Here is a 57,671-nt window from a genome sequence, read left to right on the forward strand (position 1 = left end):
AGAGCACACTCTTGCCATCCAGGTTGCAATCGAAGCGGGAAGACATGGTGCCAAAACTGATCTTCTGCAAGCCGCCGTCTGGATGGTGCACACCGACCACGGGCGTGTTGTTGGGCACGATGCTGCTGTCCCAGCCCAGGAACACGGCGCCTGCAGGGGGCGTGTCATTGAGCTTGAGCAAGGTGACATCGGGGTTAGCGCTGCTGTAGAGCAGCTGGGCGCCATTGCGCAGGTTCACGCTGTTGGGCGAGAGGCTGTTGCTGGAGCAGCGGGTGGAGGTGTAGAACCAGTCGGTCTCCAGCGCGGAGGCCAGGGTCTGGGTCGACATGCAGTGCGCAGCGGTCAGAAAGTATGGCGTTTTAGAGCCCTGCGCGTCGTTGAGCAGGCTGCCGGTGCACAAACCGTAGTAGTAGCTGCCATCGGCCATGCGCTCGGTCACATAGGCCATGCGGGCAACGCCTTTGCGCTCATCTTGCAGCTGGGTAAAGCAATTCACATCCAGATGGCATGCCACTGGATCGCCAAGCGGCATCGCCTTGGCATCCTCTTGCGCTGCATCCGTCTCATCCGTGCCCAGCGGCAGCGACAGGTTTTCATAGATGTGCATGACTTGTGGCAGCGAGACCTTGAGCTGCTCGGGCATGGTGCCTGGGGGCAGCTCGATCTCCAGGGTCACTTGCTCGCCGGAGCTGCTGGGTGTCCACCAGGTGCGGCCCGCTTCGCTGTTATCGCCAGCATCCAGGTTGGCCTGCAGCATCTGCATGACGCGCTGGCCGGAAATCTCGAACACCGCAGCAGGCTGGTGGTCGGTATAGAGGCGCAGCATGGCGCTGCCAGGCAGTTGATCCACCACCAGGCCCAGACGCAAGCCCTGGGCGCCGCCCGAGCGCACACTCAAGGCCGCCACGGTGCCGCCGTTGGCCGATGTCTGCCATTGCAGCAGTTGCGCAGTTTGCGTGGCGGACTGGGCTTGCTGCACTGCGCGTGATGCACCGATGATCTGCACGGGCAGCTCGGGGGCAGACTTGAGGGCTATCCACTCACCCAGGTCAATCGCGACAGGCTGGATGGCCAGACCGGCTTCCATGCTCTTGGTACGCACAAACTCCTGCGGCACGCCCGCTGGCTGCTCTAACGCCGGTACCTTGAAAACCTGATCTGCCTGGCCTGGCGAACCCGCCGCAGCAGCCAAGCCCGCCATTGCGCCCCAGCTGACCAGACTGGCCACCCCTATTTTTGCCATCCAACCCATGCCTATATCCCTCCAGTGTTATTAATACAGAACCACGCATTCTAAGATTTATTTTATAAATCGCTAATGGAGTTTCTGTGTCAATAGCTGAGGCCAGCGCATCTGTGGACAACAAGCATCAATGCCCTGCCGACTTAGAAAACAGATTGATCACCAGCACCCCGGCAATAATCAGCCCCATGCCCGCCATGGCCCCGGCATCGAGCTTTTGCCCATGCAAGGCCCAGGCGATCAGCGAGATCGCCACAATGCCCACGCCCGACCAGATCGCATAGGCAATGCCGGTGGGCACGGTCTTCAAGGTCTGCGCCAGCAGGTAGAACGACAGCACATAGCCAATGCCGCAGATCAGGCTGGGCACCAGGCGGGTAAAGCCTTCGGAGGACTTCATGGCCGTAGTGGCCATCACTTCCAGCGCAATGGCGCCGCCCAGGTAAACATAGGCATTCATCACAATTCCTTCTTGTTGGGCAGCGTTCTGCAAAGGCAGACAAGCCAGCTGCCCCGTAAAAATAACAAAGGCCCCGGCTTGGCGCCAGGGCCTCATCACTGGGGTGGGTTCTTGCCTATGGCAAGGGGCCCAGCCCAAGTCCAGATCACCTCAACCGGTATTGCGCAGCGCAGCGGCAATGCCGTTGATGGAGATATGGATACCGGTCTTCACCCGCTCATTGTCCTCTCCATTGCGCCAGCGGCGGATCAGCTCCACCTGCAGATGGTGCAAAGGATCGATGTAGGGGAAGCGGTGGCGGATGGAACGCTCCAGCGCCGGGTTGTTGGCCAGGCGGTTGGCCTCGCCGGTGATCAAGGCCAAGGCCTCGGCCGTGCTCTTCCATTCGGCTTCGATGGCCTGGAACACGCGCTTGCGCAAGCGCGTGTCTGCCACCAGCTCGCTGTAGCGCAGCGCCAGCGCCATATCGCTCTTGGCCAGCACCATGTCCATATTGGACAGCAGCGTGCGGAAAAACGGCCACTGGCGGTACATCTTCTGCAGCAAGGCCCACTGCAACTTGGCGGTTTTCCCCTCTTGGCTGACAAAGGCCTGCACGGCCGAGCCAAAGCCATACCAGCCCGGCAGAGTCAGGCGGCACTGGCCCCAGCTAAAGCCCCAGGGGATGGCGCGCAAATCCTCGATGCGCTGGCTGGCCTTGCGCGATGCGGGGCGCGAGCCGATATTGAGCTCGGCAATCTCGCGGATCGGGGTGGAGCTGAAGAAATAGCTCTCAAAGCCCTTGGTGCCGTAGACCAGATCGCGGTAGGCGGCCATGCTGGCGGCCGACAGGTCTGCTGCCGCATCCAGAAATGCCTGGCTGGCGGGCTTGGTGGGCTGCAGCAAGGTGGCTTCCAAGGTGGCGGCCACAAGGGTCTCCAGGTTGCGCCGACCGATCTCGGGGTTGGCGTACTTGGAGGCAATCACCTCGCCCTGCTCGGTCAGGCGGATCTGGCCGCGCACGGTGCCCGGCGGCTGCGCCAGAATCGCCTGGTAGCTGGGGCCACCGCCACGCCCCACCGTGCCGCCCCGGCCATGGAACAGGCGCAGTTGCACGGGGTTGGGCTGGCTCAGCTCGTCAAACAGCGCCACCAGCGCCAGCTCGGCCTGGTACAGCTCCCAGTTGCTGGTGAAGATGCCACCATCCTTGTTGCTGTCGCTGTAGCCCAGCATGATGTCCTGCTCGGCACCGCTGCGCTGGATCAGCGCGGCGATATGGGGCAGCGCATAGTATTCGCGCATGATGCTGGCCGCATGGCGCAGGTCATCGATGGTCTCGAACAGCGGGCTCACGATCAGGGTCGCACGCGACTGGCCATCGTTGATGCGGCCACTCAGCAAGCCCACTTCCTTTTGCAGCAGCAGCACTTCGAGCAGGTCGCTGACCGATTCGGTGTGGCTGATGATGTAGTGGCGGATGGCGTCCTGGCCGTAGAGCTGCACCGACAGGCGCGCTCGCTCGAAAATCGCCATCTCGCTCTGGCAGCGCTCGCTGTAGCTGGCGCCCACCACGCGCAGCGGGCGGGCATCGCTCAGCAACTGCAGCAGCAGCTCGCGCTTGGCCGCCTCGTTGAGCTGGCTGTAATCGGCCTGCAGGCCCGCCGTGGCCAGCAGCTCGCTGATCACCGCCTCATGCTGGTCCGAGCTTTGGCGCAGGTCAACGGTGGCCAGGTGGAAGCCAAACACCTGCACCGCGCGGATCAGCGGCGACAGGCGCTGTTCGGCCAGCGCGCGGCCGTGGTGGTCGCGCAAGGAGTCTTCGATGACGCGCAGATCGGCCAGAAACTCCTCGCTCGTCGCATAGGGGTTTTGCGGCGCCACCGCATGGCGGGCGGCTTCACCACCGCTCAGGTTCTTCAAGGTCGCAGCCAGGCGTGCATACACGCCAATCAGCGCGCGGCGGTAGGGCTCATCCTCGCGGTGCTGGCTGGTATCCGGGGAGCGCGCGGCCAGCGCCTGCAAGCCCGCGGTATTGCCGGCCAGGCGCTGGGACATCGACAGCTCGCCGCCCAGGTAGTGCACCTCGGTCAGGTAGTGGCGCAGCACCAGGTCGGACTGGCGGCGCAGCGCTTCCTGCAGGCTCTTAGCCGTGACATTGGGGTTGCCGTCGCGGTCGCCACCAATCCACTGGCCCATGCGCAAGAAGGTGGCCAGATCGCGCTCGCCCAGCTCGCGCTCCAGCGCGGCGTAGAGCTTGGGGATTTCGGTCAGGAACGTCGCCTGGTAGTAGCTCAGCGCATTGTCGATCTCGTCCTCGACCGTCAGCTTGGAATAGCGCAGCAACCGTGTCTGCCACAGCTGGGTGACCTGGGCGCTCAGTTGCAGCTCGTTGTCGGCCAGCTGGCGCGGGGTCAGGGTGTCCTTGCTGCTGTTAAACAGTTGGGCGCGCTGGGCGATATCGTCGCGCGCCACCAGCAGGGCGGCAATCGCACGCTCGGCATCCAGAATGCTCTTGCGCTGCACCTCGGTCGGGTGGGCGGTGAGCACCGGCGAGATCAGGCTGTGCGCCAAGGTCTGCGACACCGCCTTGACGGGGATGCCGGCCCAGCGCAGGCGCGCCAGGGCTACCTCGATGCTGCCTTCCTGCGTGTTACCGGCGCGCTCATGGATCTCACGGCGGCGGATATGGTGGCGGTCTTCCGCCAGGTTGGCCAGGTGCGAGAAATAGGTAAAGGCGCGGATCACGCTGACCGTCTGGTCGCCCGACAGGCCCTTGAGCAAGGACTTGAGCGATTTCTCCGCGTCCTGGTCGTCATTGCGGCGGTAGGCCACCGACAGCTGGCGCACCTGCTCGATCAGGTCAAAGGCGGCCTGGCCCTCCTGCTCGCGAATCACATCGCCCAGAATCCGGCCCAGAAGCCGGATGTCATCCATCAAGGGCTGGTCCTTGTCCGCACGGCGCGTAACGGCCTGGGTGGCGGCAGGGCTGCTCGCCTTGGGTTTGCGCGCCGGGGGCTTGGCGACTGCAGGAGTGTCTTTTTTGCTGGCAGTGGTCATGGGCGAAGAAGCAAAGGTGCTGAAAGATCCACGCCGCCCAAAGTCGCACTGCGCCAAAGAGCGGCGCTGCACATGCTAGCATCAGCCGCCTGTTGTGAACCGCTTGTTGACCACGTAAGGTGTCCGGCCGCCGATAAAGAGGAGACCGGGCCAGGCGTGGCCCCCTATCCCATGAGCTCCTTGTCCCTGACCATCGCCACGCGCGAAAGCCAGCTTGCCCTGTGGCAGGCTGAACATGTGCAACATATCCTGCAGCGCCTGGGCCACCAGGTCAGCCTGCTGGGGATGACCACCTTGGGCGACCAGATTCTGGACCGCACCCTGTCCAAAGTGGGCGGCAAGGGCCTGTTCGTCAAAGAGCTGGAAACCGCGCTGGAGACCGGCCGCGCCGACCTGGCCGTGCACTCGCTCAAGGATGTGCCGATGGAGCTGCCACCGGGTTTTGCGCTGGCAGCCGTGCTCGAACGCGAAGACCCGCGCGATGCCTGGGTCTCCAACCACTACGCCAGCCTGCAGGATCTGCCCCAGGGCGCCGTGGTCGGTACCTCCAGCCTGCGCCGCCAGGTGCTGCTGCGCGCCTTACGGCCCGATCTGGATATCCAGCCGCTGCGCGGCAATGTCAACACCCGCTTGCGCAAGCTGGACGAAGGCCAGTATGACGGCATCGTGCTGGCCGCGGCCGGCCTCAAGCGCCTGGCGCTGGATGCACGCATCCGGCATGCCTTCGACACCGACACCATGCTGCCCGCCGCAGGCCAGGGCGCGCTGGGCATTGAAGTGCGCAGCGACCGCCAGGACCTGCTGGACCTGTTTGCCGGTCTGGCCGATCAGCGCACCTGGCAAACGGTGACGGCCGAGCGTGCTGTCAGCCGCTGCATGGGCGGCAGCTGCTCCATGCCTTTGGCAGCCCATGGCGAATGGAAAGACGGCCAGCTCTGGCTGCGCGCCGCCTGGGGCGACGAAGCCAATCCCAACGCCCCCCTGGTCTCTGCGCAGGCCAGCGCCGCCGTCACCGATCTGGACAGTGGCGATGCGCTGGGCCAGCAAGTGGCTGCACTGCTGCAACAAGCGGGCGCCCAGGTGCGCCGTTGAGCGGCCCGCCAGCACTGCCATGGCCCAGCCTCCGCGCCGTATCATCATCACCCGCCCCCAGCCCGAAGCGGACGATTGGGTGGCCCAGCTGCGCCAGCGGGGCCTGCAGGCCGATGCCCTGCCGCTGATCGAGATTGCCGCTGCCGACAGCCCCGCCCACCAGGCAGCCAGCATGCAGGCGCGCCAGCACTGGCAACGCTATGGCGCGCTGATGCTGGTCAGCACCAATGCGGCACGCTTTTTTCTGGACCCAGACCTGGTGCAGGCGCTGGCCCAGCAAGCGCGCGAGGCGCCCCACACCCGGCTGTGGTGCCCCGGCCCCGGCACCGCGCGCGCAGCCCGGGCACTGGGTGTGCCCAGCGATTTGATCGACCAGCCCGCCACCGATGCCCCGCAGTTCGACTCCGAATCGCTGTGGACCGAGGTCGGCCCGCAGGCCGCCGCCATGGCGGCATCGGGCCAGCGCGTGCTGGTGGTGCGCGGCGCCAGTGCCGGCAGTGCGATTGACCAGCTGGTGACCGGCTCGGGCCGCGAATGGCTGGCCCGCCAGTTGCAAGCGGCCGGTGTGGGCGTGGATTTTGTTGGTGTGTACGAGCGCCGCGCGCCCGCCTGGACGCCAGCGCAACTCGCATTGGCAGAGCAAGCACTGGCGGATGGCAGCATCTGGCTGTTCAGCAGCTCCGAGGCGGTGATGCATTTAAGCAACAGATTCAGCGCCAGCGCATTGGCACCGGCCCAGGCGCTGAGCACCCATGCGCGCATCGCCCAGGCGACCCGCGCGGCAGGATTTGTCCACATTCTGCAGTGCCGGCCTGCCCTGGAAGACGTGGTAGCGTCGTTAGAATCTGCGCTATGACGCTGCCAGAGCAAGCACCGAACCCCACGCCCTCCCACCCGGCCACCGCTTCCAGCCAGGTCCACCCTGCCGGCAGCCGCATGCCGCAAGCCTGGGTCTGGACGTCCGTGACCTTGGGCATTGCCGCCACTATCGCGATCATCAGCGCAGCCATGCTGTGGCAACGCCTGAACAACATCCAGCAGCAGCTGGCCTTGCAAAGCGCCGACTCGCGCAGCCAAGCGGTAGAAGCCCGCACCCTGGCCCGCCAGGCAGACGATGTATCGCGCGACACCGCCTCGCGCATGTCGGTGATGGAGGCCCGCGTTGGCGAAGTGGCGCTGCAGCGCGGCCAGCTGGAAGAGCTGGTGCAAAGCCTGTCGCGCAACCGCGATGACACCATGGTCGGCGACATCGAAAGCGCCGTGCGCTTTGCGATGCAGCAAAGCCAGTTGAGCGGCAGCCCTGATCCGCTCGTCAGCGCCCTCAAGATTGCGCAGCAGCGCGTGACCGTGTCGGCCCAGCCCCGCCTGGCTCCGCTGCAACGCGCCATTGCCCGCGATCTGGACCGCATTGCCGCCAGCAAATCACTGGACACCGCCGGCCTGCTGGCCCGCATGGACGACCTGCTGCGCCAGATCGATGATCTGCCGCTGCAAAACGATGTGCTCGATAAAAACGCCCGCCGCACGGCGCCCGCCCGCAACCGGGGCAACGCAGCGGCGGCGCCATCAGCAGCCAATGCAAATGCTGCTGCAGACGACACTGCAGCCCCAAGCTGGTGGCTGTCTGCGCTGAGCAGTGCCTGGGACGTGGTGCATGAAGAGGCACGCAGCCTGGTGCGCGTGCGCCGCATCGACTACCCCGATGCAGTACTGCTCTCGCCCACGCAGGCGTTTTTTGTGCGTGAGAACCTCAAGCTGCGCATCCTGAACGCACGCATGGCCTTGCTGGGCCGCCAGATGAACGCCTCGCGCAATGACCTGGCCGCTGCGGCTGACGCCGTGCACAAGTATTTCGATATCTCTTCGCGCCGTGGCCAGCAGGCCGCCCAGCAGCTCAACCAACTGCAGCAGGCCATGCAGGATGTGGAAGTGCCACGCGCCAATGACACGCTGGCCGCACTGGCCACTGCGGCCGCAGGACGTTAAGCCATGAGAGCCGCACTTTGGTTGATCGGTCTGTTTGCCGTGGCAGTGGCCGCCGCCTTGTTTGCTGGCAGCAACCAGGGCAGCGTCACCCTGCACTGGCCGCCCTACCGCATTGATTTCTCGCTGAACATGGTCGTCGTGTTGCTGCTGCTGGCCTTTGTGCTGGTCTACGGCGCGCTACGCGGCGTCAGCGCCATGTTCGAGCTGCCGCGCCAGGCCAAGCGCTGGCGCATTCAGCAAAAAGAGCGCGCCATGCATGGCGCAGCGCTGGATGCCGTGACCCAGCTGCAGGCCGGCCGCTTTGTGCGCGCCCGCAAGGCCGCGCTGTCGGCCCTGGCGCAGGAGCAGGCCTTGCAGGACAGTGGCGCCGCCATCCCCAATGGCTTGCCGCTGCGCGTGCTGGGCCATGTGCTGGCAGCCGAGAGCTCGCACGCGCTGCAGGACCAGGCCCAGCGCGACCAGCACTGGGACATGGCGATGCAGGAAGCCACCGCCCCCCAGGCCAGGAATCTGCCCGAGCTGGCCGAAGGCACCCAGCTGCGCGCCGCGCAGTGGGCGCTGGATGACCACAATGCCCATGGCGCGATCGAGCAACTGGCACGCCTGCCCCAGGGCGCCGCACGCCGCACCCTGGCGCTGCGCCTCAAGCTCAAGGCGGCGCGCCAGCTGCGCCAGGCCCTGACCGCGCTGGATACGGCCCGGCTGCTGGCCAAGCACCGCGCGTTTTCGGCCGCTGCGGCGCAGAGCATCATCAAGGGCCTGGCGACCGAGCTGATCAACGATGCCCATGACCCCGAGCAGCTGATGCAGGCCTGGCGCAACCTGGATGCGAACGAGCGCAACCTGCCCGAGGTCGGCATCCATGCCGCGCGCCGCCTGCAACAACTGGGCGGCAACCCGCAGCAGATGCGCGAATGGCTGCTGCCCGCCTGGGAGCGCTACACCACCAGCAACAACGGCCTGCCCAGCCTGCAGGCCGAACGCCTGGTGCGCGTGCTTGAAGACAGCATGGGCGCGCTTGATGCGACCTGGCTGGCCCGCATCGAGACCGCCCAGCAGCGCCGGCCTCACGACCCCTACCTGCAGTACCTGGCCGGATGCGCCTGCCTGCAGCGCCAGCTCTGGGGCAAGGCCCAGCAGTGGCTGCAGCAAGCTGCGCCTTCGCTGCAAGAGGAATCGCTGCGCCGCCGCGCCTGGCAGCACCTGGCCCGCCAGGCGGAGTACCGGGGTGATGCCGCTGCCGCCGCCCAGGCCTGGAAGCAGGCCGCGCTGGCTGGCGAGCAAGTCTGAAGCGCAGCCCCGGGCGGGGGCTGCCTTCACTGCATGCGATATACAAGGCGATACAAAATCGCGCGTCACCCGGGTTGCCAGCAGGCTTTAAAACCGCCTGTTTGTGCCTGCTCGGCATATGCTTATGAACATTGGTTCTGGAACCAGCCAAGCCGAGGTCGATCAATTCAATTAATTTGAACTTCGCCATCAATCGGGCTGAACTTCTGGCAATTGATCCGCTCCTACACTCGCTTCAAACAATACCGCTGCATCCCTCGCTGCAGCGTTTTTTATGGCTACCACGACCAATAACACCCGCTATACCGGCACGGCGATTGCACTGCACTGGATTCTGGCCCTGGCCCTGATTGGCATCTTTGCCTTTGGCCTGTACATGACCAGCCTGCCCTTCTCCCCCACCCGCCTCAAGTACTTCAACTGGCACAAATGGGCCGGCATGACGATCCTGATTCTGTCGGCCGTACGGATCCTCTGGCGCTTCACCCACCGCCCACCGGCACTGCCCGAGGCCACTGCCCGTGCAATGCCCGCCTGGCAGCATGTAGCCCACCATGGCGTGCACCACCTGATGTATGCACTGTTCTTTGCTGTGCCGCTGATGGGCTGGATCTACAGCTCGGCAGCAGGCTTCCCCATCGTGCTGTTTGGCGTGATGCCCCTGCCCGATCTGGTGAGCAAGAGCCCGGAGCTGGCAGAAGCCCTCAAGCCCTGGCATGCTTACCTGGCCTACACCCTGGCTGCGCTGGTGGTCATGCATGTGGCTGCACTGCTCAAGCACCAGCTGATTGACCGCGATGGCCTGCTCTCCCGCATGCTGCCCGGCCGCGCTTCTTGATTTGTACCGTTTTTGCACCGTTTTTTTACTGGAGTCTGATCTGATGTCCAAGCTCTCCCCAATCGCCCTGTTCGCTGCCGCCCTGACCGCAGCTGCATTTGCCGCCCCCGTGATGGCCCAGCAAGCACTGGTGCCGGCACAAAGCGCCGTCAACTTCGAAGCCAAGCAGATGGGCGTGCCGATCAAGGGCCACTTCCAGAAGTTCGATGCCAAGATCGCCTTCGACACCGCCAAGCCCGAAGCCAGCAAGATCCAATTCTCGGTCGACACCGGCAGCGCCACGATGGGCGTCAAGGAAACCGATGCCGAGCTGCCCAAGGCCGAATGGTTCAATGTCGCCAAGTTCCCGCAAGCCACCTTTGACTCCACCGCCGTCAAGGCCCTGGGCGGCGGCAAGTACCAGGTCGATGGCACCTTGACGATCAAGGGCAACGTCCAGAAGGTCAGCCTGCCCGTCACCCTGACCCAATCGGGCACCACCACCACGGCTGCCGGCACCCTGCCCTTGAAGCGCCTGACCTATGCCATCGGCGATGGCGACTGGAAGGACACCTCGATGGTGGCCGACGAGGTGCAGGTGCAGTTCAAGCTGGCCCTGACCGGTGTGGGCAAGATCTAAGCCCAGCCTCTGTTTTTCTGTTCTCAGTTCTTTAACCCCTTTTTTAGGAGATTCCTGATGCGCACTTCCCTGTTGGCCCTGGCCGCTGCTTCCCTGTTTGCCGGTGCTGTGCACGCGGCTCCAGCCACCTACGCGATCGACCCAACGCACACCTTTGCGACCTTCGAGATCGACCACAACGGCGCCACGACCAACCGTGCACGCTTCGACAAAAAAGAAGGCACCCTGACCCTGGACCGCGCTGGCAAGACCGGCTCGGTCGATATCAACATCGATATCGCTTCGGTCAACTCCGGCACGCCTGCTTTTGACAAGCACCTGCAAAGCAAGGACATCTTCAACGTGGCCGAGCACCCCAAGGCCCGCTTCCAGTCCACCAAGTTCGTGTTTGATGGCGACAAGCTCGCTTCCGTCGAAGGCAACATGACCCTGTTGGGCAAGACCCAGCCCGTGACCTTCAAGGCCAACAAGTTCAACTGCTACCCCAACAAGATGCTGCAAGACCGCGAAGTCTGCGGTGGCGATTTCGAAACCACGTTTGACCGTACCGCCTTCGGCCTGGACTACGGCGTGAACTGGGGCGCTGCCAAGAACGTGCGCCTGGTCGTGCAGATCGAAGCCGTCAAGCAGTAATCCAACCTGAGCTGCATGGGGCTCGTCTGCACAAGAGCCCCTGACCGCCCATAACTGCCAGTAGCCGATAAACGGCCGCTGGCAGTTTTTTTATGCCTGTCTGCAGGGGCGCAGGCCGCCAGCAACCGGGCCACAAGCCCACGCGGGCCGGTCATGGCCGCAGGCGGGCTAAAATCAGCTTATTCATTCCAAGCTATCCAACGGCATCTCGATCTGTGGTGCCGTTTTCCATTGATCACACCATGAGCGACACCAACAGCCAACCGATTTCCCAACCAGGTCTCGATAGCCTGTCCAAGTCTTTTGAGCCTTCGGCCATCGAAGCCCATTGGGGCCCGGAATGGGAAAAGCGCGGCTACGGCAATGCCGGCTATCGCGGCACCGGTGCGCCCAATGCGGAGTCGGTGGCAGCGCACCAGAACTTCTCCATCCAGCTGCCACCACCCAATGTGACCGGCACCTTGCACATGGGCCATGCGTTCAACCAGACGATTATGGATTCGCTGACCCGCTACCACCGCATGAAGGGCTACAACACGGCCTGGATTCCGGGCACCGACCACGCCGGTATCGCCACGCAGATCGTGGTGGAGCGCCAGCTGCAGGCCGCCGGCCAAAGCCGCTATGACCTGGGCCGCGAAAACTTTGTCGCCAAGGTCTGGGAGTGGAAGGAACAGTCGGGCAACACCATCACCACGCAGATGCGCCGCATGGGCGATACCGTGGACTGGAGCCGCGAGTACTTCACGATGGACGACAAGCTCTCCAAGGTGGTGACCGAGACCTTCGTCAAGCTCTACCAGCAAGGCCTGATCTACCGTGGCAAGCGCCTGGTGAACTGGGATCCGGTGCTGCAATCGGCCGTGTCCGACCTGGAAGTGGAAAACCAGGAGAAAGACGGCTCGCTCTGGCATATTGCCTACCCGCTGACCAGCGGCGAAGGCCAGCTGGTGGTGGCCACCACCCGCCCCGAAACCATGCTGGGCGACGTGGCCGTGATGGTCCACCCCGAAGACACGCGCTACCAGCACCTGATCGGCCAGACCGTGACCCTGCCCTTGGTGGGCCGCCAGATCCCGATCATTGCCGACGACTATGTGGACCGCGAGTTCGGCACCGGCGTGGTCAAGGTCACCCCTGCGCATGACCAGAACGACTACCAGGTCGGCCAGCGCCACAAGCTGCCGATGATCGTGGTGCTGACCCTGGAAGCCAAGATCAACGACGAGGCGCCCGAGAAATACCGGGGCATGGACCGTTTTGTGGCGCGCAAGGCCATCGTGGCCGACCTGGAAGCCCAGGGCCTGCTGGTCGAGACCAAGAAGCACAAGCTGATGGTGCCTATCTGCGACCGTACCGGCCAGGTGATCGAGCCCATGCTGACCGACCAGTGGTTCATCGCGATGAGCAAGGTCAGCGACCAGGATCCCACCGGCAAGAGCATTGCGCAAAAGGCCATCGACGCCGTGTCCTCGGGCCAGGTGCAGTTTGTGCCTGAGAACTGGGTCAACACCTACAACCAGTGGATGAACAACATCCAGGACTGGTGCATCTCGCGCCAGCTGTGGTGGGGCCACCAGATTCCGGCCTGGTACGACGAAGAAGGCAACATCTATGTGGCCAAGAACGAGGCCGAAGCCCAGGCACAAGCGCCTGGCAAGGTGCTGCGCCGCGATGCCGATGTGCTGGACACCTGGTACTCCTCGGCCATGGTGCCCTTTAGCACCATGGGCTGGCCCGAGCAAGGCGATGCCGCCGATGACGACTTCAACCTCTACCTGCCCTCGTCGGTGCTGGTGACGGGCTACGACATCATCTTCTTCTGGGTCGCCCGGATGATCATGATGAGCACGCACTTCACCGGTCGCGTGCCATTCAAGCATGTCTACATCCACGGTCTGGTGCGCGATGCGCAGGGCAAGAAGATGTCCAAGTCCGAAGGCAATGTGCTGGACCCGGTGGACCTGATCGACGGGATTGCGCTGGAGCCGCTGCTGGACAAGCGCAGCTCGGGCCTGCGCAAGCCAGAGACCGCGCCCCAGGTGCGCAAGAACACGCAAAAGGAATTCCCCGAAGGCATCCCTGCCTACGGTGCCGATGCACTGCGCTTCACCTTTGCCGCGCTGGCCTCGCTGGGCCGCTCGATCAACTTCGACAGCAAGCGCTGCGAGGGCTATCGCAACTTCTGCAACAAGCTCTGGAACGCTTCGCGCTTTGTGCTGATGAACTGCGAAGGCCATGACTGCGGCCTGCTGGAACACAGCAAGGACCAGTGCGCCGCCGGCGACTACCTGCAGTTCAGCCAGCCAGACCGCTGGATCGTCTCGCAGCTGCAAAAGGTCGAGGCCGAGGTGGCCAAGGGCTTTGCCGAGTTCCGCCTGGACAACGTGGCCAACACCATCTATGACTTTGTCTGGAACGAGTTCTGCGACTGGTACCTGGAAATTGCCAAGGTGCAGATCCAGACCGGCAACGAAGCCCAGCAGCGCGGCACCCGCCGCACCCTGATCCGTACGCTGGAAACCATTCTGCGTCTGGCCCACCCGATCATCCCGTTTGTGACCGAAGCGCTGTGGCAGAAGGTGGCCCCCGTGGCCGGCCGCGAAGGCGCATCGATTGCGATTGCCGCCTACCCGCAAGCCCAGCCCGAGAAGATCGACAACGAGGCCATCGCCTATGTGGAGCGCATCAAGCAGATGGTGGACGCCTGCCGTGCGCTGCGCGGTGAGATGGCCGTCTCGCCCGCACAGCGCCTGCCGCTGCTGACGGTGGCCGGCTCTGCCGATGGCGCCGCCTTCCTGCGCGCCAACGCCGATGTGCTGAAGAACCTGGCCAAGCTGATCGAAGTCAAGGTGTTCGACGACGAGACCACCTGGGCGGCTGAAGCCCAGCACGCACCGGTATCGGTGGTGGGCGATGCCCGCCTGGCGCTGTTTGTGGAAGTGGATGTGGAAGCCGAGAAGCTGCGCCTTGGCAAGGAGATCAAGCGCCTGGAGGGCGAGATCACCAAGGCCAACGCCAAGCTGTCCAACGAGGCCTTCTGCGCCAAGGCACCGGCTCCCGTGCTGGACCAGGAGAAAAAGCGCATGGCGGACTTTGGCGCCTCGCTGAGCAAGCTGCAAGAGCAGCTCCAGCGCCTGGGCTGATTCGGCCGGGGCAGTGCAAAAATCAGCACATAATGCCCCTTGGTCCTGCACACAAAGGCGCAGCTTGCTGCGCCTTTGTCACATCCAAGTCCTGAAACCCAAGTATTTATGACTAATCCGACCCGTGTCCGCAAAGCCGTTTTCCCAGTCGCTGGTCTGGGCACCCGCTTCTTGCCTGCCACCAAGGCTTCGCCCAAGGAAATGCTGCCCGTGGTGGACAAGCCCCTGATCCAGTACGCGGTGGAAGAAGCCTACGAGGCCGGTATCCGGGACATGATCTTTGTCACCGGCCGCAGCAAGCGCGCGATCGAGGACCACTTCGACACCGCCTATGAGCTGGAAAACGAGCTGGAAAACGCCGGCAAGCAGGCCATGCTGGATCTGGTGCGCAGCGTCAGCCCCGATGACATGAACTGCCTGTTTGTGCGCCAGCCCCGCTCGCTGGGCCTGGGCCATGCGGTGCTCTGCGCCGAGCCGCTGGTGGGAAACGAGCCCTTTGCCGTGCTGCTGGCCGATGACCTGATGACCGGCACGCCCGGTGGCCCGGGCGTGATGGCGCAGATGACGGCCGCCTTCTCCAAGCAAGGCCGCTCGCTGCTGGCCGTGCAAGAGGTGCCGCTGGAGCACACCAAGCGCTACGGTATCGTCAAGGGCGAGCCTGCAGGCGGCCCGCTGATGCGCATTGACGAGATCGTCGAAAAACCCGCGCCAGAAAAAGCCCCCTCCCGCATGGGTGTGGCCGGCCGCTATGTGCTCACCCCCGGCATCTTTGACGAGATCCGCAACCAGCCCAAGGGCGTGGGCGGTGAGATCCAGCTGACCGACGCGATCGAGCGCCTGATGCACAGCGAAACGGTGTACGCCTACCGCTACAGCGGCAAGCGCTATGACTGCGGCAGCAAGGAAGGCTTTTTGCAGGCCACGGTGGAGCTGGCCCTGCAGCACCCCGATGTGGGCGATGATTTCCGCGCGTTCTTGAAAGAGCTGCAGTTCTGACCCTGCGTCGAATCCATGAAAAACAAAGGCCTGCTGATGCAGGCCTTTGTTTTGGGATGCGCGGGCGCGAGGCTAGCGGCGGCGCAGAATATGGATGAACTCCTCACCCACGGTTTGCTGATCCACCAGTTCATTACCAGTCTGCTTGGCAAATGCCTGGAAATCCCGGATCGAGCCGGTATCCGTCGCCACCACCTTGAGCAGTTGCCCGCTCTGCATGGTGGCCAAGGCCTTCTTGGCCTTCAAAATCGGCAGCGGGCAATTGAGCCCCCGCGTATCCACTTCCTGGTCAATATCCATCGTCTTCATTCGTTGTTGATCGCCAACTGTGTCAGTCCAGGCGGGGCGCCACCACAAAGCGGGCATCCTCTTCCCAGTAGTTCACCGGCCATTTGGCGGGATCAGGGTCGGGGTTGGCGTTGTTGGGGCGGAAGGCGCCAAAGCGCACCGGCGCGCCCTTGCTCTTGACCCATTCGGCCATCGCATAGCCCGTGCCGGAGGGCCAGCACAGCACATCCTGCGCGGTCTTCCACTGGTATTCCACCAGCTCGGGCGACAGGCGCACATCCTCGGGCTGGCCATCGACGCGCACATGGTAGGCGATCAGCACCTGGTTCATGCGCAGAAACTCCCAGCAGCCAATCAGGCGCAAGGCCTTGGTCTGCAGGCCGGTTTCTTCGAGCACCTCGCGGGCAATGCCGGCCTCCGGCGATTCACCGGCCTCCATGAAGCCGGTGATCAGGCCAAACATGCCCGGCTGCCACATGGCATTGCGCGCCAGCAGCACCTGGCCCTGGTCGTTCTCGACGACGGCGGCCAGCACGGGCGTGGGGTTGCCCCAGTGCGTCCAGCCGCAAGCGGGGCAGCGCAGACGGCTGACATCGCCACTGTCCTCGGCCATCACCTTCCATTGCAGCGCCGTGGCGCAGTTCACGCAAAATTTCGTTTCGTATTGCATAGGGCTTTCATGCCAGCAGCCGGGCGCTAGGGGCCCGGCCTGCGCGTTCAGGCGGGAAACACGCCGGTGGACAGATAGCGGTCCCCCCGGTCGCAGACGACAAACACAATGGTAGCGTTGCGTTCGCGGCGCGCAATTTCCTGGGCGACATGGCAGGCACCAGCGGCAGAAATGCCAGCAAAGATGCCTTCATCACGGGCAAGGCTGCGGGCCATGTCCTCGGCATCGTTCTGGGTCACGTAGACCATCTCGTCGACCGCGCTCGGGTCATAGATCTTGGGCAGGTACTCTTCCGGCCACTTGCGAATGCCTGGGATGCGCGAGCCTTCGGTCGGCTGGGCGCCAATGATGCGCACGGCCGGGTTCTTTTCCTTCAGGTAGCGCGACACACCGGTGATGGTGCCGGTCGTGCCCATCGCGCTGACAAAGTGGGTGATCTGGCCACCCGTCTGCTCCCAGATCTCGGGGCCGGTGGTCTCGTAGTGGGCGCGCGGGTTGTCCGGGTTGGCAAACTGGTCCAGCACAATGCCCTTGCCTTCGGCCACCATCTTGTCGGCCAGGTCACGGGCATATTCCATGCCGCCGCTCTTGGGCGTCAGGATCAATTGCGCGCCGTAGGCCTTCATCGTCTGAGCACGCTCGATGGACAGGTCCTCCGGCATGATCAGCACCATACGGTAGCCCTTGATGGCAGCGGCCATCGCCAGCGCAATACCAGTGTTGCCCGAGGTGGCCTCGATCAAGGTGTCACCGGGCTTGATCTCGCCCCGCTCCTGCGCACGCTGGATCATCGACACCGCCGGCCGGTCCTTGACCGAGCCCGCCGGGTTGTTGCCTTCCAGTTTGCCCAGCACCACATTGCCATTGGCCTCGTTGTAGTCAGCACCGATACGCTGCAGGGCCACCAAGGGCGTCTTGCCGATCGCATCTTCAATCGTTGGGTATTTTTTGGAACTCATTATTTGTGCCATAATTGCGAGCTGCGATACAGACACAGCCCGGGTGGTGAAATTGGTAGACGCAGGGGACTCAAAATCCCCCGCCGCAAGGCGTGCCGGTTCGATTCCGGCCCCGGGCACCACACTCAAAGCCGTTAAGTTTAAACAACTTAGCGGCTTTTTCTTTGTCTGTCGTGGAGTGCTGCATGTCTAGGCGTTTGCGGTTGAAACCGATTGCGTTTGTTTAAAAACTATAGCAGCCGACATTCTAACCAGAGGGCAAGCCCCTTGTTACGTTGGTGTTGGGGTGCCGGGCAAGCATCTGGTTTAAGCATCGATGGATACCGCAACCACCTCCAGGTTTTGGAGATCATCACCCGCCAAATTGCAGCCATCACGATCAGTGCACCCTGAAGCTATAGAAACTGCTGTGTGCGTCTACGGACAGAGACGAGCTAATCGCTGCGCACAAACGAGCCAAAAGGCAGCATTACCAATGCCTAGCACCCTGCACCACCAGCGCAGCAAAAAGCCCTCAGAAGGAGGGCTTGAACCAAACTTAATGGCGCGGGAGGCTGCTTAATTTTCAGCAGCCATACGCTTGTCCTTTTTGCGCCGCCAGGCCAACAGACCAACAGACGCTGTGAGCGCTGCCAGTGCACCCGCACCCAATCCAGGCACGGCCTGCGCCACAGGTGGCGCAGCTGTGTAGCTCGGGCTCACACTGGCGGAGCAGCCGGTCGTGACAGAACACACACCACCAGTGCCCGGGGTGATCGTTGCTGTATTGTCGAGGCTATCGCGGCCCGTGACCGTGCCTGACAAGCTAAATACCAGGCTGGATTGCGCTGGCAGATCAAACACAACATTGGAGGAGATCGGGCTAGGACACACCGCCGTACCCGCGCCAGCCACGCAGGACCAGACCGGGTTGGCCACACCGGCAGGCACTGCATCCGCCAAGCTCAAGCCAGTAGCATCTACCAGGCCCTGGCTGGTCACCGTCACGCTGTAGTTGATGGCATCGCCCGGCACATAGCTGGCCTTGTCCGCCGTCTTGGTCACACTGATCGGTGATACCGAGCAGACCGACTCCCCGGCAGTGCGGGCACGCGCCAGAAAGCCTGCAGCCCAGCCGGTATCTGCCGTCCGGAACACCAGCGTATTAAGGCCAGAGACCCAGCCAGTGTTGAGTGTGGTGTACACACCGCCGCCAAATCCGTTTCCTGAAAACGGAGCAACCGCTGTGCCATTGACGTAGGCCGCATTGGCCACGTCATCGCCCATGTATTCCATCTCAATGCGCAAGGCAGATGGTGGGACTTCGGGAGACAGGTTGAACTGAACCCGATAGTGGTTGTTGTACGGCGTCAAACTGGGGTTGGGACGCGGCCACCAGTTGCCGAATGCCGACTGGTTGCCAGATGCCCCCTGACCCGGACTGAGCCACTGCGCATCGTTGAAACTAGCCCAATTCGGATCTACCGCCACCGTCGTCCGCGCCTGCACCCAACTGACACTGTTAGGCGGGGGCGTTTGTGGCGAATTGCTGTACTCCTGAAACTGACTCCAAATCGGATCAAGCTGAGAAGTACCCAGCTTCGAGCCATTCAGTGTGCCGGTATTGAGCTCCGACACAAGGCTGGAGCAGGACAGGGTCGGCACCGTTTGCGCAAAAGAAGACAGTGCACAGGCCGCAGCCGCAAAGGCCAAGAGTTGCTTTTTCATTGCGATGGGTGATTTAGAGGGATAGAACTCGAGGGATTTCGCAACTGGACAGGACTACCGCCGCATCGCAGGCACTTGGCCAAGATCACAAAAGAAACACATTGTCACACCTATAGCTCAAAAGTGTTATAAGAAGTTTCTTTTATGATTGAATATTTCTAAGCCATTTACTTATAAGCGAGCATGCTCTACGCCGATTGCGGAGACGCCGCCAGTCGCTTAATACGTTCGATCCCTGCGCTGGATCTGTCGAACAGCTGGATGCAGGCACCCCTGAGGGCGCGGGATGCGTGATGGGACGCGAGGCTTGCATCCAAAGCCCCCTATCGCCAAACCTAGGGACCCTCTGCAAAACTCCATGCCGTGGTCTGAACGCGGATTCGGGCGATCCGCTGCGTTGTCTTCCTTGTGAATAGCTACGGCTATTTACTGCAAAAGACGCCTTGCGTCTGATCCCGATCCGTGTCCATCCCGCTTGGCGAGGGTTTGGCAGAGGATCCCTAGTTCCGTTTTCAGTCGCACAAAGGGAGATATGCAATCCTGGTCTGGGACATAGGCCGATTAAGCGATCAAGCTGCAGAGAAGAAGGCTGGAGAGATACGCAATGGCGCTAAACCATGCGATTATTGGAATCGCCCGTCATAGGCATCCAAGAGAGCAGTTATTACTCATCACCACCCAACTTGCCACGCCCACCCATTTGCTCGTCATAGAACTGGCCCAGCCCCAGGCTGCCAACATCGCGGCGCAAATGGATATCGTAGATAAAAATCTTGTTGAAGACCCGGTCCAGCCGCACGTACTGGTAGGTGGCTACCGTGGTTTCATTGACCACCAGTTTGATGGGATCCGTTCTGTACACACCGAAATGGCTGGTGGGCCTGAGTTTTATCTTCGAAAACGGCTCTGACGACAAATACACGTAGACAGGGGTGTACATTGAGTAAATATTGTCTTTGCGAATTAGAGGTGGCAAATACCATTACCACCCATTACCTGGCCCACTGTTAATACACCTGCCCCATTACCAGGGAAAACAGGCGGTATTAGCAAAACGGTGACCGCGATTAACTCTGCGCTAACACTTAGCTATAATTGATAGCTATATGATATTCGATTAAATCTATTTGTGGTTAACAATAACTATCAGTTTGCAGTTGTTTGCTATTCGTGAAGAAACTGTTTTTTGCCGATCCCAGACCTTTGCTGGCCAGGCTGTGGGACGGCGGCTCGCCAGCTTGCAAGCCCCGTCCTGCACTCGTTTTTGCTACAGCGCAATATTTGCCATATTTTTATACAGTATCGCTTTTCACAGCCACCTACACCAGATAGCCACAAGCCATTCAAATATCTAGATAGTTAGCTTAAAAATTCATAGCAAATTTGGTAGAGAGGTAGCAATTTGAGCCACAATACGGCGGTTGTCTTGCTATGCTGGCTGCCGTCGGCATGTCCCGGTTGTTGTAGTTCATGGCCTGCCCTCCTCCCCGTTCCGCCAAGCGTCCTTCCAAAAACAAAAAAGCCTCCAAAGCCGCGCCCGGTCTGTTGCGCGGCTTTTTGCGTGGTCTTGTGGGCAAAGGGGCGATTGCGGCTTACAGCGCGGTCGCGGCCATCACGTCTGCGACCTATGTGCCGCAGCTCGACCACATTCGCCAATGGGCCATCAGCGGCAGCACGCAGTGGCTGCAGCGCCAAGCGCCAGTGCAAACGGTGCAGCACTGGGTCGACGGGATCCAGGCCACTGCGGCAGACTGGCAGAACCGGTTTACGGAGATTGCCCGGCAAAGCCGAGGGGGTGCACCAGATACCGGCCACGCGAGCGCTCCCTCAGCGCCCAGCGCCCAAGCCCCCTCCAGCCAGACCAACAACGACAAAGGCCGCGAAGGCTTTGCCGACTGCGCCGAGCAACTGCCCGCCAGCGCGCCGCTCAGTGCCGCCAGCGTGGGGCGCAACTGGATGCCGGTCACTCTGTGCTCCACCGGGTTTGCGGTGCTGTATTCGGGCTTGTCCAAGACGCCGATCGTCACGGTAGAACGCCTGAGCCGCCAGCGGCTGCAAAGCGCAGCAGGCTTGCCGCGTACCGACCACTTCTATGCCGATGCGCGCCTGCGCGCCGCCTACAAGGCCGAGCTGTCCGATTACCAGGCGAGCGGCTATGACCGGGGCCATATGGCGCCGGCGGCGGACCAAAGCACTGCCACCGGCATGGCGCAGTCCTTTGCGCTGTCCAACATGGTGCCGCAGGACCCTACGAACAACCGCCAGGTCTGGTCCAAGCTGGAAGCAGATGTGCGCAAATACGCCAAGCGCGCCAGCGGCAATGTGTTTGTCTACACGGGGCCGCTGTTTGAAGGCCACACCCCCACCATTGGCCGCAACCAGGTCTGGGTGCCCAGCCATTTGTACAAGCTGGTATTTGATGAGCAGCAGCAGCGCGCCTGGGCCTGGGTGCTGCCCAACCAGGGCGATGCGCAGCTGGGCGCGCCGATGAGCTATGCGCAGTTTGTGCAGCGGACGGGGCGCAATTTCTTGCCCCATCTGCACTAAGCCTTTGCTTGAGCTTTAAGCGCCCGGCTTCATCCAAGCGGCGTGCCAGCCGCCACCCAGCTCCTGGATGAGCTGGGCCGCCGCCAGTTGCTGGTTCAGCTGCAGCTGGATCAGCGAGCGGCGCGCCGACAGAGCCGTGGCCTGGGCGGTGACCACATCGGTGTACGGCACCTGGCCTTGCTGGTAGCGGTTCAGCATTTGCTGCTCCACCTTTTCCGCCGAATCAAGGCTTTGCTGCAGCAGCGGCTTCTGGGCATTGAGGGCGGCTACATTGCTCAGCACATCCTCCACCGCCTGGAAGGCGGACAGCACTGACTGGCGGTAGCTCGCGGTTCGGGCCGCATGCGCAGCGCGGGCGGAATCAACCTGTGCGGTGGTGGCACCGGCGTTGAAAATGCTCTGGCTCAGCGATGCACCCAAGGACCACAGCAGGCCCGAGGCGCTGAACAGATTGCCCAGGTTGGAGCCAGAACGGTTGAGCGAGCCGCTCAGGCTCAGGCTCGGGTAATAGGCCGCCTGGGCCACGCCGATCTGGGCATTGGCCGCCGCCACCGCACGCTCGGCGGCGGCAATATCGGGCCGGCGCTCCAGCAGGGTGGAGGGCACCACGCCGGGGATCTCGGGCACGGTCACATTCCAGGCGGCGGGTGGCAGGTCAAACTGCGCTGGCGCCTGGCCGGTCAGCACCGCAATCGCATGCTCATAGGTCTGGCGCGACTGGCGCAGCGATTCCACACTGGCCTGAGTGGTCGTCAAGGTGGTCTGTGCCTGCAGCACCGCGGTGCGCGCTTCCACGCCCACGTCGTAGCGGTTCTGGGCAATCCGCAGGCTGCGCTGGTAGCCCTCGATCGACTGCTGCAGGATCTGCATCTCGGCATCGGCCTCGCGCAGTCGGAAATAGCTCTGCACCAGGCTGCCCACGGCCGACAGGCGTGCAGCGGCCAGATCCGCCTCGCTGGCGTGGGCGCTGCTTTGCGCCGCACTGACCGATTCGCGCAGGCGGCCCCAGAGGTCGGCATCCCAGCCAGCGCTGATGCCCAGCGAGGCACTGCCGCTGCCATTGGATTGGCCACCGCCCTGGCGCGTTTGGCCCAGGGTGCCGTTGACGGAGGGCAGCAAGCCGGCCTGCTCCACCCGCAGCGCCGCCTGGGCTTGCTGCACGGCGGCTGCGGCCGCTGCAATGTTCTGGTTGTGCACCTGCACCTGGGCAGCGAGCCGGTTGAGCTGATCGTCCGCAAACAGCGTCCACCAGTCGCCGCGATCCACCGCATCGTTAGGCTGGGCGCTTTGCCACAGCGCGCCGGCTTCCTTGAAGCTGGCCGGTGCCGGGGTGGTCGGCACCTCATAGACGGGGGCCACCGAGCAGGCGCTCAAGAGGCCGGCGCAGCACAGTGCCAGCGCCAGGCTGCGCAGCAAGGGCACAGGCCGGGCCGCACGAAGAGAGTAAGAAAAGACAAAAGATGGCGTCATGGCGTATCAGTGTTCCAAGGTGGGCATGCCGTCATTCGAGGCACGGCCCAGGTCGCGCTCGTTGGGCGCGCGGCGGCGCAGCTTATCCAGCAGCACATAGACCACCGGGGTGGTGACCAGGGTCAGCACTTGGCTGGCCAGCAGGCCACCGATGATGGCGATGCCCAGCGGCTGGCGCAGCTCCGAGCCCTGACCAAAGCCAATGGCCAGTGGCAAGGCACCCAGCGCGGCCGCCAAGGTGGTCATCAAGATGGGGCGGAAGCGCAGCAGGCAGGCCTCGCGCACCGCGTCGATGGCGGACAGGCCCCGCGATCGCTCAGCCTCCAGCGCAAAGTCGATGATCAAAATGGCATTTTTCTTCACGATGCCAATCAGCAAGAACACCCCGATCAGCGCAATCACCGTGAACTGCATGTTGAACAGCATCAGTGCAATCACCGCACCCACACCAGCCGATGGCAGGGTGGACAGCACGGTGACCGGGTGCACCAGGCTTTCATAGAGCATGCCCAGCACGATGTAGATCACCACGATCGCGGCCAGGATCAGGTAGAGCTGCTGGTTCTGCGATTTCTGAAAACTCAGCGCCGTGCCCTGGAAGCTGCCGCGCACATTGATCGGCATGGCGATATCGGCCTCGGCCTGGGCAATTACTTGCTGGGCTTCGCTCAGCGCCACGCCATCGTCCAGGTTGAACGAGATCGTCGTCGACAGCTCACCGTCCTGGTGGTTCACGCTGGTGGGCGCGGGGCGCTCCATCACCTTGGCAAAGCTCGACAGCGGCACCATGGTTGAAACGCTGGTGCTGATCACGCTGCCCGTCGATGCGCTGCGCAGCGCCGGGTTGGCCGCCGTGCCCACGGTGCCGCTCAGGTTGGAGGGCACATAGATATCCTGCAGCGCTGGTGGCCCGCGCGTATATTCCGGCGCCCATTCCATGATCACCGAGTACTGGTTCAGGTCGCTGTAGATGGTGGCCACCGACCGCTGGCCAAAGGCGTTGTAGAGCGCATTGTTGATGGATTTGGAGTTCACCCCCAGGCGGGCTGCGGCCTGCTTGTCCACCTCCACATACACCTCCACGCCGCTCTCCGACTGGTCGGTGTCCACGTCCTGCAGCAAGGGCTCCTCTTTCAGGCGCTCGGCCAGGCGCGTGGCCCATTTCTTCATGTCGGCGGTGTTGTCGCTCTTGATCGTGTACTGGTAGGTCGAGTTGGATGAGCGCCCGCCCATGCGCAAGTCCTGCACCGGGTTCAGAAACACGCGCAGACCGGTGATCTGCGACAGCTGCGGCCGCAGCCGTGCCACCACCTGCAGGCTGGTCACATCGCGCTCGCTGACCGGCTTGAGGTTGATGAACACAAAACCCCCGCCTGAGCGGCTGCCACCAGCAAAGCCCACCACCGTGTCAATGGCCGGGTCCTGCTGGATGATGGACAGCGCCTCCTTGAGCTTGCCCGCCATCGCGGTGGACGAGATGCTCTGGTCCGCACGCAGGCCGCCAGCCAGCTGGCCGTTGTCCTGCTGCGGGAAAAAGCCCTTTTGCACATGCATGAACAAATAGCCGTTCATGCCGATGACGATCACCAGGATCAGCATCACCACGGCCTTGGCATGCAAGGCCCAATCCAGGCAGCGCTCATAAACGCGCAGCATCCAGCCATAGCCGTTTTCCAGCGCGCGGGCAAAGCGGCTGCGCGGCGCCGTCTCGATGGCATCCTCGTTGCGCAGAAACCAGGCGCACATCATCGGCGTCGTGGTCAGCGAGATGACCAGCGAGATCATCACCGCGACCGACAAGGTCACGGCGAATTCCTTGAACAAGCGGCCGATCTGGCCTTCCATGAACAGCAGCGGTATGAACACCGCCACCAGCGACAGGCTGATCGACAGCACGGTAAAGCCCACTTCGCGCGCGCCCTGCAAGGCAGCGGCCATCTTGTCCATGCCCTGCTCGATATGGCGGCTGGTGTTTTCCAGCACCACAATCGCGTCATCAACCACAAAGCCGGTGGCCACCGTCAGCGCCATCAGGCTCAGGTTGTTCAGGCTGAAGCCCAGCAGGTACATCACGCCAAAGGTGCCCAGCAAGGACACCACGGTGGCCACGGCCGGAATCACCGTTGCGCGCGCCTTGCGGATAAAGGCCCCCACCACCAGCACCACCAGGATCACCGAGACCAGCAAGGTGGTCTCGATCTCATGCAGCGACGAGCGGATGGAGTTGGTGCTGTCGCTGGCGACCTGGATCTTCACATCCTTGGGCAGCTGGGCCTGCAGCTCGGGCAGCAGCTTTCGCACGTTGTCCACGGTGTTGATGATGTTGGCGCCCGGCTGGCGCGTGATCAGCACCAGGATGGCCGGCTGGCCATTGAACAGGCCCATGGTGTAGACATTGGCCGGCCCGTCGATAACGCGCGCCACATCGCCCAACCGGACGGCCGCGCCATCGCGCCAGCCCACCACCAGGCCCTGGTACCAGCTGGCCTTGCGCTCGGGCGCCGGGGTGTAGATCTGCAGGCGGTTGCCGCCACTTTCGATAGCGCCCTTGGGCCGGTTGGCATTGGCGGCCTGGATGGCGGCGCGCACATCCTCGGTCGCAATGCCGTAGTGGCTCAGCGCCTGGGGCAGCAACTCGACCCGCACCGCCGGCAAGGAGCCGCCGCCGATTTCCACATCGCCCACGCCATCGACCTGGGAGATGCGCTGGCTCACCACATTGGACACCTCGTCATACAGCTCGCCAGGCGTGCGCGTGGGCGAGGTCATCGCCAAGATGATGATCGGCGAATCCGACGGGTTCATCTTGCGGTAGGTGGGGTTGCTGCGCAGGTCCGAGGGCAGATCGGTGCGTGCGGCATTGATGGCGGCCTGCACCTCGCGCGCGGCGCCATTGATATCGCGGTTCAGGTCAAACTGCAAGGTGACATTGGCCGAGCCAGTCGAGCTGCGCGAGGTCATCTCGTTGACCCCGGCAATCACGCCCAGGTGGCGCTCCAGCGGCGTGGCGACACTGGAGGCCATGTTCTCCGGGCTCGCACCCGAGAGGCTGGCGCTGACCGAGATCACCGGGTAATCCACCTGCGGCAAGGGCGCCACCGGCAGCGCAAAGAACGCGGCAATGCCCGCCAGTGCCATGCCAATGGTCAGCAGGACCGTCGCGACCGGGCGTTTGACAAAGGGCTCGGACAGGTTCATGCCTGCACCTCGGCATGGCTGCCATCCGCATTGCCGGCTTGGCGGCGGCCAAAGCGGGCGCCCAGGCGGTCAAACACCAGGTAGATCACCGGCGTGGTGAACAGAGTCAACAACTGGCTCAGCATCAGCCCGCCAAAAATGGCCAGGCCCAATGGGCGACGCAGCTCGGCGCCCTCGCCCCAGCCAAACATCAGCGGCAGCGCGGCAAACAAGGCGGCCAGGGTCGTCATCAAGATGGGACGGAAGCGCAGCAAGGCCGCCTGGTGGATGGCCTCTTGCGGCCCCATGCCCTGGTTGCGCTCGGCATCGATCGCAAAGTCGATCATCATGATCGCGTTCTTCTTGACGATGCCGATCAGCAAGATGATGCCGATGATGCCGATCACGCCCAGGTCGTTGCCGCTGATCATCAGCGCCAGCAAGGCACCCACCCCCGCCGACGGCAGGGTGGACAGAATCGTCATCGGGTGCACATAGCTCTCGTACAGCACGCCCAGCACGATATAGACGCAGACCAGGGCCGCCAGAATCAGCACCAGCTGGCTGGTGAGCGAGTTCTGGTAGGCAGCTGCTGCGCCAAGGAACTCCATGGTCAGCGATGCGGGCATGCCAATATCCTTGGCCGCCTGCTTGATGGCATCCACCGCATGGCCCAGCGACACGCCGGGTGCTGTGTCAAAGCCCAAGGTCGCAGCCGGGTACTGCGACACGCGGGTCACCTGCAGCGGTGCCATCTGCTCCTCGATCTTGGCAATGGCCGACAGCGGCGTCGCACCGGTGCTGCTGGCATTGATGGCCAGGTTGCCCAGGGTCTGCACGCTGTTGAGCTGCTCTTGCTGCGCTTCCAGAATCACGCGGTACTGGTTGGTCTCGGTAAAGATGGTCGAGACAATGCGCTGGCCAAAGGCGCTGTACAAGCTGTCATCGATGCTGCTGGCGCTGATGCCCAGGCGCGATGCGGTATCGCGGTCCACATTCACATAGGCCGACAGGCCCTTGCGCCCGGCATCGCTGGTGGCATTGCGCACCTCGGCCACGTTCTGCAGCTGGCTGACGAGCTTTTGTGTCCAGTCATTGACCTGGTCGGTGTTCACGCCGCCGATTGACAGGCGGTATTCGGTGGGGCCGGTCTGCGAGTCGATGGTCAGGTCCTGCGAGGGCTGCAGGAAAATACGCACCCCTGCCACCTGGCTCACCCGCTCGCGCAGGCGCTGCATCACCTCGTCCTGCGCATCATGCGGCCGGGTCAGGTTGATCGACAGGCTGCCGGTGTTGAGCATGGTGTTGTTGGCGGCATCCACCCCCACCACCGAGCTGACCGAGGCCACATCCTTGTCCTGCAGGATGGCGCTCACGGCCTGCTGCTGCAGATTGCTCATGCGGGCAAAGGAGACCTCTTGCGCCGCCTCGATCTGGGCCTGCAGCTGGCCGGTGTCCTGCGTCGGGAACAAGCCCTTGGGAATGGCCAGGTAGAGCAGCCCCGTCAGCACCACGGTAGCCACCGCCACGACCAGGGTCAGCGCCTGGTGGCGAAACACCCAGTGCAGGCCCCGGTCGTAGTGGTGGATCACCTTGTCAAAACCGCGCTGCACCGAAGAAGCCCAGCCACGCGTGTGCGCGCTGGTGTCCTCTTGCTTGAGCCAGCGCGCCGACATCATCGGCACCAGGGTGAGCGACACCACCGCCGAGATCAGGATGGTGATGGCCAGGGTGACCGCAAACTCGCGGAACAGGCGCCCGACGATATCGCCCATGAAGAGCAGCGGAATCAGCACCGCGATCAGCGACACGGTCAGCGAGATGATGGTGAAGCCGATCTGCGCGGCGCCCTTCAAGGCCGCAGCCATCGGCGTCTCGCCCTCTTCGATGTAGCGCGCAATGTTCTCGATCATCACGATCGCATCGTCGACGACAAAGCCGGTCGCAATCGTCAGCGCCATCAGGCTCAGGTTGTTCAGGCTGTAGCCCAGCAGGTACATGGCCCCGCAACTGCCGATCAGCGAGATGGGTACGGCCAGGCTTGCAATCACCGTGGCACGCAGGCTGTGCAGGAAGAAGAAGATCACCAGCACCACCATCACCACGGCCAGCGCCAGCTCCATCTGCACATGCTCGACCGAGGCGCGGATGCCGGTGGTGCGGTCGGTCAGCACCTTGACCTCGACCGAGGCCGGCAGGGACGCGGTGAGCTCAGGCAGGCGCTGCTTGATCGCATCCACCGTGGCAATCACATTGGCGCCGGGCTGGCGCTGCACGTTCAAGATAATGGCTGGTGTCTCATCAACCCAGGCGGCGAGCCGGTCGTTCTCGGCACTGGCCACCACACGCGCCACATCCTTCATCAGCACCGGTGCGCCGTCCTTCCAGGACACCACCAGGTTCATGTAGTCGTCCGCAGTCAGCAGCTGGTCGTTGCTGTTGATCGAGTAGGAGCGCTTGGGGCCGTCAAAACTGCCCTTGGCGGTGTTGGAGTTGGAATTGCTGATGGCAGTGCGCAGGCTGCTCAAGGTGATGCCATTGGCGGCCAGCGCCTGGGTGTTGGCCTGGATGCGCATCGCAGGCTTTTGCCCGCCTTCCAGGCTGACCAGACCGACGCCCGCGACCTGGCTGATCTTCTGCGCCAGGCGGGTGTTGACGATGTTCTGCACCTCGGTGAGCGGCAGCTCCTTGGAGGTGATGGCCAGGCTCATCACCGGCGTGTCGGCCGGGTTCACCTTGGCATAGATCGGGGGTGCGGGCAGATCGGCCGGCAGCAAGGCACTGCTGGCGTTGATCGCTGCCTGCACCTCCTGCTCGGCCACATCCAGCGACAAGCCCAGCTGGAACTGCAAGGTCACGATGGACACACCGGCCGCACTGGTCGATGCCATGCGGTCCAGGCCGGACATCTGGCCGAGCTGGCGCTCCAGCGGCGCGCTCACCGTGCGGCTCATCACCTCGGGGCTGGCGCCGGGGTACAGGGTCTGCACCTGGATCGTCGGGTAATCCACCTCGGGCAGTGCCGACAGCGGCAGCAGCCGAAAGCCCACCAGACCGGTCAGCACGATGGCCAGCATCAGCAAGGCCGTCGCTACCGGCCGCTGGATAAAGGGACGGGAAGGACTCATCGCTCAGCCCGCCTTATGGGTTGGCGCGCTGGGCGGGTTGCACGGTGCTGGCCGCTGGCGCCATGCCCTTGGGCACGTCCTCCGGTTTGATCGCGGGTGTGGTCTGGCCGGAGCCGGTCGCAGGGGTTGCTCCGCCCGAGCCACCCGAACCGCCAGAACCACTGGCGCCAGCGGCGGGTTGGTCCGGGTTCACCGCAGGGGCTGCAGCACTGGGCTGGCCGGCATTGGGCTCAACGGCTGCACCGCCGCCACCACCACCGCCGGCGGGCGCGCCATTGCCCGCCGCTGCACCAGGTGCAGCACCGCCGGGTGCCGCACCGCCGGGTGCCGCACCATTGGCGCCACGGCCTTCGCCATTGCCACGGCGTCCACCGCCCTCGCGCGGGCCGCCTTCACGTGGGCCACGCCGGCCGCTGCTGGCGCCATGGGCCTGGGTGGGGGTGTCGCCTTGCAGGGCCACCACGGCGCCATCCTTCAAGCGGTCGGCGCCCTCGGTCACCACCAGCTCGCCCTCTTTCAGGCCGGAGTTGATGGCCACCCATTCAACCGTGCTCATACCCCGGATGACGGTGCGCTGGGTCACGCTGCGGTCGGCATTGATCACGTAGACAAAGTCGCCATTGCCGCCGGTGCGGATGGCGGTGACCGGTATCACCAGCGCGCTCTCGTCCTTCAAGGTCAGGCGCGTATTCACAAACTGGTTGGGGAAAAGCGAGCCATCGCTGTTGTCGAACCGGGCCTTGGCCTTGACGGTGCCTGTGGCAGTGTCCACCAGGTTGTCCAAGGTCAGGAACACGCCCTGGGCCAGGGTCTTGTTGCCTGCGCGGTCCAGCGCTGCCACGGGCAGGCGGGCATCGGCCTTTTGCGCGCCCAGCACCGAGGGGATATGGTCCTGCGGCACGGTAAAGCTCACATCAATCGGCGCGATCTTGGTGATGACGGCGATGCCGGTGGTGCCACCGGCGCTGATGTAGTTGCCTGGGTCCATCGTGCGCAAACCAATGCGGCCATCGATGGGCGAATTGATGCTGGCATAACCCAGGTTGAGCTGCGCGGTTTGCACCTGGGCCTGGTCGGTAAGCACCGTGCCTTCGAGCTGCTTGGCCAGCGCGGCCTGCGTGTCCAGGTCCTGGCGGGCAATCGAATCCTGGTCCCACAGGGTCTGGTAGCGCTTCAGCGTCACGCGCGCTGCATCGAGCTGCGCCTGGTCGCGCGCCAACTGGCCCTTGGCCTGTTGCAACGCTTGTTCAAACGGGCGGGGGTCGATCTGGGCCAGCTTCTGGCCCTTCTTGACCATCTGGCCTTCGGTAAACAACACGTCGCGCAGAATGCCCGAGACCTGGGTGGTCAAGGTCACCGTGGTGGTCGGAACCACCGTGCCCATCGCTGTCAAGGTCACCGGCAGGGTTTGGCGCTTGGCCGCCGCGCTGCCCACCGTCACCGCCATCGCGCGCATCGCACCCGGGCCCATGCCGGGCGGGCCGCCTGCACCGGGTGGGCCACCCATGCCAGGTGCGCCAGCGGACATGCCGCTCGGGGTTTTCTTGCTCTGCACCAGGTACCAGGCCCCGCCCGCCAAGCCTGCTACCAGCACGATGGCGATGGTAGAGCCCAGCCAGCGGCTGCGCCGCTTGGGTGCTGCTGCAGCACCGGTGCTCAGCCCGGCGTCTGCCGCGCCTGAGGTTGGGGTGGTGGGACGGGTTGAATTATTGGAGTTATGGTCCATGGCAGCAATCGGTAGAGGTAGATGACAGCGGGCTCGGGCGAAACTCCCTGCTCGGCACCGGCATGTAAAGAATGACCGCATCCTAGTGCAGCCATGTTGCACCCGCCCTGTACCGACTGCGAAGATAAGTAAACGCCCGCGCCGCCAGCCCCGAGTCTACTGAGATTCCATGGCAGCAGGCCCTTGGCAAGGCTGTTGCCTGCGCAGGTTTTTGCGCCGCTGTTCTGTCGGCGGCTGCAGCCATCCATCGCGGCATTTGAGCGGCACAGCCCAAGTGAGCCAACACTCGCGGAACGGCTGTCAAGCAGACAAATAGCGCAAAAGCACGTGCCAGGAGCCTGGAACGTTTTGTCCCCATTGCACGGGCACAATACTGTGGAAAGCTGTGAAGAATCTTGTAGATAAGCAGGGCAAGCTGCTGATTCCTAAGCCAAATGCGCCACCTGCTCAAAATTGAGGCATAGCGGGCATTCCAGCAGGTTCAGACCTGTTCTGAGGAAGTTGCTCAACTGTTCAAGCGCGGATAAGCGCCCTCTTTCAGTCCTTCACCGCGTTGTCCCCAGTCCATGGGCACAATCTTGTGGAAAGCTCTGTGCACAGCTGTAGATAAGCCATCCAAGCTATTGAAACCATAGAACAAAGGGATCCATGATGAAAAAAAAGGCAGCCTGCTTAGGCTGCCTGGGTGCTGTGGAGAACAGCGGGCTGAGGATCAGGCATCGTTGCGCTTGATCTGTTGCAGGCCTTCTGAGGTGATGGCCATGTAGCCCTCACGCTCCACCACCATGCCGCGTTCCAGCAGGCGCTTGGAGACGTGTGCATGCGCGGCATCCTCCAGCGAAATCTTTTCTCCCAGTTCCAATTTCTTCAAAGCAGCCAACTCGTCGACCGTGGGTTCAAACACGGGAGCGTGGTAAGCGGTATGGGTGGTGTTGGTAGACAACATGGCAACTCCTTATATGGTTGCGATACGTGCGTGTAGGCCTCGGACTTGCTCGGGGTCTGCGCGTTGGCGCATCTGGTAAATGAATGCCACGAAGCGTAAGACCGTTTTTCGAAAGCGCCTGTAGGCGAATACCGCTAGCCTATCGCGCTTTGGAGCCGCATTGCATAACTTTACGACGGCGCTGCCGGAGCTTTACAGCGCAGCAGCGCAATGCCGTCCGGGTGCCGCTCAGCGCGTGGGCCAAGCACCCAGTTGGTAGGCACTGTCCCAGAACATCCATTCCAGCTCGGCGCTGTAGCGGTAGGCCTCGGCCATACGCGTACGGGTGGCACTGTCAGCGCCTTCGGCCAGGCGGTCGATGGTGGCAATGACGGCGCGCACGGCCGCATGAAACTCCTCGCTGGCATAGGTGTCCACCCAGGCCTGGTAAGGGTTGCCGGGCTGGGAGCGGGCATGGATATCGCGCCCTACTTCGGCATAGATCCAAAAGCAAGGCAGCAGCCCCGCCAGCGCCACCGGGTAGCTTTCCGACCAGCTGTTGGCCAGCAAAAAACTGGTGTAGTGGTGGCAGGCCGGCGTCAGTGGCGTCGCGGCAAAGTCCTGCGCGCTGATGCCAAAGTCGCGCATAAAGCCATCGTGCAGCTTGCGCTCTTCCACCACGGCCTCATTCGCTGCATTGGCAAACTGCACCACGCCATCGGCATGGTCGGCCTTGGCGGCAGCCACCGCCAGCGCACGGCCATAGGCGACCAGGTAATGCGCATCCTGGATCATGTAATGGCGAAAGCGCTCGACCGACAAACTGCCTGCCGCCAGCTCGCGGTTGAAGGGATGGTCCAGGGTGCGCTGGTACAGCGCCTGGTTGGCTTGCCACAAGGCCTGGCAAAACGACATGCAAACACTCCTCAAGTGATCGGGGACAAGCGCTGATTGTCGGCCAGCGCCACACCGCTTGGCAGCATCCAACCCCATGACAACCAGGGCATGCATGCAGCGCAGAAGCGGCTACGATCCATGCACTGCAGTCCGTAGACCTTCAACCGACCTGCCCAGCCCATGCCCAGCCCCGCACCCTTGTTGACCAACGCCCAGCAGCAAGCGCTGCAGGCCGTGCAGCGCCGTGGCGGCCATGTACGCGAGCACTCACCTGCACCCGCTGCAATCCATGTGCACTTTCATCCGGACTGGATGGTCCCCGACTGGATGGTCCCGGACTGGATGGTCACCGACTGGGTCGTGCAAGACCAGCCGCTGCTGGCGCTGCTGTGCCAGCAAGGGCGCTACCAGTCGCAGTTTGAAAGCGGCCGCAGCAATGGCAGCTACAGCCCGCAGCCCCAGGGCGAGCGCTGGCAGTGGGAGGACCAGCAGTTTGCGGGCGCTTACAACCAGGCCGACCCCACAGAGCGACCCGTGTACGGCGCGGTGGACCTGGAGACCTTGGGCTATCCGGCCCACCAAGGCTATGGCGCCGCGCCCCGCTTTGGATCGGCGTATCTGCAACTGCACAGCGCCGCCACGGCACGCAGCAGCTTTTGCGACCCCGACAGCTATTGGCAACCCCGCCATGTGGGCCTGTGGCAGCAGATGGACTGGCAGCAGCTCCAGTGCCTGCAACTGTCCGACCCGCTGGACCACTATGTGGAAGCCCAAGTGCATGGCGGCCTGTTGCTGGCGCGCGATGTGGCGGCCATCTGGCTGGACCCCTGCTACCGCGATACCCCGCTGGCGCAGGCCGTACAGCACTCCGGCCTGCCCCTGCGCTTTCACCCCGGTTACCGCTTGCAGGCAGACCAGCTGGCGCAAGCCAGCCAGTACCGGGGCGCCGAGGTGGCAGCGCTGCTGGCCGAACTGCTGCAGCGGGCGCCGGGCGGGCTCACCCCAGCCGATCTGGGCCAAGCACAGGCCTGCCATCGCTACCCGGCGCCGCTGCTGAAAAAAGCCTGGCATTGCATCGCCCACCTGGGCAGGCAGTCGGGTTAGGGCTGCATCACCGATAATCGCTGCTTTTGTCGGCGCAGGCACTCCACGCGGGGCCCGCCCATTCTCCGAATCCGCATGTCTTCTCCCGCTCCCACTCACCTGTTTGATACCGTCATCATTGGCGCAGGCGCAGCCGGCCTGTTTTGTGCGGCGCAGGCCGGCCAGCGCGGGCTCAAGGTGCTGCTGATCGACCATGCGGCCAAGGTGGCGGAGAAGATCCGCATCTCGGGCGGTGGGCGCAGCAACTTCACCAACCGCGATCTGGATGTGCGCCAGCCCCATAAGCATTTTGTCGGCCAGAACCCGCAGTTCTGCCGCTCGGCGCTGTCGCGCTTTGGGCCGGCCGATTTTGTGGCGCTGGTCGACAAGCACGGCATCGCCTACCACGAGAAGCACAAGGGCCAGCTGTTTGCCGACCACTCCGCCGAAGACATCATCGCGATGCTGATGGCCGAGTGCCGCGCAGGCCAGGTGACCCACTGGCAACCCTGCGCCGTCAGCGCTGTCAAGGCGCTGGATGCCGATGCGCAAGGCAACCGATTCCAGGTCAGCACCGCCCAGGGCACGGTACATTGCCGCCACCTGGTGGTCGCCACTGGCGGCCTGTCCATCCCCAAGATTGGCGCTACCGACCTGGGCTACCGCCTGGCCCAGCAGTTTGGGCTGGCGCTGGTGCCGCGTGTGCCAGGCCTGGTGCCGATGACCTTTGATGGCAGCGCCTGGGCGCCCTATGCACAGCTGGCGGGCCTGGCCTTGCCGGTGGTGATTGGCACCGGCAGCAAGAAAACCCGCATGACGTTCAACGAAGACCTGCTGTTCACGCACCGGGGCTTGTCGGGGCCGGCGATCCTGCAGATCTCCAGCTACTGGACGCCCGGCACGCCTATCGACATCAATCTGGTGCCCGAGGTGGATGTGGCCGAGCAGCTGCTGGCGGCCAAGCAGCGCTCGCGCAAGCTGATTGCCAATGAGCTGGCCAGCCTCGTGCCCTCGCGCCTGGCCGATGCCTGGGTGGCGCAGGATGCCGATTGGCAGCGCCCCATCGCCGAGGCCAGCGACAAGGCCTTGCTGCGCCTGGCCGAGCGCCTGACGCGCTGGGAGCTGACCCCCACTGGCACCGAAGGCTATAAAAAGGCCGAGGTTACCGTGGGCGGTGTGGACACCAAGGAGCTGTCGCAGCAGACGATGGAAGCCAAGCAGGTGCCGGGCCTCTACTGCATCGGCGAGGTGGTGGACATCACCGGCTGGCTGGGCGGCTACAACTTTCAATGGGCCTGGGCCAGTGCAGCGGCCTGCGCAGCGGGCATGGCAGAAAGCCAGTAGCAGCACGCCAGCAGCAGGGCGCGAACGGAGCATCAGAACAACAGTTCAGGCCCTGCATTCCGCTGCCAAGCGGCAGCCCTATTGCCGTTTGATGAAAAACTGGTTATAATCCCACCTCTTTGCTGGCAAAGCCCTGTCTGCCAATACTAGTCAATATGACAGGGCAAAACCGCCATTCAAGGCTTTGGGGCGCGATCTTCCCCAAAACCCGCTGTTGGTACCAATGGAAACATTAGCTAATGACGACTATCCGTGTAAAAGAAAACGAACCCTTTGACGTTGCGCTGCGCCGCTTCAAGCGCACCATCGAAAAGCTGGGCCTGCTGACCGACCTGCGCGCTCGCGAGTTCTACGAAAAGCCAACCGCTGAGCGTAAGCGCAAGAAGGCTGCTGCCGTGAAGCGCCACTACAAGCGCGTTCGCAGCATGCAACTGCCCAAGAAGCTGTACTGATCGCAGCTCTCACAGGCCTGACGCAATTTGCCCAGGCTGTGACACCACCCGCGCTCGGGACGCCAGGCGCGGGTTTTTTGTTTTCTGGCCATCGCCAGATTTTTCAGGCAGACCGCTGCTTGCTCGGACGGCCTGCCAACAGGAGCATGTTATGAGCTTGAAAGCACAAATCACCGAAGACATGAAGACAGCGATGCGCGCCAAGGACTCCGAACGTCTGGGCACCATCCGCTTGCTGCAAGCTGCGATGAAGCAGAAGGAAGTGGACGAGCGCGTCGAACTCGACGACGCGATGGTGATCGCCATCGTCGACAAGATGATCAAGCAGCGCAAGGACAGCATTGCCGCGTTTGAAACTGCGGGCCGCCAGGACCTGGCCGACAAGGAAAAGTCGGAGATCGAAGTCATCAAGGCCTACCTGCCACAGCGCATGTCCGCCGAAGAAGTGACCGCCGCCGTCCAGGCCATCGTGGCTGAACTGGGTGCCTCCGGCCCCGGCGACATGGGCAAAGTCATGGGCGCCGTCAAGACCCTGCTGGCCGGCAAGGCCGAGATGGGCCAAGTCTCTGCCGCCGTGAAGGCCGCACTGGCACCCTGATCGCATCAATGCACGCCAAGGGGCGCTAGCGCTCCTTGAGCTGACCTAAAAAAACCACTGCAGCAGCAAGCTACAGTGGTTTTTTTGTGGGCGCGCGGCGCTCAGGGGCGGCTGGGCTACCGCGTTCTACGCAAGCCCAGTGCCGCACATCCAGCCAGCAGCAAGGACAGCAGCAACTGCCCCGCCGGCGATACCGTGGGCACCGCGACTGGCTTAGGCGACGGTGTCGGATCTGGATCGGGCGCCGGCGGGTCCACATCAATACCGTTGCGATAGACCTCGTCTTCATCCTCACTGCTGCAAGGCGCCTCCAGGCTGCACTGGGCGGCATTGGTCACCCGGGCCAGGTTGCGCACGCGCGCAGGTGCGGTGGCGGCGATCTTGGCCAGCACGGTATAGCTAATGGATTCAGCACCCGACAGCGTCACCCCCGTGCAACCCGAAGGGCTGCACACCCCGGCGGCGCTGTTGGCACCCACCTCGGTTGCGCTGATCTCCGTCACCACCATGCCGCTGGGCACATCGTCCCACTGCAATTGCACGGGCATGCCGCCTTGGTTGCGCAGCGTCACCACATAGCGGGTGCTACCGCCTTCCAGCACTTGGTCCACGCCATTGCTTTTGTGCAGGCTGATATGGGCAGCGGCCAGCACCTCGGTGCGCGCCTGGGCACAGCTTTCGGCAGGCAGGCAAGCAGCGCCGGGTACGGGCGGCTCGCTGCCACCCAGCGGGTCAATCGCCGCATGGTTGCTGATGCTGCCTGCTACCGCTGGCGCCATCGTATGCAAGGTATAGGCCGCGCTGGCACCTTGCTCCAGCGCGGTATCCAGCACCAGCTCGCACCGCAAAGGCTCACCCTCGCAGACCACCGACGCTACGCCAGCGCCAGGCGTTGCGCCCGTCAGGCGCATGCCCTCGGGCAAGGCCTCGGCCACCGTCAGCGACTGCCCGGCCGCCACGGCGGTCTGGCCGCTGTTGCCAATGTGGAACTGGTAGTCCAGCGCCTGGCCCACCTCGACCGTTGCAGCCGCCGTCTTGCGCAGGGTCAGCTGCACGGGCGTGCGCAGCGGGTCGGTATCGGTCGCGCTGCAGTCTGCTGCGGCAGCGCAGTGGGCGCCCGTCAAGCTGGCCGTGTTGCTGACCGTGGCGTCGGCACGGCCGTCCACCAAGGCCGTGACCCGCGCTTGCACCTGGTAGCTGACGCTGGCGTTGGCGGCAACGGTGATGCCGCTGCAGCCCATGGGCGCCTGCAGGCTGCAACTGCCGGCATCGCTGGGGGCGGTAGCTGCCACTGGCGTGATGGCCTCGATCTCCATGCCCTCGGGGCTGTCCAGCCAGGCCAGGCCGCTGGCGGGCATGCCGCCGCTGTTGCTGATGGTGACGGTATAGCTGCTGCGTGCACCTTCAGTCAGTGCATCCACGCCATTGCTTTTGCGGATGCTGAGGGCAGCGGGCAGCACGATGGCATCGCGGTCTTCGGCGCTGCAGCTGTTGCCGCCGCTGCAAGCAGCACCAGTCAGCGCTACGGCATTGCGGGCGTTGTCGGCGCCGACCTCACCGGTGACAGTCGCCTGCACCGCATACACAATCGATTCACCCGCCGCCACGGCGATATCCGAGCAACCTGCGACGGTGCACAGGCCCGCATCGCTGTTGGCACCCACGGTAGAGGCACTGATGCGGTCAATGCGCAGGCCCACGGGGCTCTCCGCCCAACGCAGGCCCGCAGCGGCGCTGCCACCGGTATTGCGCAACACCACCTGGTAGACCGTGCTGCCGCCCTGGGCCAGCACATCCACGCCATTGCTCTTGCTGATGTGCATATTGGCAGCAGATACCACCAGGTCGGTGTCGGTACTGGCGCAGCCGGCCAGCAACTCGCTGCTGCAGGTGCCGCCTTGCACCACGGCCTTGTTGCTGACCGATGCGCCTGCGGCGGTGCCCGCATTGAGCTTGGCGCTCACGATGTAGACGATGGATTGACCGGCCGCCAGCGTGATGCCTGTGCAGCCCTTGCTGCTACAGGTCCCCGCCACACTGCCAGCACCCACGCTGCTGGCAACAATGCCGCTGACCGTCAGGCCGCTGGGTGTGTCCGTCCAACTGAGATTCTCGAACGCGGTCGCCGCGCTGTTGCTCAAGCTCACCTTGTAGCTGGTCTCGGCACCCACGGTCAGACGGTCCAGCCCATTGGTCTTGACGATGCTGACCGAGTCGGCCGCGACGATCAAATCCGTATCCGTGCTGCTGCAGCTGGCAGGGCTGCCGTTGCTGCAATTGGCGCCATCTACCACGGCCGTGTTCGATGCCATGCTGCCCGCCTCGCCGATCACCTCGGCCTCGACCTGGTAGGCCACCGATGCACCCGGTGCCAGGCGCAGACCCGTGCAGCCGCTGCCATCGCAGACGCCGGCATCGCTGCCCGCGCCCACGGCACCCGCTTCAATGCCCCGCACGCGCAGGCCTTGCGGCTGGTCCAGCCAGGAGACATCGCTGGCCAAGGAGCCACCGGTATTGGTCACCGTGACGGTGTAGACCGTGCGGCCACCCTGGATGATCGCGGCCACCCCATTGCTCTTTTGCACGCTCAAGGCGGCGGGGGTGCTGACGGCTTCCTGGTTGTAGGCGACAAAGGCGATGTCGGAGTCGCCACTCAAGGCTTGTACAAAGCCTGCGACCCGCCCCATGTTCTCCGGCGTGATGCCAAAGTCTCTGAAGTGGTAGGCGATCATGCGCAAGTCCCGGCTGCCATCACCGACGGAGGACTTGGTGTGGTTGGGGTTCCAGAACTGCCAGTTCTGCCGGGCGACGACCGGCACAGCGCTCAGCGCGATGCTGAGGCTTTTGCCCACCACGGCGCCCGTGTCGTCGATGAAGTAAAAGGAGTCGGTCTTGCTCGATGGCTGGCCCACCTGGGTGACCAGCACATCGGGCACATCATCGGTCGTGGATTCGGGGTTGCCCACGCTCGCGCTGAAGCGCAGCGAGCTCGCCGGGATATTGAACAAGGCCGTGCTGAGATCCAGGCCATGCACGCCATCAGACAGGTAGTCGGCCCGCTTCATGGACGAATCGTAGCTGGCGCTTTGGGCAATGGCATTGAGCCCGCCGGCCGCTGGCAGCGAATTGGCATTGGGTGTGAAGGCCTGGAACACCGCCGGCTGGAAAGCGCCGCTCAGCACCGCATCATTGACCCCGGTCGAGTAGCGCACGCCCCCTGCCGTGAACGCCAGCAAATCGTTATGGCCATTGGCGGCCGCCACGCTGGCTGCATTGCTGGTGTTGGCGGTCCAGCTGTTGCTGTTGAAGCTGCCCCATACCGCAGTCACATTGTCTGCCGCATGGACCGATGCCCAGCCCGCCAGACAACACAGCCCCACCAAGCCACGCACCCACTTGGCATCGGCTGCCACCCCATTCACTGAACCCATCGCACCTTGACCGTTCTTGTTGAAAACACCGGCACCGACATGCCAAGGCCCCGATGCCTGTGCAGCATCAGGGCCTGTGTTCATCAGTTGAAATTTAGAAAAATATATTAACTTAATCAATTATCAAAACCAAGCCTTCGATTCCATGTATTCACGTTGGTTAACAAAGAGTGAAATGGGACGAAGGCCAAACCTTGACACAAATCAAGAAATTTCAATTCGTTAGATTTGTATCCTAACATTACAGAAAATTCAGACCCAGGCAGCGGTATATCGCGCCTACCAGGTCGACCTTGGGCCCATGGCTTGCGCACACGTCGCTATCACTGCCATCTGCTTTTGAGGCCACTTTCTGCACTGGAGGGACAGCCTGTGCCGCTTGCGACCTGGCGGATGTGGTACACACGGCGTAGTCCTGTTTTACCTACCCGGCTGGCAGCCGCAGCGCCACCTGCTGCGAGACCTACCGAGCCCTGCGCTCGCCCCGCTGCCCGCCGACGCTTTCTGCCTTTCCGAGCCATGCACCACACCGACGACTCCGCGCCGCCCACAACCCCTCCCACCACCTCCGCCACCCCTTCGAACCTGCCGCTGGCCGGCCTGCGCGTGGTCGAGTTCAGCCACATGGTGATGGGTCCAACCTGCGGCCTGGTGCTTGCCGATCTGGGGGCCGAGGTCATCAAGGTGGAACCGGTTGAGGGCGACCGCACGCGCCACCTGCTGGGCGCTGGCGCTGGCTTTTTTCCGATGTTCAACCGCAACAAGAAAAGCGTGGCCATCGACCTGCGCCAGGCCTCGGGGCTGGAGGCGGCGATCCGGTTGGCCAGCACGGCCGACATCGTGGTGCAGAACTTCAAGCCGGGCGTGATGCGCAAGTACGGGCTCGACTACCGCGCGCTGTCGCAGCTCAACCCGCGCCTGATCTATGTGAACCACACCGGCTTTCTGCCCGGGCCCTACGAGCACCGCACCGCGCTGGATGAGGTGGTGCAGATGATGGGTGGCCTGGCCTATATGACCGGGCGCCCCGGCGATCCGCTGCGCGCAGGCACCAGCGTCAACGACATCATGGGTGGCATGTTCGGTGCCATTGGTGCGATGGCAGCGCTGATGCAGCGCGCACAGACAGGCAAGGGCCAAGAGATTGATTCGGCGCTGTTCGAGAACAATGTGTTCCTGGTCGGCCAGCACATGATGCAGTTCGCGGTGACGGGCGAGGCGGCCGAGCCCATGCCCAACCGCATCTCGGCCTGGTCGGTGTATGACGTGTTCACCGTGCAGGATGGCGCCCAGATCTTTCTGGCCGCTGTGAGCGATGCGCAATGGGCCACCATGTGCAGCGCCTTTGGCTGGGGCGATCTGCTGGCCAACCCGGGCTACAGTAGCAACAACGACCGCGTGCGCCTGCGCCCCCAGCTGCTGCCCGAGCTGCGCCAGCGCTTTGCGACGATGAGCGCCGCGCACATTGGCCAGATCTTCGAAGCCAATGGCCTGCCCTATGCCCCCATCAGCAAGCCCGAAGAGCTGCTGGATGACCCGCACCTGCTGGCCAGCGGTGGCCTGGCCCCCGTGCGCCTGAGCGATGGCGAGCGTGCGGGGCAGACAGCCCCCACCACCTTGCTACCGCTGCGCATGGCCGGTGAGCGCCTGGGCGTGCGCATGGACCCACCCCAGCTGGGCCAGCACACGCAGGAGCTGCTGCGCAGCCTGGGCTATGGCGATGACAGCATTGCCGCCTTGCGGGACAGCCAGGCGATTGCAGGCTAAACGCGCAAATGTGAATATCGATGAACCAGGCCGATTGCGGCAGCCTGTCCTACAAGACCACCGCCTGCCGCCACCTACGCTGTGGCTCTTTGTCGCGGCACTTGCGGATAAGCTTGGCCATCCGATGAGGCTGGCTGGCGCTGCTGAAACTTGCAGCCCGCTTGGCACTCCAAGCCCGGTGACCTGGGCACCCGCCCTTTTGGCGGGAGGCCCTCCGCGACTGTTTTGAAGAAGGAGAATCTGATGAAAAAAATGCGCATGCTGGCAACCGCCGCCCTGATCGCTGCCACCCCTTTTGTAGCTTCCACCGCCATGGCCCAAAACCCTGTTCCCGCCGCTGCCAACATCGACAAACGCCCCAGCCTGAACCTAGATGCCGAAGCGACCACCCGCGTGCCGGAAGACACGGCCTGGGCCCAGTTCAGCGTCGAGAAGGAATCCAAGGACCAGGCCCAGGCCCAGCAGCTGGGCAAGACGGCATTGGCCGATGTGCTGGCTACCGCCAAGAAGTCCTCGACCTTGCAGGTCACGACCGAGAACCTGTTCACCAGCCCCGTCTACAACAAGGATGGCAAGGTGACCAGCTGGCGCACCCAGTTCAATGTGCAGCTGGAGTCGACCGACACCGCCGCACTGGGCCAGACGATGGCCGCGCTGATGGACAAGGCACGCCTGACCGGCTCGGGCTTCCGCCTGTCCGATGCGGCGCGCAACAAGGCGCAGGATCAGCTGATCGCCGAAGCGGTCAAGAACTTCAACGCCAAGGCCAAGGTCACCGCCAATGCCATGGGTTATGCCCAGTACGAGTACGACACCATCCACCTGAACCAGAGCGGCACCAGCCAGCCCATGCCGCGCATGAACCGCGGTGTGGCCATGATGAGCAAGATGGAAGACAGCAGCGCCCCCGTGGGCCTGGAGCCGGGCTACACCACGGTGTCGGTCAGCATGTCGGGCGCCGTGCGTTTGATCAAGTAAGCCGCGCTTATTGAAGGCTGGTGGCCCAGCGAACCAGCGCTGAGCCACCCCAGAGCCAGGGAATGCCTTGCATCCCCTGGCTTTTTTACGCCCATGCTCTGGGCTGTCGCCCGGCTCAGCTCAGCCGCGCCAGAATCAGCACCACGCCGGCGACCGTGAGCAAGGCGCCGGCCATCGCGCCCAGGGTGGGCGGTACCTTGGTCTTCCACCACAGCAGCGGCAGCAGCAGGATGGGCGAGACAGAGGACAGCATGCCCACCAGGCCGGCGCTGCCGTACTTGAGGGCGGCGAGGATCAGGGTCATGCCCATGGCCATCGACAAAAAGGCGCTGCCCGCCAGCAATTGCCAGTCGCGCGGCTCCATCACGGCGGTCAGGCGTGCCGGCTTCCAGCCCACCAGCAGCAGCACCGCATGAAAGCCAAAGCCGGCGGCCATGCGCACGGCCGACGCGGCCACCGGGTCCACATCGGGGCCCATCACCGGCTTGACCACCAAGGTGCCCAGCGCCTGGCCCAAGGCGGCGACCAGCCCCAGGCTCACGCCCACGGCCAGCCGGCCGCGCGTGGCCTCCAGGCTCGATTCGCTGCCAGCGCGCTTGCCAAAGGCAATGGCGCACATCACGCCGCTCAGCACCAGCGCGCAGCCCAGCATGGCCACCGCGCCCATGCGCTCGCCCAAAAAGAGCGCCGCCAACACGGCCGACATCATCGAATGGGTGGCAAACAAAATGCCCGATCGGCGCGGGCCCAGCCGGTTCATACAGGCAAACAGCACCGTATCGCCAATGAAGATACCGATAAAGCCCGACAGCACCAGCACGCTCACCAGGGCCAGGTTCAGGCTGCCCCAGGTGCCTGCCACGGTGGCCCAGCCACCCAGCATCACGGTGGCAAACACCATGCGCCAGCGGGTGAAGGCAAAGGCACCCATCTTGCGCGCCACCGGGGCGGAAAACAGCGCGGCCAGCGCCCAGCAGGCGGCGGCCAATACGGCCAGGGATTCAGGGGGAAAAGGAAAAGGCGACACGGCAGGCGGCAAAATGAGGCGCCAGCGGTGCAAGCTGTCTCGCACCATGCTGCGCAGCTGCTCCAACAGCGCTAGGATGCCCATCCAGACACCCCAGCCCCGGCACCCAGGTGCAAGGACGAGCGATTGTAGAGCCCAGCCATGGCCTTTGCGAGCGCTGCCAGTCACCCGGGCGGCCACCACCACCTTTTGACCAGACATTCAGGACCAGCATGAGCAAGAAACTACGTATCGCGGTATTGGCGGGCGACGGCATTGGCAAGGAAGTGATGCCCGAAGGCATCCGCGTGCTGGAGGCCGCCGCCAAGCGCTTTGACCTGCCGCTGGAGATGCAGCATTTTGACTGGGCGCATTGCGACTACTTTGCCGCCCACGGCCAGATGATGCCCGACGACTGGAAGGCACAGTTGCAAGGCTTTGACGCCATCCTGTTCGGCGCCGTCGGCTGGCCCGCCACCGTGCCCGACCATGTCTCGCTCTGGGGCTCGCTGCTCAAGTTCCGCCGCGAGTTCGACCAGTACATCAACCTGCGCCCGGTGCGCCTGTTTGAGGGCGTGCCCTGCCCACTGGCCGGCCGCAAGCCGGGCGATATCGACTACTACGTGGTGCGCGAGAACACCGAGGGCGAATACACCGCGCTGGGCGGCATCATGTTCGAAGGCACGGACCGCGAAATGGTGCTGCAAGAGGCCGTGTTCACCCGCAAGGGCGCCGACCGCCTGCTCAAGTTCGCCTTTGACCTGGCCCAAAGCCGCAGCAAAAAGCATGTGACCCTGGCCACCAAGTCCAACGGCATTGCAATCAGCATGCCCTGGTGGGACAAATGTGCCGAAGCCATGGCCAAAAACTACCCCGACGTGGTGCTGGACAAGCAGCATATCGACATCCTGACCGCCCGCTTTGTGCTGCAGCCTGGCCGCTTCGATGTGGTCGCCGCGACCAACCTGTTTGGCGACATCCTGAGCGACCTGGGCCCGGCCACCACCGGCACCATCGGCCTGGCACCGTCGGCCAACCTGAACCCCGAGCGCAACTTCCCCTCGCTGTTCGAGCCGGTGCATGGCTCGGCGCCCGACATCTATGGCCAGAACATTGCCAACCCGATCGCGATGATCTGGTCGGTGGCGCTGATGCTGGACTTCCTGGGCAACGGCCAGGGTGCCTGGCGCAGCGCCCACGATGCCATCGTCGATGCCATCAGCCAGACCATTCTGAGCGGCCCGCGCACGCCCGACCTGGGCGGCCAGGCCAAGACCCCAGACGTGGGCAAGGCCATTGCACAAGTGCTGGCCTGAGCGCCGGGCACCCCAGGCGGCGTTGGCTGCGCTGGCCAGCGCCCTGCTGGCCTGGGCGCCGGTGGCGCATGCCCGGGGCTATACGCCCCAGGGCCGCTGCGGCGGCTATGAAAAAGTCAGCATTGGCAGCCCGGCCGGCACCTGCGTGGCCCTGGTGGCCGATGAGCGCGATGGCCTGCGCGCGCCCCGCCGGGTGCTGGAGATCAGCCCCGGGCGCCTGTGGATCATCGACATGGGCAGCTGGATGCCGCGCCAGGGCCGGCTGCTGGAGCTGAGCCTGCCAGCGCCCTCAGCCGCTGCCACCCAACGCCCCCAGGTCAAGGTGCTGGCCGACAAGCTCGACCGCCCGCTCGCACTGCTGCGCGGGCCCGATGCGCAGATCTACATCGGCGAGGCCGGCCGCATCTGGCGCACACCGGTGCCCACCATCGGCCAGCCTATCCAGCCCCAGACCCTGCTCGACCAGCTGCCCGATGACGGCGCCCACCCGCTCAAGGAAATCAGCTTTGGGCCCGATGGCAGCCTCTACGTCAACATCGGCTCGGCCAGTGACCGCTGCCAGGACGCGCAAGGCGCGCTGCCCCATCCCTGCCCCGAGCGCGGGGCGACGCAGTTCCGGGGCGCGGTATGGCGTGCGGTACTGCGCAGCCCCACAGCCGCAGGCCAGCCCGCGCAAGCGCCGGTGCAGCAGTTCGCGCCCTTTGCGCTGGGCCTGCGCAATTCCGTGGCGCTGGCCACACTGCCCGATGGCCCCGCCAAGGGCAGCCTCTGGCAGGCTGAGAACAACATTGACTACCGCGACAAGAACGAGCCGCCCGAAGAGCTCAACGAGCTGCTGGAAGGCGCCGACTACGGCTGGCCCTACTGCATAGGCGCACAGCGCCCGGCGCGCGGCTATGAGCAGCGCGCACGCTGCGCTGCCACCAAGGCGCCGCATATGCTCTGGCCCGCCCATACGGCGCCGCTGCACCTGCTGGCCACCACGCAGACCAGCCCCTTCCAGGGCCAGTTGCTGGCCGCCTGGCATGGGCCGCAAGGCCACCGCGTGGTGGGCTTTGCGCGCCAAAAGGATGGCAAACCGGGCGGCAAACCGATCGAATGGCTGGGCCACTGGACGGCAGATGGCAAGACCCGGCCACTGGGCCGCCCTACCGGCCTGGCCCTGAACGATGCCGGCCAGCTGATGGTGGTGGAAGACTACAACCGCACACTGTTAATGCTGCTGCCCGATACGGCCAGCGCCCCCGACACGCAGCGCTGACCGGCGCGCTGGCCCACCTGCCACCAGCGCGACATCCAGCCGCACGCCCCGCTTGCCGTTCCTGCGCCCCGGCCTATCATCAGCCCTACTACATCCCCATGTTGCGCAGGCCTTTTGACAAGCGCCTCGCGGCCACCGCGTCATGACAGCGCTCCCCACCTCGGTGCCTCCGGGCCCCACCCCACCGTCCGGCCTGTATTTCGGCTGGGTGATCGTCGCCGCGTCCACCATCCTCACCTTGCTCACCGTGGGCATGCGCATGGGGATCGGCCCCTTCATCGTGCCGCTGTCGCAGGACCTGGGTTTCAGCCGCAGCCTGCTGTCGTCCATCATCGCCTTCGGCATGCTGTGCTACGGCCTGGGCATGCCGCTGGCCGGCTGGCTGGTGGCGCGCCAGGGCACGCGGCGGGTGCTGCTGTTGGGCACCGTGATCGTGGTGCTGTCCTGCATCTGGGCCGTCAACGCCCGCACGCCCTGGCTGTTCTTCTGGTCCTATGGCGTGGCGCTGTCGCTGGGCCTGGCCTTTACCAGCCCGGTGGCGGTCACGCCGATGATCAGCAGCTGGTTCACACGCCAGCGCGGCATGGCGCTGTTCTTTCTGTCTACCGGCTCCATGGCCGGCATCGCGGTGATGACGCCAGTCTTCACCTTCACGATTGCGCGCTGGGGCTGGCAGCACACCCTGCTGGGCTTTGCGCTGGTGTTTGCGCTGATCGTCAGCGCGATGGCGCTGTGGATTGTGCGCGACGACGCGCCCGAGCACACCGACCTGACACCCGCCGAGCAAGCCGCCCGCCAGGAGCGCCTGCGCGCCATGGCCGGCCAGCCCGCCGCGCCCTCGCTGCGCTTTGCCCAGGCCGTGGCCACTGCGCCGTTCTGGCAGATCTTTCTGGGCCTGTTTGCCTGCGGCTTCAGCATGAACCTGCTGGGCACGCATGGCGTACCCATGCTGATGGACCATGGCTTTGATGCCGGCAGCAGTGCGGGCGGCATTGGCCTGATCGGCCTGGTCGCCATCTTCAGCACCCTGGGCCTGGGCAAGCTGTCCGACATGGTGCCGCGCCGCTACATCCTGGCCGTCATCTACCTGGTGCGGGGCCTGGGCTTTGTCGGCCTGGTGGCCGTCATCCACCATTGGCAGCTCTATGCCGTGGCCGCCCTGGGCGGCATTGTCTGGGCCGGCTCGATCGCCGCCTCCTCGGCCATTCTGGGTGATCTCTACGGTATCAAGCTCGTCGGCATGCTCTACGGCTGCGCCTACCTGGGCCACCAGATTGGCGCCATGATCAGCAGCTGGCTGGGCGGCTGGGCCTACGAGCAGTTCGGCACCCATTGGATCGCCTTTGGCGCGGCCGCCGCGCTGCTGGTGCTGGCCGCCGGCGTATCGCTGCTGCTGCCCACGCGGCTGGCAGCGAACGCACGTTAAGGCAACCTGGGCCTCAGTCGATCTTCAGGTGGGTAGCTTGCGCCACATCGGCCCAGCGCTTGATCTCGCTGTTGAAGAAGCGCTGAAAACTGGCCGGCGAATTGGGCGCCGGCGGCAGCATAAAGCCATTGCTCTGGTACTTGGCCCGCACATCGGGGTTGGCATTCAGCGCGCGGTTGATGGCCTTGTTGACGGTCTCCACCACCTGGGCAGGTGTGCCTGCTGGCGCAAACACGCCAAACCAGGCGGCGACCTCAAAGCCGGGCACACCGGACTCAGCCACTGTAGGAATGTCAGACGCAAAATCGACGCGCGCTGCGGTCGTCACCGCCAGGCCCTTGAGCTTGCCGGCGCGGATCTGTGCCAGCAGCGGCGGCAGGTTGTCCATCATCGAATCCACCTGCCCGCCCAGCAGGTCCGACACGGCCGGGCCGCTGCCGCGATAAGGCACATGCAGAATGCTGGTGCCCGTCTTGAGCTTGAACAGCTCGCAACCCAGATGGGCCGAGGAGCCACTGCCTGGCGATGCGCAGGTCAGCTTGTCCGGGTGTTGCTTGCCATAGGCGATGTACTCGGCCACCGAGTTGACCGGCAGCTTGGCACTCACCGCCAGGATATTGGGCACCACATTGAGCTGGGCCACGGGCACCAGGTCCTTGCCGGCATCAAAGCCCAGCTTGGTGTAGAGGCCCTGGTTGATCGCCGTCGAGATGGAGCCGACAAACAGCGTATAGCCATCGGCTGGCGCGCGCACCACATATTCGGCACCGATATTGCTGTTGGCGCCCGGGCGGTTTTCGACGATGAAGGACTGGCCCAGGTCCTTGCCCAGCGCATCGGCGATCAGCCGCGCGCCAATATCGGTGGCGCCGCCGGGCGCGTAGCCCACGACCAGCTTCACGGGCTTGCTGGGGTAGCCCGTGCCTTGAGCCTGTGCGGCGGGCAACAGTGCCCATGCGGCGGCCAGGGCCAGCGCGGCCTTGCTCAGTGTCATCATTTTTTTGTCTCCTTGATTGCAAATAGGTGCAGCGCTTTAGCGCTGACTGGGGGGCAGCGAAAAATCGCCCTGGATGCGCAGGTAGTCCGCTGTCAGCTCCTGCGGGCGTTTGACACCCAGCAGCGCCAGGTTGGTCATCAGCTCCTGGCGGAACAGCTGCACGGCGTGGGCAATGCCCGCCTCGCCCGCGACGGCCGCGCCAAACAGCTGGGGCCGGCCGGTAAAGACCAGGTCGGCGCCCAGCGCCATGGCCTTGAGCACATCGCTGCCCCGGCGAAAACCGCCGTCGATGAACACCGGATAGCCAGCTGGCACGGCCTGCCGAATCTCAGGCAGCGCCTGCAAGGGGGAGATGCAGGCATCGAGTTGGCGCCCGCCATGGGTGGAGACGATGACTGCATCGGCGCCATGGGCCACGGCAAGTCGGGCGTCGTCCGGGTGCATGACGCCCTTAAGAACCAGCTTGCCTTTCCAGGCAGCGCGGATCTGGTCTATGCAGTTCCAGTCGAGTTGGTCGCGCTCGCCCCGAAAGCCATTGGGCGGGTCGGCCGTGATGGCTGGCCCGGCCTCATGGGCCAGGTTGGCAAAGCGGGGCACGCCCTGGCTCAGGACCGTGCGCAAAAACACATCGCAGCTCCAGCGCGGGTGGCGCAGGCCGTCAAGCAGCAAGGTCCAGCTGGGTCGAAACGGCACGGTAAAGCGCAGGCGCTGCAGGTTCTCGCGGTTGGCGCCCACGCAGGTGTCGATGGTGACCACCAGAACGGGCACCTGGGCACGTTCCAGGCGCTGCAGCAGCGGCTGGATGCGCGCCATATTGCCCGGCAGGTAGGCCTGGTACCAGCAGCGCTGGTCATGCGCGTTTTGCAGCTGCTCCAAGGGCACGGTCGATGCGCCGCTGATGATGAAGGGCAGCGCCTGCGCCTGCGCCACCTTGGCCAGCGCCGCGTCGCAGTCCTTCATCACGATGGCGGCAAAGCCGGTGGGTGCAAAGCCCATCGGCATGGCATAGGTCTGGCCCCACAAGGTAGTGGCCGTGCTGCGCTGGGCCACATGGCGCAGGCCACGCGGCACAAAGCCCAGGCGCGAGAAGGCCTGCAGGCTTTGCTGCAGTGATACGCCATCTTCCGTGCCGCCGCAGACATAGCCGCGCACACAGGCGGGCAAGCGCTTGCGGGCAGCGCGCTCCAGATCGGCAATCGAGAGGTAGTGGTGCAGCGCGGCCATGTGCGCGGTCTCCGTGGTTATTGTTTTTCCAACCACGCATTGTTGACAGCCGCCCGGCCCGGGGCAAACGAAATTAAATGATCGGGCTATTCCAAAATTTCATGGGGATGGCGGGCTGGCATGGGCCTGCGCCAGCACCCAATCAACAAAATGGCGGATCTTGGGCAAGGCCGCACAGTGGCTGGCATGGGCCACGTAGTAGGCGCCGTCGCTGGGCTGCACAAAGGGCCAGGGCTGCACCAGCGTCCCCCGGGCCAGCGCCTGCTCGGCAAACATACGCGGCATGACGCCCAAGCCAATGCCCTCTTGCGCGGCCTGCAGGCACATCGAGAAGGTATCAAAACGCGGGCCCCGGTAGGCATCGACCGGCACAAAGCCCTGGCAGGCAAACCAGTCGCGCCAGATCTCGGGCCGAAAGGAGCACTGGACCAGGGGCAACTGCTCCAGCTCGGCCAGCGATGCCAAGCCATGGGCGGGCAGGATCTCAGGCGCACAAACCACCGCCACATCGGCCTCGAACAGGCGGTGGCAGTCCGCGCCCGGCAGGCCCCCTTCGCCATAGAACAGCGAGATGTCGATGCGCGACTGCATCAGGTCAAAAGGCCGGGCATCGCCCTTGGTGACGACCTGGATATGCGGGTAGGCCTGCATGAACTGGCGCAGGCGCGGAATCAGCCAGGTGATGCCAAAGGTGGGCTGCACGGCAATCGTCAGGGTTTCATCCGCCTCGCCATAGCCCATCACATAGCGGGCCGAGGCATCGACCTGGTTCAGGATGCTGCGCACTTCGCCCAGGTACATGCGCCCGGCCGGGGTGAGCGACAGCCCGCGCGCCGAGCGGTGGAACAGCGGCTGGCAGACGGTGGCTTCCAGCTGCGCAATCTGCTTGCTGATGGCGCTCTGGGTTAGAAACAAATCCTGGGCCGCCAGGGTAAAGCTCATGTGGCGCGCCACAGCCTCAAAGCACTGCAGGGCCATCATCGACGGCATGATGCGTTTTTGCATGTCAGGCGCCTCCCTTGCGTGCCCGCTGCTGGGCCAGTTGTTGGTCCAGAATGCCGCCCAGGTGCTGGAGCAGCACGCGGGCCTGGGCCTCGGGGCGGCGCTGGCTGACGAGGATCAGCGGCGCCACCAGGCCGGGCGCACCGCTCAGCCGCCGGTAGGCCAGCCCATCGCTGCGCAGGTGCTGCAGCGAGGCCGGCACAATGCTCAGGCCCAGGCCGGCAGCCACCAGGCTCAGGGTGGCAGTCAGGCGCGGGGCTTCTTGCACCACCTGCGGATGAAAGCCCGCACCCACGCAGGCCGCCACAATGCCATCGTGCAGGCCCGGGCCCGCCGGCCGCCGGTACAGCACCAGCGGTTGGCCCCGCAGCTGCGCCAGCGGCAAGGGGCGGCGCGACTGCATCAGTGCATGCCCCAGGGGCCCGGCCACCACCATGGGTTCGCTCAGCAAATGCCGGCTGCTGAGGCTGGGCTGCGCCTCCCAAGCCGAGCGCACCAGCGCCGCATGCAGGCGCTGCGCCAGCAGGGCCTCGAGCAGTTCGCCCGAGCCCGCCTCTTCCAACGTGACCTTCACGCGCGGCCACTGCGCTCTAAAGGCCCGCAGCACCTGTGCCACCAAGGGGTGCAGCGCTGCCGAGCTGGTAAAGCCAATGGCCACATGGCCGCGCCCGCCCTGGGCCGCATCCTGCACCAGGCCAGCCATGGCCTCCACCCGGGCCAGCACCACGCGCGCCTCCTGCACCAGCGCCAGACCTGCGGCGGTGGGCCGCATGCCCCGGGGCAACCGCTCCATCAAGGGCGTGCCCATCTCGGCCTCGAGCTGCTGCAACAGGCGCGTCAGCGGTGGCTGCTGCATGCCCAGCTGCTCGGCCGCGCGGGTCAGGTTGCCACACTCGGCAATGCAGACCAAGGCCCGCAGCTGTCTCAACTCCATCAAGCAATACCTCAAAAGTATGGTTGTGGTTTTTATAGCGTATTTGTCAGCATGGGTAAAGCGCACTACAGTGCCCGGCAAGGCATAAGGAGAACCCCATGACCTGGTCCGCCCAGCAGTACAGCCAGTTTGAAGCCGAACGCACCCGCCCCGTGCGTGATCTGGTAGCCGCCATACCGAACACCGAAGTGCAGACCGCCATTGACCTGGGCTGTGGCCCCGGCAACTCCACCGAAGTGCTGCAGGCGCGCTACCCCGATGCGGCGGTGACGGGACTGGACAATGACGAAGACATGCTGCGCGCTGCACGCGAGCGCCTGCCGCAGACGCCGTTTGCGCTGGCCGATATTGGCAACTGGCAGGCAGCGCCGGCCGTGGATGTGATTCTGGCCAATGCCAGCCTGCAGTGGCTGCCCGACCATGCCCGTCTCTACCCACAGCTGCTGCAGCAACTGCGCGCTGGTGGCAGCCTGGCGGTGCAGACGCCCGATAATCTGCAAGAGCCCGCCCATGTGCTGGCACGCGAGGTGGCCGCGCAAGGCCCCTGGGCCTCGTGCATCGGCGCGGTGCGCCACCCCGATCGGCATAACCTGGACTGGTACTACGCGCTGCTGCAGCCGCTGTGCAGCCGGGTCGATGCCTGGCGCACCACCTATATGCACCCGCTGGCCAACCACGAGGCGGTGGTGGAATGGTTCAAGGGCTCGGCGCTGCGCCCGTTCTTGGCGCAGCTCGATGCGCAGGAGAAGACGCAGTACCTGGCCGACTACCTGGCCGCCATCCGCCGGGCCTACCCGGCACTGCCCAGCGGCACGGTGCTGCTGCCCTTCCCCCGGATCTTTATTGTGGCCACTCGTTGATGTAGGCCTTAGGCATCAAGCCTTGGGCAACTGCGGAGGTGTGACCAGGTCTTCCAGGCTCAAGCCCTTTTCACGCAGCAGCGATTCGAGCAGGGGCTTGAGCTTGCCCAGGCTCTCGTCCACCGCTTCGCGTACGGTGTCCACCACCACCTGGGTGCTGCGCTCGATCTCGATGTTCAGGCGGTCGCCGGCGCGCTTGTCGCCAAACACGGTCATGCGCAGGGTCTCGGGGATCAGCCAGACCTCGAACCAGCCTTCCTGGCGGTTGACCTCGGCAACGGTCAGGCTGGCGCCATTGATGGCGATATAGCCCTTGGCAAACACATAGCGGCGAAACGCCTCGGGCACCGCTACGCGCATCACGTGGTTGTTGTCGAACTGGCGCACCTGCGCCAAGGTGCCGGTAAAGTCCACATGGCCCGACAGCGGGTGGCCGCCAATCTCGGCGCCATCCTTGGCCGCGCGCTCCACATTCACCGGCGATCCCAGCTCCAGCGCGCCCAGGGTGGTGATGTTCAGGCTTTGCTGCATCACATCAAAGCGCGCATGGCTGGGGTCGAGCAGCTCGGTCACCGTCAGGCATACGCCGTCGTGCGACACGCTGGCCCCTATCGCCAGGTCTTCGCAAAAGCCATCGGGAAAGGCCACGGTAAAGCTCCGCAGCCCCGGTTGGTCGTCGATCGCGCTGATGCGCGCCACTGCCTGAATAATGCCGGTAAACACAGCCCACTCCTTACAGCGCTGGCCCCGTCGTGGCCAGCTGCTCACTCAAAAAAATAAAACCCGCCCGCCGCCCCTGGATTGGATGGCTCTGAGCGGGCTGGACGCTATTCAGCGGCGCGGGATCAGGACCCTGCCACCTTCATGCGGTTGATCAGGATGCTGCCCAGGGTCTTGGAGCCGGCGTTGTACTCATCGGCACCCACGGCCTCGATGCCCTTGAACATGTCCTTGAGGTTGCCGGCAATGGTGATTTCTTCGACCGGGAAGGCGATCTGGCCGTTCTCCACCCAGAAACCACTGGCGCCGCGCGAGTAATCGCCGGTGACCGGGTTAACGCCCTGGCCCATCAGCTCGATCACAAACAGGCCCGTGCCCAGCTTTTGCAGCATGGCGTTGAGGTCGTCCGAAGGGCGGGCCTTGGTCGAGTAGAAATGCAGGTTGTGGGCGCCGCCGGCATTGCCGGTGGTGCGCATGCTCAGCTTGCGGGCCGAATAGGTGGACAGGAAATAGCCGGCCACCTTGCCGTCCTCGATCACCGAGCGCTTGGCCACGCGCACACCTTCGTCGTCATAAGGCGCGCTGCCCTTGCCGCCGATGATGAACGGGTCTTCGACCAGCTGGATGTGCTTGGGGAACACCTTTTTGCCCAGCGAATGCAGCAAGAAGGAGCTGCGGCGGTAGAGCGCGCCACCGCTGATGGCCTGCACCAGCGAGCCCACCAGGCCGGCGGCCAGCGGGGCGTCGAACAGCACCGGGCATTCGGTGGTAGGAATCTTGCGGGCGCCCAGGCGCGAGAGTGCGCGCTCGGCCGCGTAGCGGCCTACGACGGCGGGATCAGCCAGGTCGCCGGCACGGCGCATGCTGCTGTACCAAGCGTCGCGCTGCATGTCAGCACCCTTGCCGGCAATCGGCGCTACCGACAGGCTGTGGCGCGAGCTGGCATAACCGCCGGCAAAACCGTTGGTGTGGGCGCTGTAGAAATGGCTTTGCTGGGCCGATACACCGGCGCCTTCGCTGTTGGTGATGCGCTTGTCGGTGGCAAAGGCTGCGGCCTCGCATTGCAGGGCCAATTGGGCCGCTGCTTCGCTGTCAATGGCCCAAGGATGGAATAGCTCCAGCGCACGGTGCTCGGCTGCTGGCACAATATCGGCTGCGTCGGGCAGACCTGCGATAGGGTCCTCGGCTGTGAAGCGTGCAATGTCATAGGCCGCCTGCACGGTGCGCTGCACTGCTTCGGCAGAGAAGTCGGACGTGCTGGCGTTGCCACGGCGTTTGCCCAGGTAGACCGTCACTCCCAGTGATTTGTCCCGGTTGCGCTCCACAGTCTCCAGCTCGCCTTTGCGCACACTCACCGATAGACCGGAGCCTTCGGAGGCGTCGGCCCCGGCATCGGTCGCACCGAGTTTTTTGGCATGCGAGAGCGCCTGCTCGACAAGATCTTTGAAAAAAGCGCGGCTGTAGCTGAAGCCGGACTCAGCCTTGGCATCGCCTTGGCTGTTGGAGCTGGATACGGATTTATTCATACTGCCCGCTATGATACTGATAACCGCCATCGCCCAGGCACTGCGCCGGGCGATGGCCTTTTGAACAAAAGCATTTAACCATGTCACGCAAACCCAAAAAAGGCTATTTCGTTCGCGGCAAGTTCGTGGCCGAAGGCAGCGAGCTCGATATCGAACTCAAGGCCGAGCTCAAAGGCACGACCGAGTCGAGCAAGTCCGACCTGAAAAAGGAGATGGACGACCTGCAAGACCTGGGCAAGGAACTGCTGACCTTGCGCAGCGACCTCTTCAAGCGCCTGGAATTGCCTGAAATCCTGAGCAATGCGCTGGCCGAAGCCAAGCGCATCACCAATTTTGAAGGCAAGCGCCGCCAGATGCAGTACATCGGCAAGCTGATGCGCAAGCTCGAAGAAAGCGAAGTTGCGGCCATCAATGCCGCCCTCTCCGAGCAAAAGGAAGGCTCCAGCCTGGAAAAGGCCCTGCTGCATGCCGCCGAGCAGTGGCGCGACCGCATGATCGTCAGCGACGACGCGGTGGCCCAGTGGATCAACGAAGCCCCCGATACCGACATCCAGCAGCTGCGCTCCCTGGTGCGCCAGGCCCGCAAGGACATGCCCAGCGCCCATGAGGCCAATGTGCAGGAATCCACCGGCCAGGCACCCCGCAAGGGCCGCGCCTACCGCGAGCTGTTCCAGCTGGTGCGCGACCATGTGATGGCCGCCCACAGCGCCAGCCGCAGCAGCACGGGCGCCGCTGAAGACGGCGACGACGACGATGACCAGGCCTGATGACAGCGCAACAGGGCAAGCGATGAGCAGCAGCTACGACAGCGTCAAGATCGGCCTGGTTTCCATCAGCGACCGCGCCAGCACCGGCGTTTACGAAGACAAGGGCCTGCCTGCCCTGCAGGACTGGCTGGGCCGCGCGTTGCGCAACCCGCTGCAGTACGAGACGCGCTTGATTGCCGACGATCAGGCGCTGATCAGCCAGACCCTGGTCGAGCTGGTAGAAGCCGGCTGCGCGCTGGTGCTGACCACCGGCGGCACGGGCCCTGCGCCGCGCGATGTGACGCCCGAAGCGACCCTGGCTATCGCTGACAAGGTCATGCCCGGCTTTGGCGAGCAAATGCGCCAGATCAGCCTGCAGTTTGTACCCACCGCGATTCTGTCGCGCCAGGTGGCCGTCATCCGGGGCAACAGCCTGGTCATCAACCTGCCCGGCCAGCCCAAGGCGATTGCCCAGACCCTGGAAGGCCTGAAGGACGCCGAAGGCAAGCAGCAGGTGCCAGGCATCTTTGCCGCGGTACCCTACTGCGTGGATCTGATCGGCGGCCCCTATCTGCAGACCGATGAAGCCGTTTGCAAGGCATTTCGCCCCAAGGGCGCCGAACGCCCCAGCGCAGGCTAAGCGTTCCACACCGCCGATACCCGCCCAGAGCGCGAAATGTGTACACAGTTTCGCGCTCTTTGCATTCCAGGCCACGAATGTCCCGGGGCTTTTTGGCGGCGGCAGCCGCTGGCACAGGCAGCGGCATTTTTTGGTTAAATGCCTGATTGCCGCCTTGCCTCTGCCACCATCGTGAGGGGCGGTGGTTCTTCATTTCGGCGCCCTAGCCCCCAACCGCTTCTTCCTCCATCCAAGCCATTGGCCCGCAGGGCCAAGCAGCGCTTGGTGATCGCGGCCCGGGCAGCGCGCCCAGCGCCCCATGCAAAAGTCACCCGTTACGCTCACCCTGCTGTTTGCCCTGTGCACCATGATTGGTCCGCTGGGCATCGATACCTACCTGCCCTCTTTCCATGCCATCGGGCAGGAGTTTGGCGCCTCGCCCATTGCGGTCCAGCAAACCCTGAGCGTCTACGTGTTTGCGATGGCCAGCACCATGCTGTTCTACGGCACGCTCAGCGACACCTTTGGCCGCCGCCGGGTGCTGATGGTCTCGGCCATCGGCTACTGCATCACCTCGCTGGCAGCGGCCTTTGCCGGCTCGATTGAATCGTTGGTGCTGATGCGCCTGGTGCAGGGCCTGTGCGCCGGCTCGGGCATGGTCATCGTGCGCGCCATGGTGCAAGACCAGCACCAAGGTGCCGAGGCGCAGCGCATGATGGCGCTGGTGATGATGGTGTTTGGCCTGGCCCCTGCGCTGGCGCCCGTGCTGGGTGGCTGGCTGCAAAGCCATGGTGGCTGGCGCTACAGCTTCTATTTCCTGTCGGGCTTTGGCGCCTTGCTGGCACTGCTGATCTGGCGCCAGCTGCCCGAAACCCTGCCGCCCGAGCGCCGCACGCCGCTGAAGCTGCGCATCATTGCCGGCAACTACCTGCAGGCGCTGCGCAACCGCAAGTTCCGCACCATGCTCATCGGCCTGGCGCTGATGGCCGGCGCCAACTCGATCTACATCAGCTCGGCCGCCGAGTTTGTGATGACCATCCTCGGCATGGACGAAACCGCGCTGGGCTGGCTGTTCATTCCGCTGATCGCCGGCACCATGCTGGGCTCGGCCATCTCCAGCGTGTTTGCCCGGCGCATTCCGCCCGCCGTGCAAAAGCGCATCGGCTACACCTGCCTGCTGGTCGCCTGCGCCTGCAACCTGCTCTACAACAGCCTCACCCAGCAACCCACCGTCCCCTGGGCCGTGCTGCCGATCACGCTCTACACCTTTGGCATCTCGCAGCTGATGCCCATCCTGACCCTGGAAGCCATGGGCCAGTTCCCCCAGATGCGCGGCCTGGCCTCCTCCTTGCAGGGCTTTAGCCAGATGATGGTCTTCACCATCATCTCCGGCCTCGTTGCACCGCAGCTCTTCCACAGCGGGCTGCTGCTGGCGCTGGGCCTGGCCGTGACGGTGCTGCTGGGGATGGCGGTGTTTGCCTGGGCATCGCGCATGCCGGATGCGCGGGGGGTTGGGCAGGTTGCTTGATGACGCCGTGCGCCCCGCCT

General features: G+C 64.1%; 45 protein-coding genes and 1 tRNA gene (1 of these 46 only partly in view). 24 read left to right on the forward strand and 22 right to left on the reverse strand.

Features of this window, described 5'->3' with window-relative positions; translation table 11 throughout:
- The 3 genes from EDF71_RS18690 to ppc form a co-directional block, all read right to left on the reverse strand.
- Positions 1-1,252 carry the 5' portion of a trypsin-like peptidase domain-containing protein gene (locus EDF71_RS18690; RefSeq protein ID WP_133858065.1) on the reverse strand. It extends 698 nt beyond the left edge of the window, so the window shows 1,252 of its 1,950 coding nt (coding positions 1-1,252); it begins with the start codon at positions 1,250-1,252; the stop codon falls past the left edge of the window.
- 118 nt (positions 1,253-1,370) lie between these two features.
- On the reverse strand, positions 1,371-1,703 hold the full coding sequence (locus tag EDF71_RS18695; RefSeq protein ID WP_133858066.1) for an SMR family transporter: 333 nt from the start codon (positions 1,701-1,703) through the stop codon (positions 1,371-1,373).
- A gap of 150 nt (positions 1,704-1,853) precedes the next feature.
- Entirely contained in the window at positions 1,854-4,616 is a 2,763-nt protein-coding gene (ppc, locus tag EDF71_RS18700; protein ID WP_243854362.1) for a phosphoenolpyruvate carboxylase, read from the reverse strand.
- A gap of 294 nt (positions 4,617-4,910) precedes the next feature.
- Here ppc and hemC point away from each other — a divergent pair, with 294 nt between their 5' ends.
- From hemC to galU, 9 genes are all read left to right on the forward strand, one after another.
- Positions 4,911-5,831, forward strand: coding sequence for a hydroxymethylbilane synthase (gene hemC, locus EDF71_RS18705; RefSeq protein ID WP_133858068.1), 921 nt, complete (start codon positions 4,911-4,913; stop codon positions 5,829-5,831).
- 19 nt (positions 5,832-5,850) lie between these two features.
- Positions 5,851-6,687, forward strand: a complete 837-nt coding sequence (locus EDF71_RS18710) for a uroporphyrinogen-III synthase (protein WP_133858069.1) — start codon at positions 5,851-5,853, stop codon at positions 6,685-6,687.
- Positions 6,684-7,817, forward strand: a complete 1,134-nt coding sequence (locus EDF71_RS18715) for a uroporphyrinogen-III C-methyltransferase (RefSeq protein WP_133858070.1) — start codon at positions 6,684-6,686, stop codon at positions 7,815-7,817. The genes EDF71_RS18710 and EDF71_RS18715 overlap by 4 nt, the downstream gene beginning before the upstream one ends.
- Positions 7,818-7,820: 3 nt before the next feature.
- A complete protein-coding gene (locus EDF71_RS18720; protein WP_133858071.1) occupies positions 7,821-9,107 on the forward strand; it encodes a heme biosynthesis HemY N-terminal domain-containing protein in 1,287 nt (428 codons plus the stop codon).
- A gap of 274 nt (positions 9,108-9,381) precedes the next feature.
- A complete protein-coding gene (locus EDF71_RS18725) occupies positions 9,382-9,945 on the forward strand; it encodes a cytochrome b (protein WP_133858072.1) in 564 nt (187 codons plus the stop codon).
- Between the two features lie 43 nt (positions 9,946-9,988).
- Positions 9,989-10,564: a YceI family protein gene (locus tag EDF71_RS18730; RefSeq protein WP_133858073.1), complete on the forward strand. Its 576-nt coding sequence runs from the start codon at positions 9,989-9,991 to the stop codon at positions 10,562-10,564.
- A 57-nt stretch (positions 10,565-10,621) separates the two neighbouring features.
- The gene (locus EDF71_RS18735) at positions 10,622-11,197 is read left to right on the forward strand and encodes a YceI family protein (protein ID WP_133858074.1); all 576 of its coding nucleotides are present in this window, start codon (positions 10,622-10,624) and stop codon (positions 11,195-11,197) included.
- Between the two features lie 242 nt (positions 11,198-11,439).
- Positions 11,440-14,343, forward strand: a complete 2,904-nt coding sequence (locus tag EDF71_RS18740; protein ID WP_133858075.1) for a valine--tRNA ligase — start codon at positions 11,440-11,442, stop codon at positions 14,341-14,343.
- Positions 14,344-14,451: 108 nt separating this feature from the next.
- Entirely contained in the window at positions 14,452-15,339 is an 888-nt protein-coding gene (galU, locus tag EDF71_RS18745) for a UTP--glucose-1-phosphate uridylyltransferase GalU (RefSeq protein WP_133858076.1), read from the forward strand.
- A gap of 72 nt (positions 15,340-15,411) precedes the next feature.
- Here galU and EDF71_RS18750 read toward each other — a convergent pair whose 3' ends face one another.
- The 3 genes from EDF71_RS18750 to cysM are packed head-to-tail and all read right to left on the reverse strand — an operon-like array spanning position 15,412 to position 17,256.
- Positions 15,412-15,639, reverse strand: coding sequence for a sulfurtransferase TusA family protein (locus EDF71_RS18750; RefSeq protein ID WP_133858077.1), 228 nt, complete (start codon positions 15,637-15,639; stop codon positions 15,412-15,414).
- Positions 15,640-15,670: 31 nt separating this feature from the next.
- Entirely contained in the window at positions 15,671-16,297 is a 627-nt protein-coding gene (locus EDF71_RS18755; RefSeq protein ID WP_133858078.1) for an NUDIX hydrolase, read from the reverse strand.
- A 47-nt stretch (positions 16,298-16,344) separates the two neighbouring features.
- Positions 16,345-17,256, reverse strand: coding sequence for a cysteine synthase CysM (gene cysM, locus EDF71_RS18760; RefSeq protein WP_208301088.1), 912 nt, complete (start codon positions 17,254-17,256; stop codon positions 16,345-16,347).
- Positions 17,257-17,293: 37 nt separating this feature from the next.
- Here cysM and EDF71_RS18765 point away from each other — a divergent pair.
- Positions 17,294-17,378 (forward strand) — tRNA-Leu (locus EDF71_RS18765).
- 436 nt (positions 17,379-17,814) lie between these two features.
- Here EDF71_RS18765 and EDF71_RS18770 read toward each other — a convergent pair.
- Both EDF71_RS18770 and EDF71_RS18775 read right to left on the reverse strand, forming a co-directional pair.
- Positions 17,815-18,963, reverse strand: coding sequence for a DUF11 domain-containing protein (locus EDF71_RS18770; RefSeq protein ID WP_133858080.1), 1,149 nt, complete (start codon positions 18,961-18,963; stop codon positions 17,815-17,817).
- Positions 18,964-19,627: 664 nt separating this feature from the next.
- Positions 19,628-19,825 (reverse strand): hypothetical protein, encoded by a 198-nt coding sequence (locus EDF71_RS18775; RefSeq protein ID WP_133858081.1) that lies wholly within the window; start codon positions 19,823-19,825, stop codon positions 19,628-19,630.
- 695 nt (positions 19,826-20,520) lie between these two features.
- Here EDF71_RS18775 and EDF71_RS25305 point away from each other — a divergent pair.
- A complete protein-coding gene (locus tag EDF71_RS25305; protein ID WP_208301089.1) occupies positions 20,521-21,510 on the forward strand; it encodes a DNA/RNA non-specific endonuclease in 990 nt (329 codons plus the stop codon).
- 15 nt (positions 21,511-21,525) lie between these two features.
- Here the strand turns inward: EDF71_RS25305 and EDF71_RS18785 are convergent, their stop codons facing one another.
- From EDF71_RS18785 to tenA, 6 genes are all read right to left on the reverse strand, one after another.
- Entirely contained in the window at positions 21,526-22,980 is a 1,455-nt protein-coding gene (locus EDF71_RS18785; RefSeq protein WP_133858082.1) for an efflux transporter outer membrane subunit, read from the reverse strand.
- A gap of 6 nt (positions 22,981-22,986) precedes the next feature.
- Positions 22,987-26,178, reverse strand: a complete 3,192-nt coding sequence (locus EDF71_RS18790; protein WP_133858083.1) for an efflux RND transporter permease subunit — start codon at positions 26,176-26,178, stop codon at positions 22,987-22,989.
- Complete coding sequence (locus tag EDF71_RS18795; RefSeq protein WP_133858084.1) at positions 26,175-29,285, reverse strand: efflux RND transporter permease subunit; 3,111 nt, start codon at positions 29,283-29,285, stop codon at positions 26,175-26,177. The genes EDF71_RS18790 and EDF71_RS18795 overlap by 4 nt, the downstream gene beginning before the upstream one ends.
- 13 nt (positions 29,286-29,298) lie before the next feature.
- Positions 29,299-31,011, reverse strand: coding sequence for an efflux RND transporter periplasmic adaptor subunit (locus tag EDF71_RS18800; RefSeq protein WP_133858085.1), 1,713 nt, complete (start codon positions 31,009-31,011; stop codon positions 29,299-29,301).
- Between the two features lie 712 nt (positions 31,012-31,723).
- Positions 31,724-31,957: a hypothetical protein gene (locus EDF71_RS18805; RefSeq protein WP_133858086.1), complete on the reverse strand. Its 234-nt coding sequence runs from the start codon at positions 31,955-31,957 to the stop codon at positions 31,724-31,726.
- Positions 31,958-32,185: 228 nt separating this feature from the next.
- Positions 32,186-32,851 (reverse strand): thiaminase II, encoded by a 666-nt coding sequence (gene tenA, locus EDF71_RS18810; protein WP_133858087.1) that lies wholly within the window; start codon positions 32,849-32,851, stop codon positions 32,186-32,188.
- 162 nt (positions 32,852-33,013) lie between these two features.
- Here tenA and EDF71_RS18815 point away from each other — a divergent pair, with 162 nt between their 5' ends.
- From EDF71_RS18815 to EDF71_RS18830, 4 genes are all read left to right on the forward strand, one after another.
- Positions 33,014-33,937 (forward strand): DUF3626 domain-containing protein, encoded by a 924-nt coding sequence (locus tag EDF71_RS18815; protein ID WP_133858088.1) that lies wholly within the window; start codon positions 33,014-33,016, stop codon positions 33,935-33,937.
- Between the two features lie 75 nt (positions 33,938-34,012).
- Positions 34,013-35,260, forward strand: coding sequence for an NAD(P)/FAD-dependent oxidoreductase (locus tag EDF71_RS18820; protein ID WP_133858089.1), 1,248 nt, complete (start codon positions 34,013-34,015; stop codon positions 35,258-35,260).
- 239 nt (positions 35,261-35,499) lie between these two features.
- Positions 35,500-35,712 (forward strand): 30S ribosomal protein S21, encoded by a 213-nt coding sequence (rpsU, locus tag EDF71_RS18825; protein ID WP_007833691.1) that lies wholly within the window; start codon positions 35,500-35,502, stop codon positions 35,710-35,712.
- A 151-nt stretch (positions 35,713-35,863) separates the two neighbouring features.
- Entirely contained in the window at positions 35,864-36,310 is a 447-nt protein-coding gene (locus EDF71_RS18830; protein ID WP_133858090.1) for a GatB/YqeY domain-containing protein, read from the forward strand.
- A 116-nt stretch (positions 36,311-36,426) separates the two neighbouring features.
- On the opposite strand, the gene EDF71_RS18835 is transcribed toward EDF71_RS18830, so the two are convergent.
- Positions 36,427-39,825, reverse strand: a complete 3,399-nt coding sequence (locus EDF71_RS18835; protein WP_133858091.1) for an isopeptide-forming domain-containing fimbrial protein — start codon at positions 39,823-39,825, stop codon at positions 36,427-36,429.
- A gap of 435 nt (positions 39,826-40,260) precedes the next feature.
- On the opposite strand from EDF71_RS18835, the gene EDF71_RS18840 reads away from it, so the two are divergent.
- The gene (locus EDF71_RS18840; RefSeq protein ID WP_133858092.1) at positions 40,261-41,508 is read left to right on the forward strand and encodes a CaiB/BaiF CoA-transferase family protein; all 1,248 of its coding nucleotides are present in this window, start codon (positions 40,261-40,263) and stop codon (positions 41,506-41,508) included.
- Between the two features lie 243 nt (positions 41,509-41,751).
- A complete protein-coding gene (locus tag EDF71_RS18845) occupies positions 41,752-42,486 on the forward strand; it encodes an SIMPL domain-containing protein (RefSeq protein WP_133858093.1) in 735 nt (244 codons plus the stop codon).
- 115 nt (positions 42,487-42,601) lie between these two features.
- Here the strand turns inward: EDF71_RS18845 and EDF71_RS18850 are convergent, their stop codons facing one another.
- Complete coding sequence (locus EDF71_RS18850) at positions 42,602-43,513, reverse strand: DMT family transporter (RefSeq protein ID WP_243854361.1); 912 nt, start codon at positions 43,511-43,513, stop codon at positions 42,602-42,604.
- Between the two features lie 212 nt (positions 43,514-43,725).
- Between EDF71_RS18850 and EDF71_RS18855 the strand changes: the two genes are divergently transcribed.
- The 3 genes from EDF71_RS18855 to EDF71_RS18865 all read left to right on the forward strand — a co-directional run bounded on the left by EDF71_RS18855 (position 43,726) and on the right by EDF71_RS18865 (position 47,495).
- Positions 43,726-44,808, forward strand: a complete 1,083-nt coding sequence (locus EDF71_RS18855; RefSeq protein WP_021027641.1) for a tartrate dehydrogenase — start codon at positions 43,726-43,728, stop codon at positions 44,806-44,808.
- A complete protein-coding gene (locus EDF71_RS18860; RefSeq protein ID WP_208301090.1) occupies positions 44,789-46,069 on the forward strand; it encodes a PQQ-dependent sugar dehydrogenase in 1,281 nt (426 codons plus the stop codon). The genes EDF71_RS18855 and EDF71_RS18860 overlap by 20 nt, the downstream gene beginning before the upstream one ends.
- 142 nt (positions 46,070-46,211) lie before the next feature.
- Positions 46,212-47,495: an MFS transporter gene (locus EDF71_RS18865; protein ID WP_133858094.1), complete on the forward strand. Its 1,284-nt coding sequence runs from the start codon at positions 46,212-46,214 to the stop codon at positions 47,493-47,495.
- Positions 47,496-47,508: 13 nt separating this feature from the next.
- Here EDF71_RS18865 and EDF71_RS18870 read toward each other — a convergent pair whose 3' ends face one another.
- The 4 genes from EDF71_RS18870 to EDF71_RS18885 all read right to left on the reverse strand — a co-directional run bounded on the left by EDF71_RS18870 (position 47,509) and on the right by EDF71_RS18885 (position 51,652).
- A complete protein-coding gene (locus tag EDF71_RS18870) occupies positions 47,509-48,492 on the reverse strand; it encodes a tripartite tricarboxylate transporter substrate binding protein (RefSeq protein ID WP_133858095.1) in 984 nt (327 codons plus the stop codon).
- A gap of 36 nt (positions 48,493-48,528) precedes the next feature.
- Entirely contained in the window at positions 48,529-49,716 is a 1,188-nt protein-coding gene (locus tag EDF71_RS18875) for an alpha-hydroxy acid oxidase (protein WP_133858096.1), read from the reverse strand.
- A 99-nt stretch (positions 49,717-49,815) separates the two neighbouring features.
- Positions 49,816-50,721, reverse strand: coding sequence for a LysR substrate-binding domain-containing protein (locus tag EDF71_RS18880; RefSeq protein ID WP_133858097.1), 906 nt, complete (start codon positions 50,719-50,721; stop codon positions 49,816-49,818).
- A gap of 1 nt (position 50,722) precedes the next feature.
- On the reverse strand, positions 50,723-51,652 hold the full coding sequence (locus EDF71_RS18885; protein ID WP_133858098.1) for a LysR family transcriptional regulator: 930 nt from the start codon (positions 51,650-51,652) through the stop codon (positions 50,723-50,725).
- Positions 51,653-51,750: 98 nt separating this feature from the next.
- Here EDF71_RS18885 and tam point away from each other — a divergent pair, with 98 nt between their 5' ends.
- Entirely contained in the window at positions 51,751-52,512 is a 762-nt protein-coding gene (tam, locus tag EDF71_RS18890; protein WP_133858099.1) for a trans-aconitate 2-methyltransferase, read from the forward strand.
- Between the two features lie 15 nt (positions 52,513-52,527).
- Here tam and EDF71_RS18895 read toward each other — a convergent pair whose 3' ends face one another.
- Together EDF71_RS18895 and pmbA are read right to left on the reverse strand one after the other, a co-directional pair.
- Complete coding sequence (locus EDF71_RS18895) at positions 52,528-53,235, reverse strand: riboflavin synthase subunit alpha (protein ID WP_133858100.1); 708 nt, start codon at positions 53,233-53,235, stop codon at positions 52,528-52,530.
- A gap of 122 nt (positions 53,236-53,357) precedes the next feature.
- Complete coding sequence (gene pmbA, locus EDF71_RS18900; protein WP_133858101.1) at positions 53,358-54,758, reverse strand: metalloprotease PmbA; 1,401 nt, start codon at positions 54,756-54,758, stop codon at positions 53,358-53,360.
- Between the two features lie 80 nt (positions 54,759-54,838).
- On the opposite strand from pmbA, the gene yjgA reads away from it, so the two are divergent.
- The 3 genes from yjgA (at position 54,839) to EDF71_RS18915 (ending at position 57,651) form a co-directional block, all read left to right on the forward strand.
- Positions 54,839-55,525 (forward strand): ribosome biogenesis factor YjgA, encoded by a 687-nt coding sequence (yjgA, locus tag EDF71_RS18905; RefSeq protein WP_133858102.1) that lies wholly within the window; start codon positions 54,839-54,841, stop codon positions 55,523-55,525.
- A 22-nt stretch (positions 55,526-55,547) separates the two neighbouring features.
- Positions 55,548-56,144, forward strand: a complete 597-nt coding sequence (gene mog, locus EDF71_RS18910) for a molybdopterin adenylyltransferase (protein ID WP_133858103.1) — start codon at positions 55,548-55,550, stop codon at positions 56,142-56,144.
- A gap of 298 nt (positions 56,145-56,442) precedes the next feature.
- Entirely contained in the window at positions 56,443-57,651 is a 1,209-nt protein-coding gene (locus tag EDF71_RS18915; protein ID WP_133858104.1) for a multidrug effflux MFS transporter, read from the forward strand.
- Positions 57,652-57,671: the final 20 nt, after the last annotated feature.

The sequence above is a fragment of the Comamonas sp. JUb58 genome, from assembly GCF_004364775.1.
GTDB lineage: Bacteria > Pseudomonadota > Gammaproteobacteria > Burkholderiales > Burkholderiaceae_C > Comamonas.

What these genes read in the sequence shown, in the direction of transcription:
- EDF71_RS18695 (WP_133858066.1), bottom strand. Translation starts at nt 1,703, where the DNA reads ATGAATGCCTATGTTTACCTGGGCGGCGCCATTGCGCTGGAAGTGATG.
- ppc (WP_243854362.1), bottom strand. Translation starts at nt 4,616, where the DNA reads ATGGATGACATCCGGCTTCTGGGCCGGATTCTGGGCGATGTGATTCGC.
- hemC (WP_133858068.1), top strand. Translation starts at nt 4,911, where the DNA reads ATGAGCTCCTTGTCCCTGACCATCGCCACGCGCGAAAGCCAGCTTGCC.
- EDF71_RS18710 (WP_133858069.1), top strand. Translation starts at nt 5,851, where the DNA reads ATGGCCCAGCCTCCGCGCCGTATCATCATCACCCGCCCCCAGCCCGAA.
- EDF71_RS18715 (WP_133858070.1), top strand. Translation starts at nt 6,684, where the DNA reads ATGACGCTGCCAGAGCAAGCACCGAACCCCACGCCCTCCCACCCGGCC.
- EDF71_RS18720 (WP_133858071.1), top strand. Translation starts at nt 7,821, where the DNA reads ATGAGAGCCGCACTTTGGTTGATCGGTCTGTTTGCCGTGGCAGTGGCC.
- EDF71_RS18725 (WP_133858072.1), top strand. Translation starts at nt 9,382, where the DNA reads ATGGCTACCACGACCAATAACACCCGCTATACCGGCACGGCGATTGCA.
- EDF71_RS18730 (WP_133858073.1), top strand. Translation starts at nt 9,989, where the DNA reads ATGTCCAAGCTCTCCCCAATCGCCCTGTTCGCTGCCGCCCTGACCGCA.
- EDF71_RS18735 (WP_133858074.1), top strand. Translation starts at nt 10,622, where the DNA reads ATGCGCACTTCCCTGTTGGCCCTGGCCGCTGCTTCCCTGTTTGCCGGT.
- EDF71_RS18740 (WP_133858075.1), top strand. Translation starts at nt 11,440, where the DNA reads ATGAGCGACACCAACAGCCAACCGATTTCCCAACCAGGTCTCGATAGC.
- galU (WP_133858076.1), top strand. Translation starts at nt 14,452, where the DNA reads ATGACTAATCCGACCCGTGTCCGCAAAGCCGTTTTCCCAGTCGCTGGT.
- EDF71_RS18750 (WP_133858077.1), bottom strand. Translation starts at nt 15,639, where the DNA reads ATGGATATTGACCAGGAAGTGGATACGCGGGGGCTCAATTGCCCGCTG.
- EDF71_RS18755 (WP_133858078.1), bottom strand. Translation starts at nt 16,297, where the DNA reads ATGCAATACGAAACGAAATTTTGCGTGAACTGCGCCACGGCGCTGCAA.
- cysM (WP_208301088.1), bottom strand. Translation starts at nt 17,256, where the DNA reads ATGAGTTCCAAAAAATACCCAACGATTGAAGATGCGATCGGCAAGACG.
- EDF71_RS18770 (WP_133858080.1), bottom strand. Translation starts at nt 18,963, where the DNA reads ATGAAAAAGCAACTCTTGGCCTTTGCGGCTGCGGCCTGTGCACTGTCT.
- EDF71_RS18785 (WP_133858082.1), bottom strand. Translation starts at nt 22,980, where the DNA reads ATGACGCCATCTTTTGTCTTTTCTTACTCTCTTCGTGCGGCCCGGCCT.
- EDF71_RS18790 (WP_133858083.1), bottom strand. Translation starts at nt 26,178, where the DNA reads ATGAACCTGTCCGAGCCCTTTGTCAAACGCCCGGTCGCGACGGTCCTG.
- EDF71_RS18795 (WP_133858084.1), bottom strand. Translation starts at nt 29,285, where the DNA reads ATGAGTCCTTCCCGTCCCTTTATCCAGCGGCCGGTAGCGACGGCCTTG.
- EDF71_RS18800 (WP_133858085.1), bottom strand. Translation starts at nt 31,011, where the DNA reads ATGGACCATAACTCCAATAATTCAACCCGTCCCACCACCCCAACCTCA.
- EDF71_RS18805 (WP_133858086.1), bottom strand. Translation starts at nt 31,957, where the DNA reads ATGTTGTCTACCAACACCACCCATACCGCTTACCACGCTCCCGTGTTT.
- tenA (WP_133858087.1), bottom strand. Translation starts at nt 32,851, where the DNA reads ATGTCGTTTTGCCAGGCCTTGTGGCAAGCCAACCAGGCGCTGTACCAG.
- EDF71_RS18815 (WP_133858088.1), top strand. Translation starts at nt 33,014, where the DNA reads ATGCCCAGCCCCGCACCCTTGTTGACCAACGCCCAGCAGCAAGCGCTG.
- EDF71_RS18820 (WP_133858089.1), top strand. Translation starts at nt 34,013, where the DNA reads ATGTCTTCTCCCGCTCCCACTCACCTGTTTGATACCGTCATCATTGGC.
- rpsU (WP_007833691.1), top strand. Translation starts at nt 35,500, where the DNA reads ATGACGACTATCCGTGTAAAAGAAAACGAACCCTTTGACGTTGCGCTG.
- EDF71_RS18830 (WP_133858090.1), top strand. Translation starts at nt 35,864, where the DNA reads ATGAGCTTGAAAGCACAAATCACCGAAGACATGAAGACAGCGATGCGC.
- EDF71_RS18835 (WP_133858091.1), bottom strand. Translation starts at nt 39,825, where the DNA reads ATGAACACAGGCCCTGATGCTGCACAGGCATCGGGGCCTTGGCATGTC.
- EDF71_RS18840 (WP_133858092.1), top strand. Translation starts at nt 40,261, where the DNA reads ATGCACCACACCGACGACTCCGCGCCGCCCACAACCCCTCCCACCACC.
- EDF71_RS18845 (WP_133858093.1), top strand. Translation starts at nt 41,752, where the DNA reads ATGAAAAAAATGCGCATGCTGGCAACCGCCGCCCTGATCGCTGCCACC.
- EDF71_RS18855 (WP_021027641.1), top strand. Translation starts at nt 43,726, where the DNA reads ATGAGCAAGAAACTACGTATCGCGGTATTGGCGGGCGACGGCATTGGC.
- EDF71_RS18865 (WP_133858094.1), top strand. Translation starts at nt 46,212, where the DNA reads ATGACAGCGCTCCCCACCTCGGTGCCTCCGGGCCCCACCCCACCGTCC.
- EDF71_RS18870 (WP_133858095.1), bottom strand. Translation starts at nt 48,492, where the DNA reads ATGATGACACTGAGCAAGGCCGCGCTGGCCCTGGCCGCCGCATGGGCA.
- EDF71_RS18875 (WP_133858096.1), bottom strand. Translation starts at nt 49,716, where the DNA reads ATGGCCGCGCTGCACCACTACCTCTCGATTGCCGATCTGGAGCGCGCT.
- EDF71_RS18880 (WP_133858097.1), bottom strand. Translation starts at nt 50,721, where the DNA reads ATGCAAAAACGCATCATGCCGTCGATGATGGCCCTGCAGTGCTTTGAG.
- EDF71_RS18885 (WP_133858098.1), bottom strand. Translation starts at nt 51,652, where the DNA reads ATGGAGTTGAGACAGCTGCGGGCCTTGGTCTGCATTGCCGAGTGTGGC.
- tam (WP_133858099.1), top strand. Translation starts at nt 51,751, where the DNA reads ATGACCTGGTCCGCCCAGCAGTACAGCCAGTTTGAAGCCGAACGCACC.
- pmbA (WP_133858101.1), bottom strand. Translation starts at nt 54,758, where the DNA reads ATGAATAAATCCGTATCCAGCTCCAACAGCCAAGGCGATGCCAAGGCT.
- yjgA (WP_133858102.1), top strand. Translation starts at nt 54,839, where the DNA reads ATGTCACGCAAACCCAAAAAAGGCTATTTCGTTCGCGGCAAGTTCGTG.
- mog (WP_133858103.1), top strand. Translation starts at nt 55,548, where the DNA reads ATGAGCAGCAGCTACGACAGCGTCAAGATCGGCCTGGTTTCCATCAGC.
- EDF71_RS18915 (WP_133858104.1), top strand. Translation starts at nt 56,443, where the DNA reads ATGCAAAAGTCACCCGTTACGCTCACCCTGCTGTTTGCCCTGTGCACC.